The following is a 55,837-nucleotide window of genomic DNA, read 5'->3' as shown; positions in this document are numbered from 1 at the left end:
GCTGCCCGGCCAGGGCCAGGCCGGCGGAGGCGGACCAGTCCATCTCGGTGAACATCCAATTCTGCGCCCGCCCGTCATTCCAGGCGAGCCTGGCGAAGACGCCGAGGCTGTCATTCACCTCCTGCTCCAGGTTCAACGCCGCCATGCCCTTGGTGCGGAAGGCGCGCAGCCCCTCGGTATCCTCCTGGCCCGCCAGCACCGCCCCGGTGAGCGCGGCCCAGGTGGCGGAGCGGGTGCGCGAGAGGCCGCCCAGCAGCCGCACGGTCCCGGGCCGCTGCCCGATCTCCCAGCTCCGCTCCACCTGCGCCAGCCATTGCCAGCCCTTGAAGAATTGCGGCTCCAGCGACAGGGAATTCACCCGCCGGGCCACCATGAAGCCGCCGGTCCGCAGGCCCCAGGTGCCATCCTCCCATTCCAGCACCAGGCCATTGGTGAAGCCGCGCGCATCGGCGGCGAAGTCGAAGGCGCCGGCGCCGATCAGGGCCCAGTTCAGGAACTGGCTGCGGGGGTCATGGGCGTAGCGGTTGTCATCGAAGAAATCCCAGACCGAGACCTTGCCGGCGGTGATGGTGATGCGCTCCCGCGGCAGGGGGCCGGCGAAGCGCATCGGGTCGGGGTCCTGCCCCTCGGTGTCGGCGCTGAGGCCGATGGTCTGGCGCAGGAACAGGCGGGAGAGGAAGGCATAGGGGTCCTGGCTGCCCAGCCGGAAAGCCTCGCCATTCGGGAAGGCGGCGATGCCCCGCGCATTGGACAGGCCGAAGCCGCGGGTCACGGAGGGGACCGCCACGACTTCCGCATCCCGCCACAGCCGGCGGCCGAGCACGAGGTCGATGGATTGGGTATTCTCCAGGCTGAAGCGGGGCGAGAGGCTGTTCTCGCCGCGATAGGGCGAGCGGATGCGGGTATGGCCTTGCAGCACGCCGGTGAATTGGCCGCGCAGCAGCCAGCCCTGCGCTTCCAGCCGGGCCAGCCACTCCTCCGCGCCATCGAGCAGGGCATCGATATTGGGCTGGTAGATCGGGCCGGCGGTGCCGCGCTGGGCGCCCGCATCGCCGGGCAGGAGCAGCAGGGCGGCCAGCAGCAGCGCCCCGGGCCAGCCCACCTGCCTGAAACCTGCCATGAATCGATCCTTCCCGGCCGCCGCGGTGCTACGTGACCGAACCGGCCGCGGCAACCGCAACCCGATCGGTTTTCGCCAGGCTGTCACGCGGGATGCCCGGACCGGCCCCGGCGCTGTTGGGGGAGGGTTTGACCGGCCGCGCCGCCTCGCCGATCCTGCGGCTCCCGGGAGGACCCCTCAGATGACCGAACGCCCCTTTACCCGCACCGACCTCGACCTGCTGCGCCGCTGGGACACGCCCACCATCTGCAATGCGCTGGAACTGGTGGTGCCGGCGCGCCGCGGCCGCGGCTATACCCTGAAGCCCTTCGTCGCCGCCGACCCCGGCCTGCCGCCGATCTGCGGCCTGGCGCGCACCGGCCAGATCCGCGCCGCCGCCCCCTCCGGCCGCACCCGCCAGCAGGACAAGGATGCCCGTGTCGGCTGGTACGAATACGTCGCCGATGCCGACCTGCCCACCATCGTGGTGATCGAGGACCTGGACGAGAGCCCGGGCTTTGGCGCCTTCTGGGGCGAGGTGAATTCCAATATCCACAAGGAGCTGGGGGTTCTGGGCTGCGTCACCAGCGGGTCCTTCCGCGACCTCGACATGCTGGCGCCGGGCTTCCAGATCATCGGCGGCATGATCAATCCGTCGCATGCCCATGTGCATATGGTGGATTTCGGCCGCGACGTGTCGGTCCACGGCATGCCCTGCATGCATGACGACGTGGTGCATGCCGACCGCCACGGCGCGGTGGTGATCCCGGCCGAGGCGGTGCGGCAACTGCCCGCCGCGATCGACCTCGTTGCCCGGCGCGAGGCGGTGATCCTCGACATGTGCAAGCGCGACGATTTCGACATCGGCAAGCTGCGCGAGGCGCTGTCCAAGGCGGACGAGATCCACTGAGGCCGTCCGATGACCAAAGGGCCGAACGACCCGGCGGTCTGAATCGGCCGGCGCAGGATGCGAGGCCGTCCGATGACCAAAGGGCCAAATGGCCCGGCGGTCTGAATCGGCCGGCGCAGGATGCAGGACCGGCGCTGCCGGCAGGATGCGTGCTGCTGGCCGCCATCGGCCTGCTGTCCGGCGCCGCCGGTGCCGCCGCGCAGGAATGGACGGGGGCCTTGCCCGCGCTGGCACCCGCATTGCGGGCCTGCCTCGCCGGCGACCCGCCAGGTTTCGCCACGGCTGCCGAGGCGCTGCCCGGCGGTCTCGTGGCGGCACGCATCCAGCGTGGCAGCACGATGGAGGATTGCCTCGCCCGTGCCTCGGGCGAGGTGTTGCGGCGGCAGGCGCGGCCCGATCTGCCGGCCGCCGCCCCTTCGGCCCCGGCTTTCTTCCTGGAACGCCGCTGCGCCGATGCGCTGCGGGTAGAGGGGCCAGGGGGTGCCGTGCTGGGCTGGCTGGCCTATCCCGGCTGCTGATGCCGCCGCGCCTCTGCCCGGCCTCCTTCCCGGCCAGGGTGGGGGTGCGGTCGCCGGCATGCTATTCCGGCCGCCCCTATTGCAGCGGAGCAGGAGATTCCATGCGTGACGACGCCGGCCAGGCCCCGCCGCTTGCCATCGTCCGGCCTGATTGGGTGGATCATTACGGCCATATGAACATGGCCTTCTACCTGGCCGTATTCGACATGGCGACCGACCAGCTCTGGCCGGAGCTCGGCCTTGGCCCGGCCTTCCGGGCGCAGGGCCTCGGCACCTTCGCGGCCGAGACCTGGGTGAACTATGTCCGCGAGGTGCGGGAGGGCATGCCGCTCAATTGCACCAATGAGGTGCTGGGCTTCGACGGCAAGCGGCTGCTGGCCCTGCACCGGATGCACCACGCCACCGAGGGCTGGCTGGCGGCGGAGAACGAGGTCCTCTACCTCTGCGTCGACCTCGAAGCGCGCAAGGTCGCGGCTTGGCCGCAGGCGATCCTGGACCGATTCGCCGCGCTGGCCACCGGCAATCCGCCGCGCCGGCTGGCGCTACGGCGGCGCGAATAGCCTCAGACCACGCCGATCCGGCGCCGCAGCGCCTCCACATCCGCCCGCCGCGGATGCGCCGTGCCGGGCCGCATCACCGCCGCGGCGCCTGCCGCCATGCCCCAGGCGAAGGCCTCGCGCGGGCTCTCGCCGCGGGAGAGCATCAGCACCATGGCGGCGAGGAAACTGTCCCCGGCGCCGACTGCGCCCAGCACCGGCACGTCCAGCGCCGGCAGCCGCAGCACACCGCCGGGCTCGGCCAGCAGCGCCCCCTCATGGCCGAGCGTGACCGCCACCAGCTCCGCCGCGCCCTGCCGCACCAGGTCGAGCGCCGCTTCCTCCTGCGCCGCCGTGGAGGGCAGCTTCCGGGCGATCAGGGATTCGAATTCGCCGCGGCTCGGCTTGATGAGCGCAAGGCCCTGCCCGAGCGCCGCCCGCAGTGCCGAGCCGGAGGTATCGAGCACGAAGCGCTGGCCGCGCCGGGCGGCAATGCCGGCGGCGCGGGCATAGAGGTCATCCGGTACGCCCCGCGGCAGGCTGCCGCTGGCGACCAGCCAGCCGCCCGGCACTGTCTCCAGCGCGTCCAGCGCTGCCTGCCATTCGGTCTCGGCGAGCACTGGGCCTTCGGGGACGAAGCGGTATTCGAGCCGGGCCGAGAGATCGTAGACGGTATGGCTGATGCGGGTGCGGCTGGCGATCGGGACCGAATGGCGCGGCACGCCGCCTTCATCCAGCAATTCCTCCAGCAGCCGGCCGCTGACGCCGCCGGCCAGGATCACCGCCAGCGTCTCGCCACCCAGCTCGCGCAGCACGCGGGAGACATTCACCCCGCCGCCGCCGGAATCGAAGCTCTCGTCCCGCGTGCGGGTCTTGCGCACCGGCTGCACCGCCTCGGCATTGGAGGCGATGTCAACGGTGGGGTTCAATGTCAGGGTGACGATGCGTTCTCGCATGCGGTGGTCCCGGCCCGGTGGTTCCGCATCCTAGAGCGTGATCGCTTGAGGTGCTCGCACCGAAAAGCGTGAATCACGCGATCAAACAAAGGCCTGGAGCATGATGCGTGAACGAAGGTGAACGCATCATGCTCCAGCGCGAATGCGGCGGCCCGGTTCGGCTGCGTTCCGCGCTGCGGAGCGGCCCATCAGCCGGCCGGGATGCCGGCCTGGCGGATCACCCCGGCCCAGCGCTCCAACTCGATTCCGGAGTGGAGGCAGGTGCGGCGGCCAGTGGCGTCAAGCCGCCATACCTTCCGGGCTCCGGTGGGTTGCGGCCGGCAGCGGGCCGATATCACCTTTTGCGGAGAGGCAACCATCCTTCCGGGTGCTTGCGCCGCCACCCTGTCATTCTGCGGCCGGCCGATGCGCGTCCGGCCCGGGCCGGGCACCGGACGCAGCGTAACCGCGGCCACGCCTGATCCGAAGACCGGAACATAGTCCCTGGGAGGGCCGCATGCTTCGCAACCTGATCCTCGCTTCCGTCCTCGTCACCGGCGCCGCCTGCACCACCACCGATGCCGCACCGCCACAGGCGGCCGCACCGGCACCGATGGCCGCCGCGCCAGCGCCGATGGCCGCCATGCAGCCGGGCCAGCGCATGCCGGTCGCGGCGCTGCCGCAGGGCGCCTCGATCCGCAATGTCATGATCAGCCAGGGCGGCGGCGGCATCGACGTGGTCTATGCCATGCCGCCCGGCTCGCCGCAGTCGCAGCGCGTGGTACGCCTGGAGAATGTGAACGGCATGCTCGAAGTGGTCTACGACACGCGCATGTCCGCCGCCATGCCGCTCGGCAGCGGCGGCAGGCCGCGGCTCGTGCAGCAGGGTGGCGGCATGTACAACGTGGTCTACGACCGCTGAGGAATGGGCGCGGCGCCTCGGAAGCAAAGGCCCGGGGCGCCCGGCACCAGGGAAGGCTCGGCTGGCGGCGTGTTGCCTGTCAGCCAAGCTGCAGGTTCATCCGCTGCAGCACCGGGCGCCAGCGGTCGGCCTCCTGCCGCAGGAAGGCCTCGGCTTCCTCCGGCGTGGAGCCTGCCGCGAATTGCCCCTCGGCCAGCAGGCGTTCGCGCAGGCCGTCCTCCCGCAGCGCCTGGGCAGCCGCCTGCGACAGGCGCTCCACCGCAGCGCGCGGCGTGCGGACCGGCACCACCAGGCCGAAATAGGTCTGCGCCACCGTGCCGGGCGCGAATTCGGTGAAGGTCGGGATATCAGGCATGAAGGGCATGCGCCGCTCGCCGGTCCAGCCGATGATGCGGCCCTGCCCGTTGCGGTGCGGCTGGATGGCGCTGGCGCCGCCCACCACCAGCAGGTCCAGCGTGCCGGCGAGGAAGTCGTTGAGCTGGGCGGCGTCGCCGCGATAGGTCACGTCCTGCATGCGGATGCCGAGCGCATCCGCCACCAGCACCGCGGCGATGTTGTTGAAGCTGGAGGGACCGTTGGTGCCGTAATTGAGTTGCCCCGGCCGCGCCTTGGCCAACGCCACGAATTCCCGGGACCGTCGCCGGCAGTCGGTTCTGCACCAGGAAGGCGAAGGGCAGGACGGAGAGCAGCGAGGCGGCCGCGAAATCCTCGGGCTTGTAGGGCAGGTTCCGCATCAGCAGCGGGTTCAGTGTGAGGGTGGTGCCTGAATTCACCAGCGCCGTATGGCCATCCGGCGCCGCGCGGGCGACATATTCGGCGCCCACCACGGTGGCGCCGCCCGGCCGGTTCTCGACCAGCACCGGCTGGCCGAGCATGGGCGCCATCCGCTCCGCCAGCAGCCGCGCCATGACATCGGTGGAGCCGCCGGGCGGGAAGGGCACCACCAGCGTGACCGGCCGGCTGCTCGCCGCCGGCTGCGCCAGGGCCGGCGCCGCCAGGCCGAGGGCTGCGCCAAACCCGAGCAGGGGCCGCCGCCCGAGACTGTAGCCTGTCATTCCATCCTCCCGGTATTTCCGCCCAGGCTGGCACGCCGGAGCGGGGCGGGGAAGCGGCGGCTTGACGCCGGGCGGGCCGCATCCTGCTATGGCCGGCAACCGCCCCCAGTTGGCGCCCCAGGAGAAAGACCATGTCCGAGCATATCCGCGTCGCTGTCGCGGAGGGTGTCTGCACCGTGACGATCGACCGGGCGGAGAAGAAGAACAGCCTTACCCGCGCCATGTATGCCGGGCTCGCCGATGCGGTCGAGATGGCCGCGCGGGAGGATGCGGTACGCTGCCTGCTGCTGACCGGCAGCGGCGATGTATTCTGCGCCGGCAACGACATCGGCGAATTCCGCAACCGGCCTGCCGACGATGGCCCGCCGCCGAGCAAGCGCTTCTATTTCGGCCTGGCGAATTTCGAGAAGCCGGTGGTGGCCGCGGTGCCCGGCCTCGCCATCGGCATCGGCTGCACCATGCTGATGCATGCGGACATCATCTATGCCGCGCCGGAGGCCCGCTTCCGCCTGCCCTTCGTCGATCTCGGCGTGGTGCCGGAGCTTGGCTCCTCGCTGCTGCTGCCCTGGCTGGCCGGCCACCACCGCGCCTCGGAGCTGATGCTGCTCGGCGAGTTCTTCGATGCCGCGACAGCCAAGGAGATCGGCCTGGTGAACCGCCTGGTGCCGCTGCCCGAATTGCTGCCCAATGCCACGGCCACCGCCGCCGCGCTGGCGCGCAAGCCGGCGGAGGCGTTGCGCCTGACGAAATCGTTGCTGCGCCGGGACCGCCCGGCGCTGCTGGCGCGGATGGAGGAGGAGCGGGTGATCTTCGCCCGCCAGCTTGCCTCGCCCGAAACCCAGGCCATCATGGCCGGCGTGCTGAAACCCAAAGCCTGATTACGGAACACAGGAAACCGTGCCATGTCCCTGCTTGCCTCATTAAAAGGTCGGCTGTCGCTGCCGGCGATCGGCTCGCCGCTCTTCATCATCTCGGTGCCCGATCTGGTCGTGGCGCAATGCACCTCCGGCATCATCGGCTCCATGCCCTCGCTCAATGCCCGCCCGGCCGAGCAGTTCGAGGAATGGGTGCTCGAGATCCAGGAGCGGCTGGCGAAGCACGATGCGCAGCACCCGGACCGGCCGGCGGCGCCCTTCGCGATCAACCTCATCGTCCACAAATCCAACGACCGGCTGGAGCAGGACCTGGCGGTCTGCGTGAAGCACAAGGTGCCGATCATCATCACCTCGCTCGGCGCGCGGCCGGAGGTATGCCAGGCGGTGCACGGCTATGGCGGATACGTGCTGCACGACGTCATCAACCAGACCTTCGCGCACAAGGCCGTGGAGAAGGGCGCGGACGGGCTGATCCTGGTGGCGGCCGGCGCCGGCGGCCATGCCGGTGCCATCTCCCCCTTCGCCCTGATGCAGGAGACCCGCGCCTGGTTCGATGGGCCGATCGCGCTCTCCGGCTCCATCGCGGGCGGCAACTCGATCCTGGCGGCCGAGGCGATGGGCGCGGATTTCGCCTATATCGGCAGCGCCTTCATCGCCACGCACGAGGCGCGGGCGATCGAAGAGCACAAGCAGATGATCGTCGATTGCAGCGCCCAGGACATCATCTACACCAACCTCATCAGCGGCGTGCATGGCAACTACCTGAAGCCCACGCTGAAGCGCGCCGGCCTCGACCCCGACAACCTGCCGACTGAGGGGGGGCTCGCAGATGAGTTTCGGCACCGACCGCAGCAAGCGGCGCTGGAAGGATATCTGGGGCTCCGGCCACGGCATCGGCGTGGTGAAGGAAGTGGTGCCGGCGCGCGACCTGGTTGCCCGCTACCGGCGCGAATACCACGCGGCACGGGCGCGCCTCGGCGCCGGCAATGCGCTGCTGAACCCGGCCTGGGAAAAGCTGCTCGAAGCCGCGGCCGAATAGGACAAGGAGCCGGGGTATCGCTCTACCCCGGCCTTACGGGAACGGGGAGGGCCTGGTCCCCCCGTCAATCCATTGCCTGATGCGCCGGACCCGCAGCCGCCAGGCGTGGCGGCCGGCGCATCAGCGGCAGCATCAGCAGCATCGCCAGGGCCAGCAGCATCAGCAGCTTGAAGTCGTCCACATAGGCGATGATGCTGGCCTGCCGCGTGATTTCCGCATTCAGCAGCGCCGCGCCGTGCTGGGTCGCCGGGTCCCAGAAGCGGTGGATCGCGGGCCACTCGAACAGGCGGTTCAGCGGGCTCACATGCTGCACCAGTTCCGAATGGACGACCTGCGTGTTGCGCGTCAGCAGCGCCGCCATGGCGGAGATGCCGATGGCGCTGCCGAGGTTGCGCAGCAGGCTGATCAGCCCCGTGCCATCGGTGCGCAGCCTGGGGTCCAGCGTGGCGAAGGCCACCAGGTTCAGCGGGATGAAGACGAAACCCAGGGCGAAGCCCTGCAGCACCGTCGTCGTCACCAGCGTCCGCATGGAAACATCCGGCGTCCAGCCGGTCATGTCGTAAAGGGTCCAGGCCAGCAGCAGGATGCCTGACAGCATGACCTTGCGCGGGTCGAACCGGGTGGCCAGCCGGCCGGCGATCAGCATGGCCGCCATGGTGCCGAGGCCCCTTGGCGCCATGATGAGCCCGGCCGTGAAGACCGGGTAGTTGCCGAGCGTCTGCAGATAGGGCGCCAGGAGCGCCGCGGTGGAAAACAGGATGGCACCCACCGCGAACATCACGCCGAGGCCGCTGACGAAGTTCCGGTCGCGGAAGATGCGTGGCGGGATGAAGGGGTGCTCCGCCGTCGCCATGTGGACGAGGAAGAGATAGATGCCGAGGCCGGCCAGCACGGCCTCCACGATGATCTCAGTCGAGCCGAACCAGTTCAGCAACTCGCCGCGGTCGAGCAGGATCTGCAACGCGCCGATGCCGAGCGACAGCACGCCGAAGCCGAGCCAGTCGAAGCCCCGCCCGCGATCCGCCTGTTCCCGCTGCATGAAGAAGAGCAGGCCGAGGAAGGCGAGCAGGCCGAAGGGCAGGTTGACGTAGAAGACCCAGCGCCAGTTCCAGGATTCGGTCAGCCAGCCGCCGAGGGTCGGGCCCAGGATCGGCCCCACCATCACGCCCATGCCCCAGATCGCCATGGCCTGGCCGCGCTGCTCCGGCGGATAGATGTCGAGCATGGTCGCCTGCGACAGCGGCACCAGCGCCGCCCCGAAGGCGCCCTGCATCAGCCGGAAGATCACCATCTGCGGCAGCGATTGCGCCGCGCCGCAGAGCAGGGAGGCCAGCGTGAAGCCGCCGATCGAGGCGAGGAACACGGCCTTCCGCCCGAACCGCGCCGCCAGGAAGCCAACCGGCGCCGTCATGATGGCGGCCGCGGTGATATAGGAGGTGAGGACCCAGGTGACCTGGTCCGCGGTGGCCGTCAGGCCGCCCTGCATATAGGGCAGGGCGACATTGGCGATGGTGCCGTCCAGCGCCTGCATGAGCGTCGCCACCATGGCGCAGACGGTGATCAGGGCGCGGTGCGGGACCACGCCCGGATGGTGGGGGTCTGCCACGCAGCCCTCCTCAGAAGATGTCCGAGAGGTGCCGGACGTGGCCGGTATCGATGCTCACCACCGCGCTCATGCCGGCGCGGAGCTGCGGCGCATCCGCGGGCTGCTCCACCCGGACGCGCAGCGGGATGCGCTGCACCACCTTCACCCAGTTGCCCGAGGAATTCTGCGCCGGCAGCACGCTGAAGGTAGAGCCGGAAGCCGGGCTGATGCTCGCCACCACCCCGGTCCAGACCCGGTCGGGATAGGTGTCGATCGTCACCGTCACCGGATCGCCCGGCTTCACATGCGTCAGGTCGGTCTCCTTGGGCTGCGCATCGACCCAGACATGATCGCTGGAGACCAGGGCGAAGGCCGGCGTGGCGGCGCCGAGATACTGGCCCGGCTGCAGGCTGGACACCTGCGTCACGATCCCGGCAAAGGGGGCATGGATGGTGGTGTGGTCGAGTTGCCGCTCCGCCTCGGCGACGCGGGCCTCGGCTTCCACGTAATCCGGGTGCTGCTCCACCGGGGCCTCGGCCGATCCGCCCAGCTTCACCAGTTGCACCTGCGCCTGGGCGCGGAGCGATTCCGCCTGTTGCTGCGCCTGCTGCAGGCCGAAGCGTGCCTGGTCGAAGCTGGCGCGGGAGACGGCGCTGGTGCTCACCAATTGCGCCTGACGCTCGTATTGCGCCTGGGCGAGCTGCACCGCCGCCTCCTGTGCCGCGATGTCGCGCTGGATGCGCCGGTAGTCGGCCTGCATGGCGGCGAGGTTGAGCGCGGTCTGGCGAAGCTGCGCCCGGGCGCCATCCAGCGCATGGCGGAACGGGGCGGGGTCCAGCTGGAACAGGACCTGGCCGGCTTCGACCTTGTCGCCCTCATGCACGGCGATCCGCTGCACGATGCCGGAGACGTCGGTGGCCACCAGCAGCTTGTCGGCCTGGACATAGGCGTCATCGGTCCCGGCATAACGGCCGCCCTCCAGCCAGAAGACGCCGGCGCCGACCGCCACCGCCAGGATGCCGCCCAGCATCAGCGCCGGGCGCAGCCAGCGGCGGCGCCTCGGGGTTTCGGGCGCCGAGGCATCCTCCTCCAGGTTCTTGAAGACGCGAACGGATCCTTCGGGCATCTCGGGGTGGTCTTTCTCAGGCCGCTTCGCCGGGCAGGGCACCAAGGGCGAGCAGGTTGGATTTCATGGTCAGCAGCGCGGCGATGGCAGCAGCGCGCTGGGCCTCGGGCAGGTTGCGCGTCGCCGCGGCATCGAAGGCGTGGCGGGTCTCGTCGATCTCGGCCAGGACCGGTGCGGCGGCGGGGGTGAGGTGCAGCCGCCAGACTCGCCGGTCGGCCGGGTCGGCGCAGCGCTTGACCATGCCGCGGGCCTCCAGCCGGTCCACCAACCGGCCGACGGTGATCGGCTCGACCTCCAGAAGCTCCGCCAATTCGCGCTGGGTCATGCCGTCCCGGCGGCGCAGCCGGAACAGGATCATCCACTGCGCCCGGGTCATCCCATGGGCACGGGCCCGGCGGTCGGCCAGCGTCCGTACCAGCCGGGCGACATCATGCAGCAGGATGAGCAGATCGGTATCCGAGCGGTCCGGCATGGCAACTCCTAACGCCGCTGAACATAAGCAGCGTTATCATCCCCTCAATACCGAGGGCGATACGACCAAGCCGCGAATTTATGAAAAGGCGTTCATTCTAGAGCATGATGCGTTCACCTTCGTTCACGCATCATGCTCCAGGCCTTTGTCTGGTCGCGTGATTCACGCTTTTCGGTGCGAGCACCTCAAGCGATCACGCTCTAATACTCAAGTTCATAGGAGAGGCCGATGCGGTCCCCGGCCGGGCCGGTGGCCGTCTGGCCCTCCAGCTTGAGGCGCGGCGTGATCTCCACCTGCACGCCGACACCGGTCTGCCCGCTCTGACCCTGGCGGACGCCGAGGAAGACCCCCGGCGCCACATAGCGCCCCGCCTCCACCGCCGCACCGGTGCCGGCGGTGTCGCTGGTGATGCCGAGCCGGTCGAGACCGAGCGCGCCTCGCACCCGGTCCAGCGCACTGGTGCCGCCGCCGATGCCGGTGAGCTGCCCGATCGCGCTGGCCAATTGCACGATCTCGAAGGGCGAGAGGTTGCTGGTGGCGCGGTCGAACAGCAGCCGCGCCAGGATCTCGTCCTGCGGCAGTTCCGGCGTGGAGGTGAAGGTGACTTCGGGCGCCGCCGGGGTGCCCTGGACCTTGACCGTGATGGTGGTCTGCCGCGCCTGGGCCGTCGCCGTCAGGTCGAGTTGCGGCGTCAGGGTGCCGGAGACGAAGCCGATGGTGCCGCGCTGGAAGGTCAGGCGCCGCGCCAGCACGTCCAGCGTGCCGCTGCGGAGCGTCAGTTGGCCCTGCGGCACCGGCACGGCGGCGGTGCCGCCGATCGTCACCTCCCCGCCCATCTCCACATCGATGCCGCGGCCGCGGATGAACACCCGGCCCGGCGCCAGGACCCGCACCGCGAGGTTGATCGGCGGCGCCGCCGGCGTGACGGCCGCCGGCGGCGGCGGTGGTGGGGCCGCGGCCGCACCCGGCCGGCGGCCGACCTGCCGCACGTTGGTGAGGGTTGGCACGCTCGCCGGCAGGCGCTCCGGCACCCGGATCTCCGCCTGCTGCACCCGGACCTCGCCCGCCAGGCTGCCGCCGCCGAGCAGCGGCCCGGTCAGCCGCAGATCGGCACCGATCGTGGCGGTGACGAGATCGGAGGTCACCGGCCGGGCATTGCGTGCCGTCAGCGTGATATCGGCCGGCAGGCCGGGCGCCCCGGCATCCAGGCTGCCGCTCAAGGTGATGCTGCCGCCGCCGGGGGTGCGCCCCTGCAATTGCTGGATCACCAGCCGCGTCCCGTCGCCCACCACCGTGCCGGCCAGGTTGTCGATGCGGACGCCGTATTCGGCATTGCGGTAGCCGCCGCCGGAGAGCGTGGCGCGGCCGCCGAGCTGCGGCGTGCCGACGGTGCCCTCCGCCCGCAAGGCTACCGCGATCCGCCCGCTCACCCGGTCCGCCCCGGCCGCCAGGAAGGGGCCGGCCAGGGGCGCCAGGGCGAGGTTCCCCTCCAGCGAGGCGGCGAGCGGCGCCTGCGGGCCGAAGCCGCCGGGCAGCCGCGCCGTGGCGGTGAGGCGGCCGGCGGGGCCGGCATCGATCTCGGCGCGAAGCTGCGCCGCCTCGCCGGCCATCGAGGCTTCGGCCCGCAGCATCAGGGCCGGCAGGCCAAGCGCCCAATCCGCCCCGGAGCGCAGCCCCGAGCCTTGCAGGGTGGCCTTGATCTCCGGCCGACCGACCGGGCCGGTGACGCGCACCTCGCCCGACACCGTGCCCTGCGGCTGAAGATCCGGCACGAAGCGCTCGGCCAGCGCGACCGGCAGGGCCGAAAGCGTGACCGTCAGATCGGCCCGTTCCGGCCCCCAGCGTCCGGCGGCCCGGACCTGCCCGCCGCCCTGGACGGCGAGCGCCAGCCCCGGCACCTCGACCCCGCCATCCGCGCCCAGCACCACCCGCGCCGGGGCGGCGAGGCGCAGCGCCTCGCCCATCGCCTGCGCCTCCAGCGCCGCGAGGTCGAGCCGCCAGCCGCCATTCGCCGAGGCGAGGCTGCCGCGGCCGGAGACTGCACCCGCATCGGCACGGCCCTGGACGGTCCAGTCGAGCGCCGCCGGGGTGCCGCTGGCGGTGGCCTGCAAGCTGCCCTCGGTGCCGGCCAGGGCCAGGCGGGGGGGCATCGAGCCTTGCATTGAAGCCTTGCAGCCCCTGGGCGGTGGGGTTGAGCCGGGCTTCCAGGACCAGCCGCCCGACCAGATCGGCCAGCCCGGCCAAGCGGCCGAGCGGGGCGAGGTCCGTGGCCTCCAGCCGCGCCGTGCCGTCGAACAGCGCCGCCGCCGGATCGAGCAGCCCGGTCAGGGAGAGCCGCGCCGGGCCGAGCCGCGCCTCGCCCTGCTCCAGCCGCAGCTTGCCGCCCTCGGGCTGGCCGCGGAGCGCGAGGCTGAGCGGCATCTCGGCCAGGCGGCCGGCCAGATCGGCCTGGACCCGCGGGGCGGAGAGGGGGGTCTCGACCCTGGCCTGCAACCGCAGCGCTTCCAGTACCCGACCCGCCGCCTCGATCCGCCCGGATTCGGCGGTGATGACGAGAGTCGGGTCCGCCAGGCTGCCGCTGGCCTGCACCACCGCCTCCAGGGCGCCTTCCGAGCCGGGGCCGAGCACCGACAGCCGCGGCAGCGAAAGTCGGGCCTGCAGCGCGAGCGGCTCGGCCAGGCTGCCCTCGGCCGCCAGCCGCCCGGCCGCCCCGGCCAGCACCAGGTCCAGGCTGGGGCCGGGCAAGGCGGCTCGCAGCGTGAGGTGCGGGGTGGGGCCGAGCACCGCATCGGCCTGCGGGATGCCGGTGGCCAGCCCCTCGGGCGTCGCCTCCAGCGAGACTTCCGGCCGGCTGATGGTGCCGCCGATCCGCGCCTCGGCATGGGCGCCGGTCCAGCCGATCCCGGCCGGGAGCAGGGCGGCGAAGCGCGCTGATTCCGCGAGGTCGAGGATGAGGCGAAGGTCCAGCGCCTCGCTGGCCAGATCGGCGCTGCCGCTGGCGCTGACTTGGCCGGCCGGCAGGCCCAGGCGCAGGCTGCGCAGCGCCAGGCGCCGGTTCGCCGGCAGGTCGGCGTCGAGCGAGAATTGCACCGGTGTGGCAAGCGGCGCCAGATCGGGCGGCAGCAGCGGCGCGGCGCGCGCCTGGCCCTCCAGCCGCGCTCCAAAGGCACCGTCCGGCGTGGCGCGGACCTCGCCCCGGGTGGAGAGCGCGATCTCCGGCCCAAGCCCCGCTTCCAGGGTCAGGGCGGCGCCGCTGGCGGGGCCTTGCAGCCGCAGGTCAAGTGCCAGCGGATGCTGCGGCAGCCCGAGCAGGCTCGGCACCAATCCGCCCGGGGCTTCCCGCAGCGCGACCTCGGCCGAGAGGCGGCCGGAGGCCGGGGTCAGGGCGATATCGGCGGTGGCGCTGCCCTCGGCGTCCAGCCGGCGCAGGTCGAGTTTGGCTTGCAGGCTGCCCGAGCGCAGCGCCGCCTGGCCGCCTATGGAAAAGGCGGCCGCCTGGCCGGCCACTGCTGGTTCCAGTTCCAGCCGCCGCACCTCCAGCCGGTCGATCGAGACATCCACCGGCAGTTCCGGCAGTTGCAGGAAGCCGCCGGAGGTGGGTTGCGCCGGGGCCGCCGCGGGGTTGCTCTCCGGCAGGCGTTCCAGCCGCAGCAGATCGGCTTCCAGCGATTCCAGCCGGAGCACGCCGCGCAGCAGGGCCGTGGGGGCGAGGTCGAGCCGCGCCCTCTCCAGCACCAGCCAGACCCCTCGCGCATCCGAAAGCGTGATCCGCCGGGCCGTCGGCTGGGCCCGCCAGGTGCCTTCCAGCCCCTCCACCCGCAGCCCGGGCACGAGCGATTCCAACTGCCGTTCCAGCCAGGTGCCGCCGCCGGAGCCGCTGTCCTGTGCCAGCCCGGTCAGGGCGAACAACAGCAGCCCCGCCAGCACGGGCAGCAGGATGCGCAGCCGCCGGAGTCCGGAGAATCCCCTCATCTAGAACGCCTGGCCGATGCCGATATAGAGCCCGTAGCCGGAGGAGCCCTGCTGCTTCACCAGGGGCAGCGCGACATCCGCCCGGATCGGCCCGATCGCCGTGTAGTAGCGGAGCCCCAGCCCCGCGCCCGCCCGCAAGGTGGAGAGATCGGGGGCGGAGCCGGTGCCGACCGTGCCGGCATCGAGGAAGGCCACCGCGCCGAAATCGCCCCAGACGCGCTGCCGCCATTCGATGCTCGCCTCCAGCAGGCTGGCGCCGCCGGAGGGCTTGTTGCGGGTATCCCGCGGCCCGATCGACTGGTAGTCATAGCCACGCACCGAACCGCCGCCGCCCGCATAGAAGCGCTGATGCCGCGGCACATCCGACCGGCCGGCGCCGAGCAGCGAACCGACCGTCCCCCGCACCGCCAGGATGCTGCGCCGGTCTCCCGACACGTCCCAATAGGTGCTGCCGGTCAGCCGGAGCGGCGCGAAGGGCGCGGTATCGCGCAGGCTGAGGGAGGGGGTGAGGCTGCCATTCGCCCGCCAGCCGCGCGCGGGGTCCAGCAGGCTGTCGGAGCCATCATAGCGGCCGGCGAAGGTGAAACCGATGATCTGGTAGGGGTCGAGCTTGCCGTCCGGCGGGCCGATCCGGCCGAAATCGGCGACCGGCCCGGCCTGCACCGAAAGCCGCTCGGAAAGCCGCCGCTCCAGCAGGACCGAGGCGGTGATGGCATCCCGGTCATAGGCATCCAGCCGCTCCCGCAATGCGCCGAGGCTGGCGACGAGCGTCAGGTCGCGCCCAAGCAGGCCGGGGCGGCGGAAGGTGGCGCCGGCGCGATAGGTCATCTTGTCGACCCCGTCGCCGGCGCCGATCCGTGCCACCTCTGCTTCCAGCCGCAGCCGCTCGGCATGGCCGAAGAGGTTGCGGTGCTCCCAGTAGATCCGGCCGGAGGGGCCGTAATTCGTTTCATAGGCCAGGCTGACGCCCAGCGCGTGGCGGGCGCGCTCGGTGACGGTGAAGGTGGTGGGCAGGCGGCCGGCCTCGTCCAGCCGCTCCGCCGCCCGGGCCCGCACCGATTCGAAGGCGCCTAATGCCATGAGGTCCTTCCGGGCGCGCTCCAGCCGCTCCGGGCTATAGACGTCCCCGGCGATGCGGCTGGCCTGGCGGCGCAGGAAGGCGGGGTCGACCCGCACCGCGCCCTCCACATCCGGCGGCGCGAATCGGGCGAGCGGGCCGGGGGCGAGGCGCCACGCAACCTCCATGCTGTGGTTGTCGTGGTTCACCACTGCCTCCCGGTTGGCCACCGTCGTCAGCGGATGGCCGGAGGCAAGCAGCCGGTCCCGCAGCGTCCGCTCGGCGCTCAGCACCGGCCCGGCCTGGGCCGGGTCGCCGGGGGCGAGGCCGAAGGGCTCGGCGGTGGCCGCTGCCACGGCCTCAGCGCCGGCCGGGTTCTCGGGCCGGACGGTGACGCTGGTGATGCGATAGACTTGGCCGGGCTCGGCGATGATGCGGACCGGAACCGGCTCCGGCCCCGCCCGCTCCAGCCGCTCCGCCAAGCCGGGACTGCCGAGCGGCAGGCCGGCGATCTCGATTCGCGCCGTCCCACCCCAATAGCCTTCGGATTGCAGGGCGCGGAGCAGCCGCTCGCGGTCGCCCTCCGCCCGGCTGAGCACGCCGATTGGACTCGTCGGCGCCTGCTCCTGCAGCCGGGCCAGTTGGGAAACGGCGGCCAGCGCGGCATCCAGCCCGGCATCGCCGGTGGGCTGGATCTCGACCCGATAAGGCAGGATGGAGGGTTCGTCCGGCGTCTCCACGGGCGGCGCGGCGTCCGGCGCAGGCGGCGCCTGCTGCGACACCGCGGGACCGGCGAGCAGCAGCAGCAGCAGTGGCAGGGAATGGCGAGGGCGCGGCACTGTTTCGAAAGCACTTTCCTGCGCCGGGGTTCCCGGCGGGGGTGGCAGGGGCAGGGGGCACGGACTAGGTTTCTCCCATGGATAGCACCCTCGCCGAAACCCTCACCCGCTGGCGTCGCCACCTGCACGCCCATCCCGGCCTCACCCTGCATGAGGGGCCGACGGCCGCCTTCGTCGCGGAGCAGTTGCGGGCCATGGGGGTGGAGGTCACGGAGGGGGTCGGTGGCCATGGCGTGGTCGGCACGCTCCGCCGGGGCGGCGCCGGCGGCGCCTCCAACCGCTCGGTCGGGCTGCGCGCCGATATGGATGCGCTGCCGATCCAGGAACTGAGCCCGCTGCTGCCGCACCGTTCCACGGTGCCGGGGGTGATGCATGCCTGCGGCCATGACGGGCATACCACGGCGCTGCTCGGGGCCTGCGCCCTGCTGCAGGCGGACCCCTCCTGGACCGGCACGGTGCAATTGGTCTTCCAGCCGGCCGAGGAGGGCGGCGGCGGCGCCCGCTCCATGATCGCGGACGGGCTGTTCCAGCGCTTCCCGATGGAACGCATCTTCGGCTGGCACAACTGGCCGGGCCTGGAGGCCGGCACCGTCGCGGTGCATGATTCGGCGGTGATGGCGGCCGGCGCCCGCTTCGAGATCGCCTTCGAGGGCCATGCCGGCCACGCCGCCCTGCCGCATATGACGCGCGACCCGATGATCGGCGCCGGCCATTGCATCGTGGCGCTGCAATCCATCGTCGCCCGCAACCTGGACCCGCTGGATGCCGGCGTCATCAGCGTCACGATCGCCGAGGCGGGGGAGGCGCAGAACCAGATCGCGCACCGGGCGGTGCTGAAGGGCACCCTGCGCTTCCTGCGCGACGCGACCGGCGATGCGCTGGAGGACGGCATGCGCCGGGTGGCGCAGGGCATCGCCGCCGCCTTCCAGCTTGAGGCAGAGGTGGCAATCCGCCGCGGCGTGCCCGTGACCGTCAACCATCCGGCCGAGCGCGAATTGGCTGCCGAGGCCGCCGCCGCCGTCACCGCGCTGCGCCGCGACATCCCGCCGGCCATGACCGGCGAGGACTTCTCCTGGTTCCTGAAGGAGGTGCCGGGCGCCTTCGTCTGGATCGGCAATGGGTCGGCGGAGGGCGGGCGCGAGCTGCACAGCCCGCATTACGACTTCAATGATGCGGTCCTGCCTGTCGCCAGCAGCTATCTGGCCGAGGCGGCGAAGCGGGCGCTGGCGGGGCGCTGACCGCGATCGGCCGGTGTGCCGGAGAGATGGAAAGGCCGCGCCGCAAACCTCTGATTTTATGGCTTTTCCCAGGACCCTCCAGAGCCGGCGAATGATGCCCTGGCGCCCAATGACCGCGGCCTGTCTCCCAGCCGTCCTGGCCCTGGCCGATGCCGTGCATCCCGACCATCCCGAGGATCGGGAGGTCTTTGCCGAACGCCTCGCGCTCCATCCCGCTGGCTGCCTTGTGCTGGAGGCGGATGGCGCGGTCTGCGGCTATGCCCTGGCGCATCCCTGGAGCATCGTGGCGCCACCGGCGCTGAATGCGCGCCTTGGCCGGCTGCCGGTGCGGCCGGACACATTGCATCTGCATGATATCGCGCTGATCCCCGCCCTGCGCGGCGCCGGGCAGGCGGCGGCGGCGCTGGAGATTCTGCTGGGCCAGGCCAGCGCGCTTGGCCTGCCGCGCGCCACGCTCGTGGCCATCGCCGGCAAGCAGGGCCACTGGGCGCGACGGGGCTTCCATCTCCTGGCGCCGCGCGACCCGGCCCCGCTCCGCAGCTATGGCGCCTGCGCCAGCTTCATGGCGAAGCCGCTACCTGGCTGAACCCGTGGCGTGCAGCCTGCACCGCCTCCCGCGTCGCCAACGGGTCGTCGAAGAGGCAGGTGCGGCAGCCCTCGATCTGCTGCCAGTCGCGATTGCGGAGCTGGCGGAACAGCAGGTGCCGTCGCTGATCCTCCAAAAGATCGGGCAGGGCCGCCGTGGCGAGCGAGCCGAGGTCGCTCCGCTTCGGAAAGTCGTTGCAGCAGGTCAGCAGCCTGCCATCCCAATCGATGATGAGATCATAGGCGAGGTCCTGGGTGCAGGCCCCTGTAATTGGCGAAATATGCATCTCCAGCACGCCCTCGGTCATGGCGGCTCGGTTGGTGAAGGGCTGGAAGTCCACCCCTCGGGCGCCGAGGCCGATGGCCCAGGCTTCCAGCGCCGCCAATTCCGCCCGGTTCCGCCGGTGCACCGGCACCGCGAGCACCGCCTTCCGCCCCGCCAGCGCCAGCAGGGCCTCGACGCGCGGCATCACCGTGGCGAAGCGCAGCGGCGCCATCAGTCTCTCATAGACCTCCGGCACCAGGCTCTCGACATGCACGGCGATGGAATCCGCGGCCTCCACCACCGCCGCCTGACGCGGCACGAAAGCGGCGCCGGTGGTGCTGACCGTCACCGGCACGCCGAGCAGCGCTGCCTTCAGCCGCCCGATGCGGCTGGCCAGGTTGCGGTCGATCAGCGGGTCGCCGAACAGGCCGAAGCCGATGGCGCCGGTGATCGGCAGGCCGCAGCCGGCCAGCCCTTCCAGCAACCGATCGAAGATGCGCTCCGGCATCACCTCGCCACGCGGCACCTGCAGCCAGGGCTTGTTGGTCGGGCAATGCAGGCAGGAGGCGGTGCAGATGCCGCTATTGCCGATCACCACATTGCGGATGCGGTCGAGCGGCCAACGGTCGAGCTGGCCATGGGTGCCGGACCAGTCCACGGCATCGCCCGGGTCAGCCCTCTGCACCTTCACGGCCCGCAGCCGGAACTGGCCTGCGGCGGTGGAGGCCCAGAGCCGCAATCCCACCTCCTGCGGCGCCTCCAGCCGGAATTCCAGGATCAGATGGTCCGCGAGGGTCACGAATTCCCGCGTCGATTATCCAGGCGCGGCGGGCGGCGAACTGGCTGCCTTCAAGCTGCCGGATCCCGATGACCAGCTCGGCGCCCAGCGGCGGCTCGGGCGGCAGCATGACCTGGAAGCGCGCGGCGTGATGTCCTGCCGGCAGCCGCACCCGCTCCGCAAAGAAACAGCCTGGCCCCGCCGGGTCGGCCAAAGGCGGCCGGTGCCGCGGCGGCGGGGTCACATGCTCATGCAGGATGATCTGGCCCTTGGCCGCCACGGCCTGCCCCCTTTGTCCGGCACCAGGGGCGATGCATAGCCAGGGTTGCGCGGAAAATGCCAGCCTCGACTCAGGAGAGGCGCGCCTGCAGCCATTGCCCCGCCGCGGCCACCGCCTGCCGCGCCGCACCGACATGGCCGATGGCGCGCAGGAAGCCATGCACCGTGCCGGGAATGACCGCCGCCTCCACCGCCACCCCGGCCTGCCGCAGCCGGTCCGCCATGGCCAGATTCTCGCTGGCCAGCACATCGAGTTCGGCGATCTGCAGCAGGCAGGGTGGCAGGCCGGCCAAGTCGCCCCGCAGCGGCGCCGCGAGGGGGCTCAGCCGGTCGGCCTCACGGGGCGCGTAGCTCCGCCAGTAGAATTCCATGCGCTCCAGGGTCAGCCCGTAGCCGGTGGCGAATTCGCGGTAGCTCGGCGTATCGAGCCGCGAGTCGAAGACCCCGTAATTCAGCAGCAGCCCGCGCAGTGCCACGGGCTTCGCCGCCTCCCGCAGCAGCAGCGCCGCCCCGGCGGCGAGGTTGGCCCCGGCGGAATCGCCGCCCAGCACGATGCGCGCCGGGTCGAGGCCCCACTCCGCGCCATGCGCCGCGACCCAGGCGGCCACCCCGGCGCATTCCTCCAGCGCCTGGGGGAAGGCCGCTTCCGGGCTCAGCGCGTAATCCGGGCCGATCACCGCGCAGCCGGCGGCGGCGGCGTATTCGCGCATCAGCCGGTCATGCGTGTCGATGCTGTTCCAGACCCAGCCGCCGCCATGCAGATAGACCAGCACGGGCAGCGGGCCGGTACCGCGGCTGGGCCGATGCACCCGGCACTGGATGCGCCGGCCGCGGAGCGGCAGCCAGCGATCGGTGCTCTCGGCCATCGTCGGCCCGCCTTCGGCCAGCGGCAGGTTCAGCGCCTCGGTGAGCGCGCGCGGCTCGTCGAAGGGCAGGGTCAGGCGAATCGGCGGCTGCCGCTGCGCCGCCGCCTCCATCATGGCGTTGAAGGCGCGCATCTCCGGGTCCAGCCTCGGGTCTTCCGCCATGCATCCCTCCTGTCCTTGCCGGACAGTGGAGGCGGTGGCGCGGCGTCCCGCAAGGGGGGAACCGCCCCGCAGGCTTCGGTTGCGGGGTCGCCTTCAAAGGATCATGTTGCACTGCACCATGCCCAATCTCCTCCCCATTCGTGGCAAGCCCGGCTTCCAGCAGGCTGCCCTGTACAACCCCCAAAGCGTGGTCCTGGTGGCCGACCCGGCGGTGCCGGAAGCGGCGATCCTGGCGCGCAACCTGGGCGCCGGCGGCTTCCATGGGCGGCTTTTCTCCGTCGGATTGCCGGCCGAAGGGCTGACGGAAAGCCCCTCCATCGCCGAGCTGCCGGAAGCCCCCGACCTCGCGGTGCTCTGCCTGCCGCCCGAAGCGCAGGAGGCATCCATGGCGGCGTTGGCGGCGCGGGGCTGCTATGCCGCGATCCTGCCCGGCGCGGCGCCGGACCTCGTGGCGATCTCGGCCCGGACCGGCGTGCGCGCGCTGGGGCAGGGAAGTTTCGGCCTCTGCATCCCGGGCATCGGCCTGAATGCCTCCTTGACGCATCTGGCGCCGGTACCGGGGCGCCTGGCGCTGGTGACGCAATCCGCGGCGCTGGCGCGGGCGGTGCTGGATTGGGCGGCAGCGGAGGCCGTGGGCTTCAGCCATGTCATCGGCGTCGGTGGCAATGCCAGCCTGGGCTTCGCCATGGCGCTGGATTGGCTCGCGCGCGATGCCAATACCGGCGCGGTACTGCTTGATATCAGGCGCATCCGTAACCGCCGGTCCTTCATTTCGGCCGCCCGTGCCGTCGCCCGCACCCGGCCGGTGGTGGCGATCCGGGCCGGCGGGCGCAGCGCGGATGCCTCCGGCATCGGCGATGCGGTGCTGGAGGCGGCGCTGCGCCGCGCCGGTGTGCTGCGGGTCTCCGGGCTCGAGGACCTGCTTTCCGCCGCCGAGACCCTGGCGCGGGTCCGGCCCCGGCAGGGCGGTGGGCCGGCGGCGGCGCAGGGCGACCGCATCGGCATCGTCACCAATGGCATCGGCATCGGCCAGCTTGCCGCGGATGCGGTGATCGCCGGTGGCGGTCGGCTGGCGGTGCTGTCGGAGGAAGCGCTTGCCGCCCTCACCCTGCTGCTGCCGGAGGGCTGGCGGCCTGGAAATCCGCTCTCGCTCGGCCCCACGGCGGGGCCGCGCCTGGCGGAGGCCGCCGCGATGCTGGCGGGGCTGCCGGAGGTGGACGCGGTGGTGGCGTTGCATGCGCCGGCGCCGGAGGGGATGGAGCCGGGCGCGGGCGGCGATGTCACCGTCGCGGCACTGATCGCCGCCACCAAGGCGGGTGGCGGCCGGGCGGCGCCGATCCTGGCCGGCTGGGTCGGGCAGGCCAGTGCCGGGCCGCAGCGCCAGGCGCTGGCACGGGCCGGACTCGCCGCCTTCGATACTCCGGAAGCCGCGGTGCGCGGCGCCCTGCATCTCGCGCGGGACCGCCGCAACCGCGCCGCCGCCGCGGAATTGCCGCCGCGCGAGGTGCTGGAACTGGCCCCGGACCGTGCGGCGGTGGAGCGCATCCTGGCCAAGGTCCGCGCCATCGGCCGGCTCACATTGACCGAGGAGGAGGCGCTGGGCGTGCTGGCCGCCTACGGCATCCCGACGGTGCCCGGCCGCCGCGCCGTCGGTCCGGAAGAGGCCGCGGATGCCGCCGCCATGCTGCGCCCACCCGTGGTGCTCAAGATCCTGAGCCCCGACCTCGCCCATAAGAGCGAGGTCGGTGGCGTGGTGCTCGGCCTTGATTCACCTGCGGCGGTGCAGGAGGCGGCGGTGGCCATGCTCCGCCGGGTCCGGGCGGCGCGGCCGGAAGCCCGGATCGAGGGTTTCCTGGTGCAACGCCAGGCCGCGCGGGCGCTGGAATTGCGGCTGCGGCTCGGCGACGACGCCATGTTCGGCCCCTGGATCGGCTTCGGCCAGGGTGGCACCGCGGCGGACCTGGCGGGGGATGAGGCCTATGACCTGCCGCCGCTCAACCTGGCGCTGGCCGGGCAGTTGATCGCGCGGTCCCGCACCGCCCGGCTGCTGGCCGGCTTCCGCGACTGGCGGCCGGCCAACCAGGCGGCGGTGGCGGATGCGCTGGTGCGCCTCAGTCAGATCGCGGTGGACTTCCCGGAGATTGCCACGCTCAGCATCAACCCGCTCTTCGCCGATGCGGAGGGGGTGCTGGCAGTCGATGCCGAGCTTGCCTTGCGGCCCGCGGGCGAGGCTGGGCGGCTGGCGATTCCGCCCTATCCCGGTGAACTCGCGCTGCCCTTCCGCACTCCGTCGGGGGAGGTGCTGCTGATCCGCCCGATCCGGCCGGAGGATGCCGCCGCCCATGCCGAGGCCTTCCGCAATCTGGCGCCCGAGGATGTGCGGTGGCGCTTCTTCTCACAACTCCGGGAGATGTCTCCCGCCCTGGTCGCGCGCCTCACGCAGATTGATTACGGCCGTGAAATGGCATTCATTGCCACCCGGCGCCGTCCTGGCCAGCCGGAGGAGACGGTCGGGGCGGCGCGGCTGATCCGCGAGCCCGCGGGCGAGTTTTCGGGGGCGGAGGCCGAATTCGCCGTCATCGTGCTGCCCGGTATGAAGGGGCAGGGCCTGGGCCGGCACCTGATGGAGCGGCTTTTCGACTGGGGCCGTGCCAATGGGGTTCGCAGCGTCGTCGGCCATGTCCTGGTCGACAACCGCCCCATGCTCGGCTTCGTCCGGGCACTGGGCTTCGGCCTGCGGCGCTCGGCCGAGGAGGAGGATGTGATGGAGGCGCGGCTGGACCTGTAAGGTGTAGCGCCGCCGGCTATTCCGGCGGCCGCGCCTCCCTTGCCATCTCGCGCACCCGGGCCGCGCCCTCGGCACCTTTCAGCGCGTCCCGCCAGGCCGTTTCGGCAATCCGCTGATGGATCGCCACCGCCTCGTCCGCGGCGGTGATGGTGGCCACGCCGATGCCGGCATTGGGGCCGGTATCGGCGGCGAAGGGGCTGCCGACGACATGCGCGCGGTCCCGCCCGCGCAGCACCATGAAGCTGCCGGAGGGGTCCGGCCCGGCGGTGAGCCCGAGCTGGATGCCGATCGGCACCGATTCCATCAACGCCGCCAGCGCCTCCGCCTCCGCAAGGGCGGCGGCGCGGCAGCGCGCGCGGGTGCGCTCCGGCACCGGCAGTCCGGCGGCCACGCCATCCTGCAGGAAGCGGCGCAGCGACCCTTCGGACAGGATGCCGATGATGCTGGGCCGGCGCTGCTGGTAGAGCTTGCGGCGGGCGGCGAGCAGGCCGAGCGCCTGGTCGGCGGCAGTGCGGGCGGCGGCCCGTTCCGGCGCGGTATTGGCGGCTTCGGTCCAGGCTTCAGCCAGGGCGCCGTCGAACCCCTCGGTGGCGGTCTGGTAGCAGACCGCGCCGCCGACCAGCAGGATCTGGTCGGCTTCCTCCTCGACCTGACGGAGGCGTTCCTGGAAGGCAACCGGCCGGGCGAAATACTCGACCCCGATCCCCAGCAGGGACAGTGGAGAGATTTTCAGCAACTCGGCCAGCCGCCGGATGGTGTCCAGCTTGATGACCTCGCCCTTTTCGTAGCGATAGAGCGCGGCACGGGAAACCCCGAGTCGGGCGGCGATCTCCTCGGCTCGCAGGCCAGATTCGAGGCGGTAGGCGCGCAACTGCTGCCCGATATCCGCGAAACGCATTTCGACCTCCGGTAGCAAGTCCATTCAGGAAAGCTGACCAAATTGAGACAAAATCTCAGCCAGCTTCCGATTCGCTTAAAAACATGAACCAAGCTGCGCCCGCGATCAAGCATCTCCGCGCCTGGAGGGTTCCTTCGTTGCGCCGCGCCGCGTCATGTGAGGGCCGCGCGCCGCGCCAGGACAGGGCGGCGCGGCGGCTCCCCGGCTCAGCCCTCCGTATCGGGCGCGACCTTGTGGGCCGCCATCGTCTCCAGGGCCTTGACCATGCCAGAATGGTCCCAGCCGCCGCCGCCCGCCGCAGCGCAGGCCGAGAACAACTGCTGCGTGCTCGCGGTATTGGGCAGCGCCACGCCCAGTTCCCTGGCCGATTGCAGCGCCAGGTTGAGGTCCTTCTGGTGCAGCACGATCCGGAAGCCCGGGTTGAAGGTCCGCTTGATCATCCGCTCCCCATGCAGTTCCAGGATGCGGGAGGTGGCGAGGCCGCCCATCAATGCCTGCCGCACCCGGGCCGGGTCGGCGCCGGCCTTGCTGGCGAAGACCAGGGCCTCGCCCACCGCCTCGATGGTGAGGGCGACGATGATCTGGTTGGCCACCTTGCAGGTCTGGCCGGCGCCATTGGCCTCGCCGACCAGGGTGATGTTCTTGCCCATGGCCTCGAACAGCGGCCTGGCGCGGTCGAAACCCGCTTGCGGACCGCCCACCATGATGGTGAGCGAGGCCTGCTTGGCACCCACCTCGCCGCCCGAGACCGGGGCATCCAGGTAGTCGCAGCCAAGCGCATTGATGCGGGCGGCGAAATCCTTGGTGGCGGTCGGGCTGATCGAGGACATGTCGATCACCAGCTTGCCGGAAGAAAGCCCGGCCGCGACCCCGCCCTGGCCGAACAGCACCGCCTCCACATCCGGGGTATCCGGGACCATCAGGATGATCACCTCGGCCGCGCGGGCGATGGCGGCGGCATCCGGCAGCACGGTGGCGGCGGCGCGAATTTCGGCGCCGAGGCTCTTCCGCTCGGGGACAAACAGCTCATGCCCGGCGGATTTGAGGTGCAGCGCCATGGGCTGGCCCATGATGCCGAGGCCGATGAAGCCGATCTTCATGCGGTGTCTCCGATTCCCTGCTGTGTTTGCGTTCAGGACTTGTAGGGCTGGAACCAGCCGAGCCCGTCCAGCGTGGCGCCGGCGGGGCGGTACTCGCAGCCGATCCAGCCGCGGAAGCCAAGCTCGTCGATGCGGCGGAAGACGAAGGGCCAGTTCACCTCGCCGGTGCCGGGCTCGTGCCGTCCGGGATTGTCGGCCACCTGCATATGCGCGATCAGCGGCAGGTGCTTCTCCACCCGCTTGACGATGTCGCCCTCGGTGACCTGGCAGTGGTAGAGGTCGAATTGCAGGCCGATCCGCTCCGGCCCGATCGCCTCGATGATGGCCGCGCCCTCATCCGTGGTGTTGAGGAAGAAGCCCGGGATGTCGCGGTGGTTGATGGGCTCGATCACCGGCTTCACACCCAGCTTCGCGCATTCCTCCGCCGCCCAGGCGAGGTTCACGGCATAGGTGGCCAGCAGGGTGTCCCGCGGCACGCCGGGGGGCGTGAGGCCGGCCATCACATGCAGCCGCGGGCAGGCAAGCGCGGTGGCGTAGTCGAGCGCCTTGCGGATGCCGTCGCGGAATTCCTGCCCCCGGCCAGGCAAGGCGGCGCAGCCGCGCTCGCCCGCGGCCCAGTCGCCGGGGGGCGCGTTGAACAGCACCTGCGAGAGGCCATTGTCCTGCAGCCGCCGCGCGATCTCGGCGGCCGGGAATTCATAGGGAAAGAGGAACTCCACCGCCGCGAAGCCGGCCGCCCGGGCGGCGGCGAAACGGTCGAGGAAGGGGAGTTCGGTGAACATCATGGAGATGTTGGCGGCGAAGCGCGGCATGGCGCGGCTGGTCCCCCGGGGTTTGGATTGGTAGCTGGATCGGCGGCTGGGTCGGCCGCAGGCTACCGGCGTGGCGCCATGCTGGCTACTGCCGGGCATCCGATCGCCGCAGATGCGCGGCCCTGCCAGACCGTGCAAGCTGGGCGCGAATCGGAGGCGTGATGCAGCCCGAACCTTTCCACCCGGCCCGCGCGCTCGGGCTCATCGCGGTGCTGACGCTCGCCGTCGCCTGCCTGATGGTGCTGCGGCCCTTTCTTTCGGCGCTGCTCTGGGCGGCGATCCTGGTCTATTCGACCTGGCCGGCCTATCGCTTCCTGCGGGAGAGGGCGAAGCTCTCCGCCGGCTGGGCCGCCGGCGCCATGGTGCTCGCGGAATTCCTGCTGATCGGCCTGCCGCTGGTCTTCGCCACGCCCACCCGGCGGGAGGACGTGGAAGGACTGCGCAACGCGGTGGAGACGTTGCTGACCCAGGGCATGCCGGGACTCGGCGACTGGCTGGGCCGGGTGCCGCTGATTGGTGGCTACCTCCAGCCCTGGTTCGAGGGGCTGGATCTCGGCTTCGCCGGCCTGGCGCAACTGGTGCGCCCCTATGCCGGCAGCTTGGCGCAAAGCCTGCTGGCGGTCCTGCTGGCGGTGCTGTCGGGCCTGGCCGAGGTGCTGGTGGCGATCTTCCTGGCCTTCTTCCTCTATCGGGACGGGCCCGCCATCGCCGCGCGGAGCGAGGCGGTGCTGGCGCGCCTCGGCGGCGACCGCACCCAGCGGCTGATGGAGCTGACCGGCAACGTGACCCGGGGCGTGGTTTATGGGCTGCTCGGCACCGCGCTGGTGCAGGGGGTGATGACCACCTTCGGCCTTTGGATCGCGGGGGTGCCGCGGCCGGTGCTGCTCGGGGTGGTTGCCGGGGTCATTTCCATCATGCCGGTGGGCGCGCCGATCGTCTGGATTCCCGCCACCCTCTGGCTGTTCAGCCAGGGGGGAGACGGGCTGGGCGATCTTCCTCGGGCTCTACGGCGCCTTCGGCATCAGCAGCGCCGACAACGTGATCCGGCCCTGGCTGATCGCCCGCGGCGCCGACCTGCCGCTGCTGCTGACCCTGCTGGGCGCGCTGGGCGGGGTGCTGGCCTTCGGCTTCCTCGGCCTGTTCCTCGGGCCGGTCCTGCTGGCCGTGGGCTTCAACCTGTTGAAGGACTGGGCGGCGGAGGGCGGTTCCGGCGGGGCCGGCCCTGCCTGAGTCACTTCCCCGCCGCCGGGCCGCGCCCTAATAGGGGCGGACCATCTGGAGATCCCCGGGATGCCGGGGCGGGGGACAGGAAGATGCAGCGATGGATCCGGGCGGCCGCCGTGCCGTGCCTGGCCCGCATCGGCGGCGATGCCGGGGCATGGGCGCGCATGTGGCCGGCAACCAGCCCCGCTGCCGGCGGGCCGCATTGAACTGAGAGGCCGGCGTGTTCGCCTTCATCATCTCGCGCATACTGCAGGCGGTGCCGGTCATGCTGGCCGTGGCGCTGATCAGCTTCGCCATGTTCGCCTATGTCGGCGACCCGATCTCGATCATGCTCGGCCAGGACTTCACCGAGGCGCAGCGCCAGGCGCTGGTGGCTGACCTCGGCCTGGACCAGCCCTTCTTCGTGCAATTCGCCAATTCGTCGGCAATGCGGTGCAGGGGGAATTCGGCCTGTCCTACCGCCTGTCCCGGCCGGTGGCGGAACTGATCGCGGAGCGCGCGCCGGCGACCCTGGAACTGGCCTTCTGCGCCGCCGCCCTGGCGCTTTGCGTCGGTGTGCCGATGGGGGTTTATACCGGCCTCTACCGGCATTCCTGGCTGAGCCGCTTCTTCCTGACCTTCAGCCTGATCGGCGTCTCGCTGCCCACCTTCCTTATCGGCATCCTGCTGATCCTGGTCTTCTCCGTCTGGCTCGGCTGGCTGCCGAGCTTCGGCCGCGGCGACGTGGTGCAGCTCGGCTGGTGGAGCACCGGCTTTCTCACCTGGTCCGGGCTGAAGGCGCTGATCCTGCCCTCGATCACCCTTGGCCTGTTCCAGCTCACCCTCATCATGCGGCTGGTGCGGGCGGAGATGCTGGAAGTGCTGCGCACAGACTACATAAATCGCCCGGGCCCGCGGCCTGAGCAACCGCGCCGTGCATTTCGGCCATGCCTTGCAGAATACGCTGGTGCCGGTGATCACCATCGCCGGGCTGCAGCTTGGCGCCATCATCGCCTTCGCCATCGTCACCGAGACGGTGTTCCAGTGGCCCGGCATGGGGCTGCTCTTCATCCAGAGCGTGGGCGTCGCCGATATCCCGGTGATGGCTGCCTATCTCATGCTGATCGCGCTGGTCTTCGTCGTCATCAACCTGATCGTGGACCTGCTCTATTATGCGGTGGACCCGCGGCTGCGGATCTCCCGCGGCGCGGTCAGGGGCCGCTGAGATGGCCGCGGACAACGCGATCTCCCGCGCGCTCGACAGCGACCTCTGGTGGTCCTTCAAGCGATCCCCGATCACCGTCGCCTCGGCCATCGTGGCGCTGGTCTGCATCGGCGCGGCGGTGCTGGCGCCCTGGATCGCGCCGCACAACCCCTTCGACCTGGCCAGCCTGAACCTCCTGGATGCCTTCAAGCCGCCGGCCTGGAACCCGGAAGGGGACGCGGCCTATCCCTTCGGCACCGACGACCAGGGCCGCGACATGCTCTCGGCCATCATGTACGGGGCGCGCGTCAGCCTGCTCGTCGGCTTCTCGGCCACGATCTTCGCGACGCTGACCGGCGTCGCGGTCGGCCTGCTCGCGGGCTATGCGGGGGGGCGTGGTGGATGCGGTGCTGATGCGCATCGCGGATATCCAGCTCACCTTTCCCTCCATCCTCGTGGCCCTGCTGGTGGATGGCGTGGTGCGTGCCGCCCTGCCGCGGGAGGTGCATGACCAGATCGCGCTCTTCGTCGTGATCTTCGCCATCGGCATCAGCGAATGGCCGAAATTCGCCCGCACAGTGCGCGGCTCCACGCTGGTCGAGCGCAACAAGGAATACGTGCTGGCGGCGCGGGTGATCGGCCTGTCGCGGCTGCGCATCATGGCGACGCATGTGCTGCCGAATGTGCTCGGGCCGGTGCTGGTGGTGGCGACGCTCAATCTCAGCCTCGCCATCCTCGCCGAGGCGACGCTCTCCTTCCTCGGCGTCGGCGTGCCGCCGACCGAGCCCTCGCTCGGCACCCTCATCCGTATCGGCAATGATTTCCTGTTCAGCGGCGAGTGGTGGATCACCATCTTCCCCGGACTCGCGCTGGTCATGATGGTGCTCTCCGTCAACCTCCTGGGCGACTGGCTGCGCGACGCCCTCAATCCGAAGCTCCGCTGATGGCCGATGCCCCTCCCTTGCTGGAGGTGAAGAACCTCCGCGTTGAATTCCCCCACCCGCCGCGGCACGCTGGTCGCGCTCCACGACATCTCCTTCAGCATCGCGCCCGGCGAGGTGCTCGGGGTGGTGGGTGAATCCGGCGCCGGTAAATCGATGACCGGCGCCGCCATCATCGGCTTGCTGGAGCCTCCCGGCCGCATCGCCGGCGGCGAGATCAGGCTGAATGGCAGGCGTATCGACAACCTGCCCTATGAGCAGATGCGGCGCATTCGCGGCCGCGAGATCGGCGCCATCTTCCAGGACCCGCTGACCACGCTGAACCCGCTCCATACCGTGGGCGACCAGCTCATCGAGACGATGCAGACCCATATGGACCTCTCCGCCCGCGAGGCCCGCGCCCGGGCCGTGGGCTGGCTGGAGATGGTCGGCATCCCCGCCGCGGCGCAGCGGGTGCAGAGCTATCCGCATGAATTCTCCGGCGGCATGCGCCAGCGCGTGGTGATCGCGCTGGCGCTCTGCGCCGAGCCGAAGCTGATCGTGGCGGATGAGCCGACCACCGCGCTCGATGTCTCGATCCAGGCGCAGGTGATCGCGCTGCTGAAGCGCCTGGCGCGGGAGAAGGGCACCTCGATGATGCTCATCACCCACGACATGGGGGTGATCGCCGAAACCGCGGACCGGGTCGCGGTGATGTATGCCGGCCGCATCGCCGAGATCGGCCCGGTGCGGGAAGTGGTGAAGCACCCGCGGCACCCCTATTCGGTGGGGCTCATGGCCTCGATCCCGCCGCTCGACCGGCGGGTGGAGCAATTGGCGCAGATCGAGGGCTCCATGCCGCGGCTCTCCGCCATCCCACCGGGCTGTCCCTTCAACCCGCGCTGCCCCAGGGTCTTCGACCGCTGCCTGGTCGAGCGGCCGGAATTGCTGGAGGCCGGCGGCACCCGCGCCGCCTGCTGGCTCTATGACGAGGCCCGGCCGGCACCCGGCATGCACGAGGCCGCCGATGCCTGACACCGCCCCCGACATGCTCGCGGTCGAGGACCTCGCCCGCTACTTCGACGTCTCGCGCCCCTGGCTGCAGCGGGTCCTGGTCCGCGAGCCGCGCCGCACCCTGCGGGCCGTCGATGGCATCTCCTTCGCCGTGCCGCGCGGCACCACCCTCTCGCTGGTCGGCGAGAGCGGCTGCGGCAAGTCCACCGTGGCGCGGCTGGTGGTCGGCCTCTATCGCCCGACCGAAGGGCGCGTGCTGTTCGATGGCCTCGACCTCGACCAGGCGCGCGCCACGGCGGAGCAGCGCCGCCGCATGCAGATGATCTTCCAGGACCCCTATGCCAGCCTGAACCCCCGCTGGCGGGTGCGCGACATCATCGCCGAGCCGCTGCGCGCCTTCGGCCTGGTGCAGGGCAGGGCGGACCAGCAGGCGAGGGTGGCGGAGCTGCTGAACCAGGTCGGCCTCTCGCCGCTGGATGGCGAGAAATTCCCACATGAGTTCAGCGGCGGCCAGCGCCAGCGCATCTCGATCGCCCGCGCTTTGTCCTCCAACCCCGAATTCCTGGTCTGCGACGAACCCACCAGCGCGCTCGATGTCTCGGTGCAGGCGCAGATCCTGAACCTGATGAAGGAGTTGCAGCGCCGGCTTGGCCTCACCTACCTTTTCATCAGCCACAACCTGGCGGTGGTGCGGCAGGTCTCGGACCGGATCGGCGTGATGTATCTCGGCCGCCTGGTGGAACTGGCGCCGGCCGAGACCTTGTTCACCGCGCCGCGCCACCCCTATACGCGGGCGCTGATGGAGGCGATCCCGGATCTCGAGATGTCCGGCCGGCAGCGCATCCCGGTGGGTGGCGAGGTGCCGAGCCCGATCAGCCCACCCCCCGGCTGCCCCTTCCATCCCCGCTGCCCCCTGGCCAATGACCGCTGCCGCATCGAGCCGCCAGCCCTGATCCCGGCCCGCGGCACGCCGCAGACGGTCACGGCATGCCATGCGGTGGAGGAGGGCAGGGACCATCCCGGCGAGGCGATTCCGGGCCTGGCGCCGGCGGCGGCCTGACAGCTCCGCCGCTCAGCGCAGCGGCACCGCCGCCACGGCATTGTAGGGCGAGCCCTCCACCAGCCTGGTGGACCAGGCGAGATAGACCACCACCCCGCGCTCCTCGTCGATGAAGCGATGCACGCGGGTTTCCTTGAAGAACAGGCTGGTGTCGCTTTCATAGACCCGTTCGCCCCGCTCGCCCCGCCGCGCATCCTCGGCCACCCGCACCGGGCCGGTCGCGGTGCAGCTGAGCGCGAAGCGGGCGGGGTCCTCGGCCAGCCCAACCATGCCGGAGATGCCGCCGGTGCGGGCCTGGCTGATGAAGCAGGAGACACCCTGTACCTTCGGGTCGTCGAACCGCTCCACCACCACCCGGTGGCTGCGGGTCAGGCCGAGATTGGTGAGTGCCGTGTTGACATGGCCGATCTCCTTCGTCTCCTGCGCCATGGCGGGCACGGCGAGCAGCAGGCCGAGGGCAAGAGCGGGAATGCGGCGCATGACGGTCTCCTTGGGCCGGATCGGCCAGCCCCTTCGTTCCGAGACAGGACGCGGCGCGACCGGCGGGGTTTCAATCGCCGATCGCCACGCCTTCCCGCCGCGGATCGGCGCCGCCGAGCAGCCGTTGCCCCTCGGGGCCGCGGATGATCCGGATGGCATGCAGGCCGGAGGTCATGGTCCGCAGCGTCACCGGAAAGCCGCGCGCCTCCAGCGCCGGGGCGAGGGCGGCGGCGCCGGTGCCCGCCTCCAGCTCCAGCCAGGCATTCAGCGCGCCGACGCGCGGCAGGGACACCGCCGCCTGCGGCTCCATGCCCCAATCCAGCAGCGCCACCAGGGTCTGCGCCACATGGCCGATGATGCGCGAGCCGCCGGCCGAGCCCAGCACCGCCAGCGGCAGGCCATCCGCGCCGAAGACGATGGTGGGCGACATGGAGGAACGCGGCCGCTTCGCCGGTCCGACTCGGTTCGCCACGGGCCGGCCCTCGATCTCCGGCAGGAAGGAGAAATCGGTCAGCTCGTTGTTCAGCAGGAAGCCGCGCACCATCAGCCGGGCGCCGAACAGATCCTCGATGGTGGTGGTGAGCGCCACGGCATTGCCCGCGGCATCGACGATGGAAAGATGGCTGGTCCCGGCCTCCGGCTGCGGCGGCTGGCTTGCGGGCGCGTGCCCCCTCTGCCAGAGCGGGTTGCCAGGGCGCGGCGCGGCCAGCGCCCGGTCGTGGTCGATCAATTGCGCCCGGTGCATCAGATAGGCTGGCTCAAGCAGGCCGCGCAGCGGCACCGCGACATGGTCGGGATCGGCCAGGTAGCGGTTGCGGTCGGCGAAGGCGAGGCGCCCGGCCTCGCCCAGCAGATGCGCCGCATCCACGGCGCGCGCATCCACCGGGCCGCCGCGCGGCTCCAGCGACGCCATATCCTGATGCGCCAGCAGCGCCATGATCTGCAGCACCGCCACCCCACCGGAGGAGGGTGGCGGAAAGCCGCAGATGATGAAGACGCGATACGGCCCGCAGACCGCCTCCCGCCGCACCGGCGCATAGCCGGCCAGGTCATCCGTGGTGAGCAGCCCGGGATTGGCGCTGCCGCGCACGGCACCCGCGATCTCGGCGGCGATCGGCCCCCGGTGCAAGGCATCGGCGCCCTGTTCGGCGATGGCGCGCAAGGTGGCGGCCAAGGCCGGGTTGCGCAGCAGGTGACCTTCCGGCAGCGGGCGGCCATCGGATTGCAGGAAATAGGCGCGGGCCTGCGGGTCCCGCCGCAGCCGGTCGGCATCCAGCGCGATCAGGGCGGCGAGCCGGGGGGAGATGGCGAAGCCTTCCTCGGCGGCGGCGATGGCGGGGGCGAAGAGTTGCGCCCAGGGCAGGCGGCCATGCACGCGATGCGCGGCCTCCAGCATCCGCAGCGCGCCCGGCACGCCGACCGCGCGGCCACCGACCGCGGCCTCGCGGTATTCCAGGGGGTGGCCGTCGCGCAGGAACAGGCCGGGCGGCGTGGCGGCCGGCGCCGTCTCCCGCCCGTCCCAGGCGGAAAGGGCGTGTCCCGCCGCATCCCAGTGCAGCAGCAGTGCGCCGCCACCGAGGCCGGAGGATTGCGGCTCCACCAGCCCCAGCATGGCCTGGGCGGCGATGGCAGCGTCGATGGCCGCGCCGCCGGCCCGCAACATGGCAAGCCCCGCCTGCGCCGCCAGCGGATTGGCGGCAGCGACCATCTGCCGCTGCGCGACCCCCGCCCGCGGCTCCGGTTCCTGCGCCCGGACCGGCAGTGCCAGGAGAAGCAGCAGCAGGATCAGGCGGGTCATGCGGCTCCTCTCCGGGCAGCGGATTGCTGGCGGTGGCAAGGACCGGAAGCGCCACCCGCCGCAACGTGATCGGGTACCCACGGGGAGGCTACCCAGCCAGGACGGCCTGGCTGCGCGCCGCGCCGCGATGCCGGAAGGCCAGTGCCTCCGCCACATGCAGCCGCTGCACCGCGGCGCTGCCGGCGAGGTCGGCGATGGTCCGCGCCACGCGGAGCGTCCGCGTATAGCCGCGGGCGGAGAGCCGCAGCCGTTCCGCCGCCTGTTCGGCCAGCGCCCGGGCCGGGCCGTCGGCGGCCAGCGTCCGTTCCAGTGCCAGGCCCTCGGCGGCCGCGTTGCAGCGCGGCCCCTCGGCGCCGTAGCGGGCGCGCTGCCGGTCCCGCGCGGCGCGGATGCGGGCGGCGACGATCTCCGTCGTTTCCCCGGTGGGCGCGCGGGCGAGATCGGCCGGCGGCACCGGCGTGACCTCGATGGCGAGGTCCATACGGTCGATCAGCGGGCCCGAGAGGCGCATCTGGTAGTCCTCGCCGCAGCGGGGCGCCCGGCCGCATTCGCGCGGCGCATCGCCGAGATAGCCGCAGCGGCAGGGATTCATCGCGGCGATGCACTGGAAGCGCGCGGGATAGGTGACATGCGCATTGGCCCGGCTGATGGTGGTGCGGCCGGTTTCCATGGGCTGGCGCAGCGCCTCCAGCGCCGGGCGCGGGAATTCCGGCCATTCGTCCAGGAACAGCACGCCATTGTGCGCCAGGCTGATCTCGCCCGGCCGGGCACGGGCGCCGCCACCATTCAGCGCCGCCTGGCTGGCCGAATGATGCGGGTCCCGGAAGGGCGGGCGCACCACCAGCCTGCCGTCGCGCAGCAGGCCGGCGATGGAGTGGATCATGCTCACCTCCAGCGCCTCTGATGGGGTGAGGTCGGGCAGCAACCCGGGCAGGCGGGCGGCCAGCATGGACTTGCCGGCGCCCGGGGGGCCGACCATCAGCAGATTGTGCCCGCCGGCCGCCGCCACCTCCAGCGCCCGCTTGGCGCTTTCCTGGCCCTTCACCTCGGACAGGCAGGGCCCGGACCAGGGCCTGGACTCCGGGGCCGGCGGTTCGGGCGGGGTCAGCACCTGCGTGCCGCGGAAATGGTTCATCAGCGCCAGGAGGTCGGGCGCCGCCAATACCTCGATGCGGCCAGCCCAGGCGGCCTCGCCGCCCTGCGCCGCCGGGCAGATCAGGCCGAGATCGCGCGCCGAGGCGCCGAGCGCCGCCGGCAGCACCCCCGCCACCGGGTTGATGGCGCCATCCAGCGACAACTCGCCGAGCGCGGCATAGCCGGCGAGTTCCTCCCGCGGCAGCACATCCATGGCCGCCAGCACGGCGAGGGCGATCGGCAGGTCGAAATGCGAGCCCTCCTTGGCGATATCGGCCGGCGCGAGATTGACCAGCACCCGCTTGGGCGGCAGCGACAGGCCGAGCCCGGCCAGGGCTGCCCGCACCCGCTCCCGGCTCTCGCCCACCGCCTTGTCCGGCAGGCCCACCACCAGGAAGGCCGGCAGGCCGGGGGCGATCTGGACCTGCACCTCGACCGGAACGGGCTCGATGCCGGAAAAGGCGAAGCTGGCGAGGCGGGCGATTGTCATGCCCCGGCAAGATGCCCCGTCTCACGAATTCTATCAACCTGGAGTTGCTTTCACTCCGCCAGCGCCTCCGCCCGCCGCAGCAGCCGCAGGAAATTGCCGGACCAGAGCAGGCCAAGCTCCCGCGCGCCGTAGCCGCGCGTCAGCAGCGCGGCGCTGAGCCCCGCGGTTTCCGCCGCATTCTCCCAGCCGACCACCCCGCCGCCGCCGTCGAAATCGGAGGAGAGGCCCACATGCTCGATGCCGATGCGCGCCACCGCATGGTCGACATGGTTGGCCATGTCCTCGACGCTGGCGGTGGCGTTCTGGCCCGGCGGCGCGGCGCGCAGGAAGGCGGGCACGGCGGTGATCTGCGCCAGGCCGCCGACGGCCCGGAGCGCGTCCAACTGCTCGTCGTCGATGCCGCGCGGATGGTCGCAGAGGGCGCGGCAGGCGGTATGGGTGGCGACGATGGGGCTGCGCGAAACCTCCGCCGCCTGCAGCATCCCGGGCTTCGCCACATGTGAGACATCGACCAGCATCCCGGCCCGGTTCAGCGCCGCGATGGCCTGGCGGCCCAGCGCCGAGAGCCCGTCATGCTCGGCCGGCGCATCGCCCAGCGCCGGCTTTGGCCTGGCGCTGTCGGCCAGGTCGTTGTGCCCGTCATGCGTCAGGGTCAGGTAGCAGGCGCCGAGCGCCCGCCAGCGGGCCGGCGCGTCGAGGTCATGGCCCATGGCATAGCCGTTCTCGACCGCGGAGAGCACGGCCTGCGCCCCGGCCGCGAAACAGGCTTCCAACTCATCGGCGGTGGCGCAGAAGCGCCGGGCCCGGCCATCGGCGCGGCTGCGGATATGGCGGAGCATCGCCTCCGCCCGTGCCGCCGCCGCGGCATGGCCTTCCGGGTCGCGCCGCCCCTGCGCCACATAGGCGATGAAGATCGCGGCGCGCAGGCCGCCCCGCGCCATCTTCGGGAAATCCACCCGCATCGGCCCTTCCGCCAGGGGGTCCGGCGGCTCCGGCCAGCGGATATCGATATGCGTGTCGAGGGTCAGCGTCGCCGCATGGATCGCCTCGGGGGTCATCAGCCGCCCCATCCCGTCAGGAAGCGTTCCAGCAGGCGGCCGAGCAGATCCACATTGTAGCCGCCCTCCTGGATGATGGCCGAGGGCAGCTTCAAGGCCGCGATCGCCGCGCCGGCCCTGGTGAATCCATCCTCCGTCACCGCCAGCGCCCCCAGCGGCTCATGCTCGCTGGCATCGAAGCCGAGGCTGACCACCAGCGCCTCCGCGCCGAAATCACGCGCCGTCGCCAGGCCGCCGCCGATCGCCTCCAGCCAGCCGGCATCGCCGGTGCCGAAGGGCAGGGGGGGCATTGCGGTTGCGGCCGAGGCCAGGGCCGGCGCCGCGTTCCTCCGCATGGCCGACATACCAGGGGTAGTAGCGCGTCGGGTCGCCATGCACCGAGAAGGTCTGCACATCGCCGCGTTCCCAGAAGATACCCTGGGTGCCGTTGCCATGATGGCTGTCGATATCGATCACCGCCACCCGCTTCGCCCCGGCCCGCAGCAGCGCTTCCGCCGCCAGCGCCGCGTTGTTCAGGTAGCAATGGCCACCGGCGCGGGCGGCATAGGCGTGGTGGCCGGGGGGGACGGCACAGCGCATAGGCGCTGCGGCCCGCCGCCGCCTCCGCCGCCGCGGCCAGGCCGACGCCGACGGCGGCCTGGCTCGCCTCCCAGGTGCCGGGGCCGATGGGGCAGGCGGTGTCGGCGGTATACCAGCCGGTCTGGGCGATGATGCTGGTGCCGACCCGGGCGCCATTGGCCAGCATCTCGGGCGCCGGATGGACATTCGCCACCACCTCGGGGCCCGGCTCAGGCAGTTCGGCCCAGGCGCGCATCGCGCCCTCCAGGAAATCGAGGTAGTCCGGCCTATGCACCATCTCAAGCTGCGCACGGGTTGCGGGGGCGGCCGTCTCCGGCGCCATTCCAAGCCGCCCGAGGCCCTGGAGCAGCGAGGTTGCCCGTTCCGGCACCTCGAAATTCCGGCGCAACTCGCCGCGTTGGAGGAAGAAGCGCGGCGTGTGCCGCATCTGGTCGGGGTGGGAGAAGGCGCGCATCCGGCAAGGCTAGCAGCAGCGGCGCCCTTGTCCATTCACCACCGGGATCGTTAGCTTACGCACAAATCCGTTTCGGGAGAGCTTTGGATGACGATCTCGCGCCGCGGCCTCATGGCCGCCACTGCCGCTGCGCCCGTGCTGATGCGGGTGCAGGACGCGCTGGCGCAGGGCGTCACGCCCCGACGTGGCGGCACGCTGGCCACCATCCTGACCCCGGAACCGCCGGTGCTGCAGATCGGCGTCAACAACCAGGGCCCGACCATCGTGGCGGCGACCAAGATGTTCCAGGGCCTGCTCACCTTCACCCCGAAATTGGAGCCCATCCCGCTCCTGGCCAAGAGCTGGACCGTCAGCCCGGACAAGCGGGAATACACCTTCCGCCTGCAGGAGAACGTGAAGTTCCACGACGGCCGGCCAATGACGGCCGATGACGTCATCTTCTCCATCATGCGCTTCCACATGGACCTCGCGCCACGCGCCCGCGCCATCTTCCAGATGATCGAGACCGCGACGGCGCCGGACCCGCATACCGTGCGGCTGGTGCTGAAGCAGCCCTTCGAGCCCTTCCTGCTGATGCTTGATGCCAGCGCCAGCGCCATCGTGCCGAAGCACCTGTTCGATGGGCAGGATTTCCGCACCGCGCCGGCGGTGCAGCGCCCGGTCGGCACCGGCCCCTTCCGCTTCGCCGAGTGGCAACGCGGCAATTTCATCCGGCTGGAACGGTTCGACGACTACTGGAAGCCCGGCCAGCCCTATCTCGACGCCATCATCTACCGCATCATCCCGGACAGCCAGAGCCGCCGCCTGGCGATCGAGACCGGCCAGGCGCAGCTCACCCAGGCCAACGACATCGAACCCTTCGACGTGCCGCAACTCCGCTCCCGGCCCAATCTCGAAGTGCAGACCACAGGCTGGGAGTATTTCGCCCCGCTTTCCTGGATCGAGCTGAACCACCGGGTGAAGCCGCTCGACGACATGCGGGTGCGTCAGGCGATGAGCATGGCGATCGACCGGAACTTCATCGCCCAGCGCCTCTGGTTCGGCATAGGCAAGCCGGCCACCAACCCGATTGCCTCCACCACCCGCTTCCACGATGCCACTGTGAAGCTGGCCGCACGTGACCTGCGCGCGGCGGCAGCGCTGCTGGACGCGGCCGGGCTGCGCCCGGATGCGCAGGGCACGCGCTTCACCATCAAGCACTTGGTGCTGCCCTATGGCGAGATCTGGTCGCGGCTTGGCGAGTATCTCCGCCAATCGCTGCGGCAGATCGGCATCGCGGTGGAGCTGGAGAGCACCGATGCCGGCAGTTGGGCGCGCCGCGTCGCCAATTGGGAATACGAGACGACCCTCAACTTCGTCTACCAGTATGGCGACCCGACACTGGGCGTGGAGCGGACCTATGTCTCCACCAATATCCAGAAGGTGACTTTCGCCAATACCGGCGGCTATTCCAACCCCAGGGTCGATGAGCTTTTCGCCAGGGCCCGCACCGCCGTGACCCCCGAGGACCGGCAGGCGGCCTTCAGCGAGGTGCAGAAGATCCTGGTACAGGAGGTGCCGCAGATCTGGCTGATGGAGATGACCTTCCCGACCATCCATGACCGCCGGCTGCGCAATGTCATCACCACCGGGCTCGGGGTGCATTCCAGCTTCGACGACGTATTCCTCGCCTCCTGAGACGCAGGGCGCATGGACCTCACGAAGCTTCCCGGCTTCCTGCTGCGGCGGGGACTGAAGGCGTTGATCGTCGTGCTGGCGATCGTCATCTGCAACTTCCTGCTGGTCCATGCGGCGCCGGGCGACCCGGCCAGCGTCATCGCCGGGCAGTCCGGTGCGGCAGACCCGGTCTTCCTGGAGCAGTTGCGGCGCCAATTCGGGCTGGACCGGCCGCTTTACGTGCAGCTCTGGATCTACCTGAAAAGCGTGCTGACGCTCGATCTCGGCTTCTCCCACCGGCAGCAGATGTCGGTGGCCAGCCTGATCCTGGAGCGGTTGCCGGCCACCCTGCTGCTTACCGGCGTCGCCTTCGCCTTCGCGCTCGCCGGCGGGGTCACGCTGGGGGCGCTGGCGGCGCGGCGGGTCGGGCGCTGGGCGGACAGCTTCATCACCGTGCTGGCACTCACCTTCTATGCCACGCCACTGTTCTGGGTGGGGCTGATGCTGGTGCTGGTCTTCAGTGTCTGGTTGGACTGGCTGCCGAGCTTCGGCATGGGCAGCGTCGGCGTCGATCTCCAGGGGGTGGAGGTGGTGCTGGATGTGGCGAAGCACCTGCTGCTGCCGGCGCTGACCCTCGGGCTGTTCTACCTCGCGGTCTATGCGCGGCTGACGCGCGCCACCATGCTGGAAGTGGCCGACCAGGATTTCGTTAAGACGGCGCGTGCCAAGGGCGTGCCGGAGGGGCGCATCCTGCGGGCGCATGTGCTGCGGAACGCGCTGCTGCCGGTGATTACCTTCGCCGGCATCCAGGCCGGGCAATTGCTCGGCGGATCGATCCTGGTGGAGACGGTCTTCGCCTGGCCGGGAATCGGGCGCCTGGCTTTCGAGGCATTGCTGGCGCGCGACTATCCGGTTCTGCTCGGCGTGTTCTTCTGCACCAGCGTCATGGTGGTGCTGTTCAACCTGCTGACGGACCTGCTCTATGTCGTGGTGGACCCGCGGGTGGAGGCAGCCGGATGAGGGAGTTCTGGCGGCGCTACAAGCGCAACAAGGGGGCGGTGGTGGGACTGGTGATCCTGCTGCTGGTGATCCTGCTGGCCCTGCTGGCGCCGGTGCTCTTCCCCGGCAGCCCCTGGGACATGGTGGCCGCGCCCTTCGTGCCGCCCGGCGAGATGGGCATGCTGCTCGGCGCCGACAGCCTGGGCCGCGACGTGGCGGCCGGCATCGCGCATGGGGCGCGCATCTCGCTGCTGGTCGGCGCGGTCTCCACCGCGGCGGCGCTGCTGCTCGGCGTGACGCTCGGCGCCCTGGCCGGCTATCTCGGCGGCCTCGCGGATGACGCGGTGATGCGCTTCACTGAATTCTTCCAGACCATCCCGAGCTTCGTCCTTGCCATCCTGCTGGTGGCGATCTTCACCCCCTCCATCGGTTCGGTGGTCTTCGCCATCGCCGTGGTGTCCTGGCCGCCGGTAGCACGGGTGGTGCGGGCGGAGTTCCTGTCGCTGCGGTCGCGCGAATTCGTGCAGGCGGCCGAGGTGCTGGGGAAATCGCGGCTCTCGATCATGGTGGGGGACATATTGCCGAATGCGCTCTCGCCCATCGTGGTGTTGTCGAGCCTGATGGTCGCCACCGCCATCCTGCTGGAAAGCGCGCTGAGCTTCCTTGGCCTCGGCGACCCCAACCTGATGACCTGGGGTTACCTGATCGGCTCGGGCCGCAGCGTGATCCGCCTCGCCTGGTGGATGAGCGTCTTTCCCGGCATCGCCATCTTCCTGACGGTGCTGGCGCTGAACCTGGTCGGCGAGGGCTTGTCGGATGCGCTGAACCCGCGGCTGGCGCGGCAGCGGGGAGGCGCGGCATGAGCCTGCTCACCGTTGAGGGCCTTACCGTCGCCCTGCCGCCCGGTGGCGACCGGCCGCATGCGGTCGAGGATATCAGCCTCACGGTCGATCCCGGCGAGATCCTCTGCATCGTCGGTGAAAGCGGCAGCGGCAAGTCCATCACCGCCAATGCCGTCATGGGACTGCTCCCGGGCGGTCTGCCGGTGCGCGCCGGCCACATCCGCTTCGAGGGCCAGGACCTCCTCGCCCTCGGCCCGGACGCCATGCGCCGGCTCCGCGGCGCCCGCCTCGCCATGATCTTCCAGGAGCCGATGACGGCGCTGAACCCGCTCATGCGGGTTGGCGACCAAGTGGCGGAGGCGCTGCGCGTGCATGGCGCAGGCGGCGATGCGGCGCGTCGGGTGCCGGAACTGCTGGCCGCCGTGAACCTGCCGGACCCCGCCGCGATTGCCCGCAGCCATCCCTTCCGCCTCTCCGGCGGCCAGCGGCAGCGGGTGATGATCGCGATGGCCCTGGCGCTGGAACCCACCCTGCTCATCGCCGATGAGCCGACGACCGCGCTCGATGTCACCACCCAGATGCAGATCCTGCGGCTGGTGCGGGAAATCCAGTCCCGGCGCGGTACAGGTGTGATGTTCATCACCCATGATTTCGGCGTGGTGGCGGAGATCGCGGACTGCGTCGCCGTCATGCAGCACGGCCGCATCGTGGAGCAGGGGTCGGCGCGGGCGGTGCTGGACCGGCCGCAGCATCCCTATACCCGCGCGCTGATCGCCGCCGTGCCGCATGGCGCCTCCGGCCTGGTGGCGCCGGCGCCTTCCGCCGCCGAGCCGGTGCTGCGGGTGGCTGGGCTCCGCAAGACCTATCGGCGCGGCGGCGGGTGGTTCGGCCAGCGGGTCGAGGTGCCGGCCGTGCAGGATGCCGATTTCACCCTGGTGCACGGCGAGACGCTGGGCGTGGTGGGCGAGAGCGGCAGCGGCAAATCCACCCTGGCGCGCTGCGTGGTCAAGCTGGTGGAGCCGGAAAGTGGCAGCATCAGCTTCCATGGCAAGGACCTGCGCCCGCTCTCGCGTTCCGCCTGGAAGCCCTATCGGCAGAAGATCCAGATGATCTTCCAGGACCCCTTTGCCTCGCTGAACCCGCGCCGCAAGGTAGGCGAGACGATCGCGGAGGGCCCCATCACCCATGGCCTGCCGCGTGCCGCGGCGCTGGAACGGGCGCGCGACCTCCTGCGCCTGGTGCAGCTCGACCCGGGTGCGATGGACCGCTACCCGCATGAGTTCAGCGGCGGCCAGCGCCAGCGCATCGGCATCGCCCGCGCCCTGGCCCTGGAGCCGGAATTGCTGATCGCCGATGAGCCGGTCAGCGCGCTGGATGTCTCGGTCCAGGCGCAGGTCCTGGCGCTGCTGGCGGATATCCGGGGGCGGCTCGGCCTCACCATGCTGTTCATCACCCATGACCTCCGGGTGGCGGCGCAGGTCTGCGACCGCGTGGCGGTGATGCAGCGCGGCGTCATCGTCGAGCAGGGATCGACCATGCAGGTCTTTTCCGCGCCGCGGCACCCCTATACGCAACAGCTGCTGGACAGCATTCCCGGCCGGGGCTGGACTCCGCCGGACCTGACCGAGGCCGCCTGAAGGAACGCCCCGCATGACCGAAGCCCTCGACCCCGGCGCCCGCCGCGCGATACTGGAGGCGGTGGATGCGCTGCGCGACGACGCCGTGGAAACCCTCGCGCGGCTGGTCCGCCACCCCTCCACCCTCGGCAATGAGGCGGGCGCGCTGGAGGAAATGGCAGGCCTCTATGCAAGCCTTGGCCTCACGCCACGGCGGGTTCCGACCGTGCCGGAAGAGCTTGCCGCGCATCCCGGTTTCTCGCCACCGCTGATCTCCTATGCGGGCCGTGACAATGTCGTGGCGCTGCACAGGCCGAAGACCCGGAGCGGCCGCAGCCTGGCGTTGCAGGGCCATGTCGATGTGGTGCCGGAGGGCGCCGCAGACATGTGGGCGACGCCGCCCTATGCGCCGGAGATCCGCAATGGCCGCGTGTATGGCCGTGGCGCCGGCGACATGAAGGCCGGCATCGTCTCCTACTGCATGGCCTTCAAGGCGATGCGTCTCGCCGGGCTGCAACCGGCGGCCGAGGTGCAGCTGCAGTCGGTGATCGAGGAGGAGTGCAGCGGCAATGGCGCGCTCGCCTGCATGCTGGCCCTGCCGAGGACCGATGCGGTCATCATCCCGGAACCCGGCCCCGGCATGGATGCGCTCTATACCGCCGAGGTCGGCGTGGTCTGGGCCTGGGTCACGGTCAGCGGCCGCCCGGCGCATGTGCGGGACATGCAGGCCGGCGTGAACGCCATCGAGGCCGCCAGCATCATCGCCGCCGCCTTCAAGGACTATGAGCGCGAGATGAACCGCGCCGAGCGCATCCACCCGGCCTTCCGCGGGTTGAACCACCCGGTGAACGTCAATCTCGGCACCATCGAGGGCGGCGAGTGGAACAGCAGCGTCGCCACCCGCTGCCGCATCGGCATGCGGGTCGGGGTGATGATGGGCTATACCGCGCGCCAGACGCGGGCGGATATCGAAGCCCTGGTGGCCAAGGCGACGCAGCATGAACGGCTGCGCGGCGCGCAGGTGAAGCTCGAATTCAAGGGCTTCATGGCCGATCCCTGCGTCTTCGATACCGACGCCGCCATCGTGCAATTGGCGCGCCGGTCCTATGCCGAGACCACCGGCGGCGCATTGCGCGACTACCCCGCCACCGGCCTGACCGATGGCCGCTTCTTCACCCTGTATCAGGACACGCCGGTCGCCTGCTTCGGCCCGGATGCGGTGGACATTCACGGGATCGACGAGAATGTCGGGCTCGACAGCATGCATGGCATCACCCGCACCATCGCGCTGACCATGGCGGAATGGTGCGGGGTGGAGAGGATCTGAGGCCATGAGCGCATCCAACCTTCCCCTTTCCGGCGCCCGGCTCTGGGACAGCCTGATGCAGATGGCGCGGATCGGCGGCACGCCGAAGGGCGGCTGCAACCGCCAGACCCTGACGGATCTGGATGCCGAGGGCCGCGCGCTGTTCCAGCGCTGGGGCGAGGCCTGCGGGCTGGCGCTCAGCCTCGACCGGGTCGGCAACATGGTCTTCCGCCGTGAGGGGCGCGACCCGTCGCGCCCGCCGATCGCCATCGGCAGCCATCTCGATACCCAACCGACGGGCGGGAAGTTCGATGGCGTGCTCGGCGTGCTGGCCGGCCTGGAAATCATGCGGGCGCTGCATGATTCCGGCGCCGAGACCGAGGCGCCGCTGCTGCTCATCAACTGGACCAATGAGGAGGGCGCCCGCTTCTCGCCGCCCATGATGGGCAGCGGCGCCGCCATGGGCATCTTCACCGAGGCCGAGGTCCTTGCCAAAGCCGCGCCGGATGGCGCCATCTTCGGCGAGGAGTTGCGCCGCATCGGCTGGCAGGGCAGCGCCGATCCCGCCGAGTTGCAGAAGATCGGTGCCTATTTCGAGATCCATATCGAACAGGGCAAGGTGCTGGAGGATGAGGGATTCGACCTTGGCGTGGTGACGCATGCCCTTGGCCAGTCCTGGTTCGAGGTGACGGTCGAGGGCGAGGAAGCGCATGGCGGCTCCGCCATGGCGCATCGCCGCGATGCCATGATGGCCGCGGCGCCGCTGATCGCCGCGGTGGAGGAGATCGCCCTGGCCGCGGTCAGCGCCACCGGCGAGGCCGGGCGCGGCACGGTGGGCCAGGTCACGGTCTATCCCTCAAGCCGCAATGTCTGCCCCAGCCGCGTCTGGTTCAGCGTGGATATGCGCCACGGGGATCCGGCGCAGCTCGAATGGATGGGCCAGGAACTCGCCACCCGCGCCGCCGCCATTGGCGCCGCGCGCAAGGTGCAGGCGACCGTTGCGCCCTTCTGGCACTCGCCGCTGACACCCTTCGACCCGCTGCTGGTGCAGCGTTGCCGCGATGCCGCCACGGCACGCGGCCACCGCTGGCGCGACATCCCGACCGGTATCGGCCATGATGCGGTCTATGTGGCGCGTCGCGCGCCAACGGTGATGCTCTTCACGCCCTGCCATGGCGGCATCAGCCACAACGAGGCCGAGAGCATCACCCCGGAATGGGCCGAGGCCGGCTTGCAGGTGCTGGCCGATGCGGTGCTGGCGACGGCCGGCTTGGTCAAGGAATAGACGCATGCGCATCGCCATCGGCGGCTTCCAGCACGAGAGCCATTCCTTCGCGCCGCGCCCGACCGGCTGGCGCGAATTCCTCCAGCCCGGCGGCTTCCCGCCGCTGCAACGCCCGGCCACGCTGGTGGAGACGCTGCGCCCCACCTCCGTGCCCTGCGCCGGTGCCATCGCCGTGGCGGAGGAGCAGGGCATCGAGATCGCGCCGCTGACCTGGAGCTTCGCCAATCCCGCAGGCCCCGTCACGGCGGAAGCCTTCGAGCGGATCGCGGCGCTCATGGTGGCGGCGCTGTCGGATGCCTTGCAGGCCGGACCGCTCGATGGCATCTTCCTGGAACTGCACGGCGCCATGGTCGCGGAGGGCTTCGATGATGCGGAGGGCGAGCTGCTCCGCCGCATCCGCGCCGTGGTCGGGCCGGAGATGCCCCTCACCGCGAGCCTGGACCCGCATGCCAACATGACTGCCCAGATGGTGGCGCTGGCCGATGCGCTGGTGCCCTACCGCACCTATCCGCATATCGACATGAAACCCGCCGGCGCCCAGGCGATGCGGCTGTTGCTGGAGCGCATCCGTCGTGGCCGCGCCTGGGCGAAATCCTTCCGCCAGGTGGATTTCCTCATCCCGCTCGGCATGCAATGCACCATGGTGCCGCCGATGAGCGAGGTGCTGGAGGAACGCGCCCGCCTGGCCGAGACGCATGGCGCCGCTGAACTCGCCTTCTGCTTCGGTTTTCCCTATGCGGATTTCCCGGGTTGCGGCGTCGCCATCGCCGCATTTGCCGAGGACCAGGACGCCGCCGATGCCGTCGCCACGGCGCTGCAATCCCACATGCATGCACGCGAGGCCGAATTCGCCGGCGCCGTCGTGCCGGCGGCGGAGGGCGTGGCGCAGGCCATCGGCTTGGCGCGCGGCGCATCGCGTCCCGTGGTGATGGCGGATACCCAGGACAATCCCGGCGGCGGCGGCCATGGCGACACCACCGGGCTATTGGCCGAGCTGATCCGCCAGGATGCGCAGGGCGCAGTGCTTGGCCTCATCAATGATGCCGAGAGCGCGGCTGCCTGCCACTCTGCGGGTGTGGGGGCAACGCTCTCCCTCGCGCTCGGCGGCAAGAGCGACGGCGCGCCGCTCGCCGTCACTGCGACGGTGGAGCGGCTGAGCGATGGCCGCTTCACCTGCACCGGCCCGATGGGCAGGGGCAATCCCGCCGATCTCGGGCCAACGGCCCTGATCCGCGTCGCGCCCGGCGTCCGCGTTATCGTGGTGACGCGCAAGATGCAGGCGCTGGACCAGGCCCTGTTCACCCATATCGGCCTGCGGCCAAGCGAGCAGAAGATCATCGCACTGAAATCCAGCGTGCATTTCCGCGCCGATTTCCAGCCGATCGCCGAGCGGGTGATCGTGGTCGCCGCGCCGGGGCCGGTGGTGGCCGACCCGGCCATGCTGCCCTTCACCAGGCTGCGTCCGGGCCTGCGGCTGCGGCCCGGCGCCAACCGGTAGCGCCGTCAGCGCAGCGCCGCTTGCGCCATCTCGGCCCGCTGCACCAGCGCCGCTCCCTCGGGCCCGGCAAGCACGGTATCCATGCGCGCGATCTCCGCCCGCCTGGCATTGCACCAGGCGGCCCGGTCGCGGCCATGTTGCGCCGGATCGAATGCCGGCGGCCGCAGCGCGTGCAGGAAGGCGTCGCGCGCGGCGACACCGCCCCGGCGGTTGTGCAGTTCGATGGCCGCGGCCTCGATCCGGGCCGCACGATCCTGCGCCGGCATCGATAGCATCGCGTTGCAGATCGACGCGGCGCGCACCATCTCGCCGATGGAGCGCGCGCGTTCCAGGACCTCCTGCGCGTCCGGGGGTTGCGCTGGTGGCACGGCATCGACGCAGCCAGCCAGCAGGGTCATTGCCAGCAGGGCTAGCCTGGGGGGGAACCATCCGGGGGCGGCGCATGGTCTCACCGATAGCGCCGGCGCCGCATCCGCGTAAACCAAAAGCGGATCCTGGCATCCGGCATTACCGCACTCTCACTTGGCTGCATCCAGCAATGCCAGCACCGCATCCCGCCGCGGGATGGGCGCGACGGCGCCATAGCCGGTGGTGGAAAGCGCCGCCGCGGCATTCGCGTAGTGTGCGGCGGTGAAGGGGTTGTCGCCCGCCATGATGCGCGCCAGGAATGCGCCGGCGAAGGTATCGCCCGCGCCGGTCGCGTCCACCGCTGCCACGCGCCGGCCGGAGATGCGCTCGCGCCGGTCATGCGTCGCCGCCAGCACGCCTGCCGCGCCGAGCTTCAGCAGCACCACCGGGCAGCCGAGGCGGAGATAGAAGCCTGCGATCTCCCCCGCATCCTGCAGCCCGGTCAGCGCCCGTGCATCCTCCAGCGAGGGGAAGGCGAAATCCGCCCGCGCGATCGCCGCATGGATCACCGCCGCGGCGCGCGCCGCCGGCCACAGTGCGAGCCGCAGGTTGCTGTCATAGGAGACGCGCAGGCCGGCGGCTTTCGCCACGTCGATCGCATGGAACACCGCGTCGCAGGCGCTGTCCGAGATCGCTTGGCTGATGCCGGAGACATGCAGGACCTTGGCCGCGCGGATCGCCGCTTCCGGCACATCCTGCATGCGGTAGCGGCTGGCAGCGCTGTTGCTGCGGCGGAAGGTGAAGTGGTGGCCCTGATCGTCATGCGTGACGACATAGAGGCCGGTGGGCGCCGCGGGATTGCGGATCACCGTCGTGGTGTCCACCCCCTCGCGCGCCCAGAGCGCCATGAAGCTCTCGCCTGGCGCGTCCTGGCCGATGGCGGTGACATAGCCGACGCTGCCGCCGCTGCGCGCCGCGGCGATGGCGGCGTTGCTGGTATCGCCGCCATGGCCCTCCAGATACTGCGCCCGCCCGTCAGGCTCCGCCTGCATGCGATTGAATTCGAGCATGGGCTCGCCCATGCAGAGGATATCCGGCATGGCCTGGCTTCCTCGCCCCGCTCAGGCCTGCATCAGGCCGAGCGCGTCGCGGGCGGCGCGCAGGATCGCCTGCTTGTCACCGGCGATGATGCGCTCCTCATCCACCAGCTTGCCGCCGATACCGACGGCAGCGGCGCCGGCCGCCAGATAGGCGGGCGCATTGCCGGCATCGACCCCGCCGGTCGGGCAGAAGGCCACATCCGGGAAGACCGCGCGCAAGGCTCGGATATGCGCCGGCCCGCCGACCGAGGATGCCGGGAAGATCTTCACCATGTCGGCGCCGGCGGCCAGGGCGGCGCGGATCTCGGTGGGGCTCATGGCGCCCGGCATGGCGCAGGCTTCGGCGGCGCGGGCGGCGGCGATCACCTCCGGGTCCACCCAGGGGGGTCACCAGGAAGCGGGCCCCGGCGGCGAGGCAGGCCTCCGCCGCCGCCCGGTCCGGCACGGTGCCGGCACCGACCAGCAGCCCGGGCTCGGCCGCCAGGCGGGCGATCAGCGCCGGGGCATCCGGCACGGTCAGGGTGATCTCGAAGATAGACATGCCGGCTTCCCGCAACCACTCCACGGCGGTGGCGGCCAGCGCGGCGGTGCTGGTGCGGACCACAGGCACCACGCGGGCGCGGCGGAATTCGGGGATCAGCGGATGGGTCATGCGGCGGCGCTCCGGTGCCCCGTCGCCCGGCTGGGCCGGGGCCTGGCCCAGCATGCGGCGCTGCGCCGCCCTTCGCCAGGGTGGGAAGGCGGCGCCTGGGCTCAACAATCAGTCCGGCGAAGGCGCCAGTATGGCCGAGGCGGTTGCTTCAAGCCGCCGCGCCTCCCGCCCGGCCCGTGCCACTTCCGCCGCCGTGCTGCCGAGCGCCCCCCCGGAATTGGCCCAGTGAATCGTCAAGGCCGCAGACCGCCTCGCCAAGCCGGGCGAGCTCGCCCCGCAACCCCGCCACCGCTTGGCGCTGCTCGGCAAGCGCGAGGTCCAATTGCCGGAGGGCGCGGCGCAGCCGGTCATCCGGGCGGATGGGGAAGGGGAGGATCTCGCTGGAGCAGGGGGCTGCGGGCATGGGGTGTCCTCGCATGAAAGACTTCCTGCTGGATTCTTAACGGAATCTAAAAAGTCGTGACAGTCCCAATTTATTGCGCAGCGGGCGCGGCGGCGGGCTCCAGACCCACCGCCGCGCCGCGCCGTCACATTCGCTGGCGCCGCAGCACCATGGCGCGCGCCATCGCGGGCCGCGCCCGCACAGCCGGAACTGGCCGCGCAGCCGGGCGAGGTGCCGGCAGGGCGGCGATCAGGCTTACCGTCACGGCGGCCAGATAGGGGATCGACTGCACCAGCAGCACCAGGGTCCAGAGCACCGCCTCCCAGGTGGCGGCGCGATGCACCAGCGTGACGCCCAGTGCCGCTGCCCAGAGCAGCACCAGCAGCGCCGCCTCCTGCCAGGCCATCGCCAGCCCCTGCACCAGCGCCGGCGCGTCCTTCATCTTCGGCGTCCGCAGGAAGGGCGCGCGCCTGGTGAGGAGCCCGGCGAGCACCGCCTTGCCGATGGTGTGGCTGAGCGCCAGCCCGGCCAGCGCCGCACCCAGCCGGTCGGCCCAGCCGCAGGGCACCCGCGCCGCATAGAGCGCCAGGATCTGGAACAGCTTGAAACCGAACAGCCCGATGCTCGGCAGCATGAAGAGCAGGATCGGGAATTCGGTCCGCACCGGCGCGAAGATCAGCCCGAGCGACCACAGCAGGCCGAGCGCCACGAAGACCAGCCCCAGCGCGTCGCCGAACCAGGGCGCCCAGCCGGTCACGAAATGCCAGCGCTGGCCGGGGGTCAGCTCCCGCCGGGCCGGGCTGAACAGCGCCCGCCAATGGCCCTTCAGGATCTGCACCGCGCCATATGCCCAGCGGTGGCGCTGCTTGCGATATGAGGCGAAGTCATCCGGCATCACGCCGCGGCCGAAGCTCTGCGGCGCATAGACCGCCTCCCAGCCATGGCGGAACAGGCGCAGGCCGAGTTCGCTGTCCTCGCAGATGCACCATTCGGCCCAGCCGCCGGCCATCTCCAGGGCGGATTTGCGGATCAGCGTCATGGTGCCGTGCTGGATGATGGCGTTGCGCTCGTTGCGGGTCACCATGCCGGCCTTGAAGAAGCCGGCATATTCCCAGAACATCAGCCGCTTGAACGGGCTCTCGCCGGCATCGCGGTAGTCCTGCGGGCTCTGGGTGAAGCCCACTTCCGGCCGCGCGAAGAAGGGCACCATGCGGCGCAGCCAGTCGCGCTCCACCACATAGTCGCTGTCGAGCACGCCGATGACCGCCGCATCAGCCGCCGTCTCGCGCAGCGCGAAATTCAGCGCGCCCGCCTTGAAGCCCGGCCATTTGCCGAGGTGGAAGAAGCGGAAGCGGGGACCGAGGCGGGCGCATTGCGCCGCCACCGGCTCCCAGAGCGCGGGGTCGGCGGTGTTGTTGTCCACCACCAGCACCTCGAAATCCGGGTAGTCGAGCGCGGCCAGCGCCTCCAGCGTCTGCCGCACCATCTGCGGCGGCTCGTTGCAGATCGGCAGGTGCAGCGAGACCTTGGGCAGCGCCGCATCGGCCAGCGCCGGCTGCGGCTGGAAGCGGCGGCGCCAGACCTGGCCCCAGATCGTCTCCGCCAGTTCGAAACTGTCCGAGAGCAGCAGGCCGAGCAGCAGCATCTGCCCCGTCACCAGGGCGCCCCAGACCAGCGCCGCCGACCAGGTCAGGTAGTTTCCGGCCATCGCCAGCAGCACCAGCGTGATGGCGGCGACGAAGCCCTGCGCCAGCGCCGCCATCAGCAGCTTGCCCGGCAGCCGGATATCGGGCCGGCGGCGCAGCAGGAACAGGCTCGCGGCGAAGGCGAAAAGGGTCGCGCCGGCGGCCCAGAAGCCCCAGCCCGGCACCTCCCGCACCGGTCCGGCCAGCGGCCATTTCGGCGCACGGTCGAGGTCGAACATGCCCCAATGCCCGGCGACCCGGCCTTCCTGGCTCACCTTCCAGGGCTGATCGAAGGCTTCCATGACGAAATAGTCGAGGCCCCGGCGCTCCGCCTCGCGGAAGAAGCCGCGCAGGAACAGCGCCTGGTTCACGCGGGAGGCCCGCGCCTGGCCGATATCCCGGCCATCCGAGGGCCAGCCTACCTCGCCGATGACGATCCGCTTGCCCGGGAAGCGGGCCGCCACCGCATCGTATTTCTCCATCACGAAGCGCAGCGCATCCCCCACCGCCAGGCCTTCCCAGTAGGGCAGCAGGTGGATGGTGATGACATCCACCGCCTCGGCCAATTCGGGATGGTCGAGCCAGACATGCCAGGGCTCCGCGGTGGAGATCGGCTGCCGCACCCCGGCCGCGCGCACCTGCCGGATGGCGGCGATGCTCTGGGCCGGGGTGAGGTCATGGCGCAGCACCGCCTCGTTGCCGACCAGCAGCATGTCGAGGTTGCGGTTGGCCCGCGCCGCGCCGATCAGCCGCCGCAGCTCGGCGGCATCGCGCGCCGCATTGCCCTCCAGCCAAGCACCGAGCGTCACGCGGAGGTCCAGCCCCTGTTGCCGCGCCAGGCGCGGAATCTGGTCGAAGCCGCGCTGCACGGTATAGGTGCGGATGCGGCGCGTCAGGGGCGCCACATGGCGGAGGTCGCCGGCGATCTCCTCGGCGCTCGGCCAGTCCTCGGTCTCGGCGCTCTGGCCGCGCTGATAGGGCGCGAAGGCCAGGCCGGCGACGCTGCCATGCCAATCCGGCAGCGCGACCGGCCGGTTCACGCCCCACCAGGCCAGCAGGTGCAGCAACGCCACCAGAGCGAGCACGCCGAGCGTCGCCGCCTGTCCGCGGCGGGCCGGGAGGCGGCGCGGGCCGGCAGGACCGGCTGGCGGCATCGGAAGGGGGGCCGGGGGGGCGCTGTCGTGGCGCGGGCGGTCATGGGATGCGGGACTCCGGCTTCGGCCGGTGCGGTCGGGGCGCTGCGGCGGCACCCATGTCCCAGGCGGGGAAAGGCGCGCGCCGGGCCTCGACGGCACCGGGTCGCCAGGTTTTTCGCATCGCAGCAGGGCACGATCCGGCCGGCTCCGTGGCGCCATTGCGGCGGCGTGACCGTTCGCGTGGCTGTGATCCCGCCGCAGCCCGGCTACCGCTTTCGGGCCAAGGCGGCGTAGAAGCACCCACCCGCAGGAGACCGCATGGCCACCGCCTTAGAGATCGCCTTCATCCTGGTGCTGGTAGGGCTGAATGGCGCCTTCGCCATGAGCGAACTCGCCATCGTCTCGGCCCGGCGCGGACGGTTGCAGGCGATGCAGCGCCAGGGCAGCCTCGGTGCCGGTGCGGCGCTGGCCCTGGCCGATGATCCGCAGCGCTTCCTGCCCACCGTGCAGGTGGGCATCACCCTGGTCGGCATCCTGGCCGGCGTCTTCGGCGGTGCCCGGCTGGCCGGCCCGCTTGGCGAGGTGCTGGCGGAGATCCCGGGCCTGCGGAGCTTCGCCCCGGAACTGGCCTTTGCCCTGGTCGTGGTCGCCATCACCTATGCCAACCTGATCCTGGGCGAACTGGTGCCGAAGCAGATGGCGCTGCGCGACCCCGAAAGGATCGCGGTTGTCGTCGCCCGGCCGCTGGCCTGGCTTTCGCGCGTCGCCGCGCCGGCGATCTGGGTGATGTCGCACTCCTCAAGCCTGATCCTCCGTCTGCTCGGTTCGCGGCAGGGGACGGACCAGTCGGTGACGGAGGAGGAGGTGAAGGCGGTGGTGGCGGAAGGCGCCCAGACCGGCGCCCTGGAACATGAAGAACGTCACATGATCGAGCGCGTGCTGCGCCTGGCCGACAAGCCGGTTCGGGCCTTGATGACGCCGCGGAACGATATCGCCTGGATCGACCGCGCCGCGCCGCAGGACGCCATCGCGGAGGCGTTGCGGGCCCATTCCGTGACCCGCTTCGTGGTTTCGGACCGCCGCATCGACAATGTGGTGGGCGTGGTGGTGGCCAAGGACCTGCTGGACCAGGCGCTGGAGGCCGGGCCGGATGGCGCTGCGCAGGCCGCGCAATTGTCCCTGGCCAAGGCGCTGCGCCAGCCGCTGGTGCTGCCGGACAACCTCTCGGCGCTGGATGCGCTGGAGCGGATGCGCCACGACCCGCTCGGGATCGCCCTGGTGCTCGATGAATACGGCAGCTTCGAGGGGGTGGTGACGGCCTCCGACCTGCTGGAAGCCATCATCGGCGAAATCGGCCCGCCGGAGGAGCCGGAATTGCCAGGCAGCGCGGTGCAGCGCGCCGATGGCAGCCTGCTGCTGGACGGCATGATGCCGAGCGACGAGCTTCGCGCCCGGCTGGACCTGCCGGCACTGCCTTATCAGGGCACCTACCACACGGTAGCGGGGCTGATGCTGGCGCTGCTGCAGCGGGTGCCGCGGGAGGGCGACCGCATCGTCTGGGCCGGCTGGCGTTTCGAGATCGTGGATATGGATGGCCGCCGCGTGGACAAGGTGCTGGCCAGCCGGGAGGAGGTCGTGGAGGCGGCATAGGGAACCGGCGCGGGCCGGGGGCCTTCAGCCGCCGTTGTTCCTCGCCCGCGCGATGGGCGCCACGAATTGCGCCTCGGTGTCCCAGGGGAACAGGATCCAGGTGTCCTGGCTGACCTCCGTGATGAAGGTATCCACCAGCGGCTTGCCGGCCGGCTTGGCATAGACCGTGGCGAAATGCGCCCGCGGCAGGATGGCCCGCACGACCCGGGCGGTGGTGCCGGTATCCACCAGGTCGTCCACCAGCAGCCAGCCCTCGCCATCCCCGGCCGCCGCCGGCGGCTTCACGACCAGCGGCTCGCCACGCAGTTCCTCGTCATAGGTGACGACCGAGACGGTTTCGATGATCCGACATTCCAATTCCCGTGCCACGATCGCGGCCGGGATCAGCCCGCCGCGGGTGATGGCGCAGACGCCGCGGAAGGGGCCGCGCTCCACCAGGCGCCAGGCCAGCGCCTTGGAGTCGCGGTGCAACTGGTCCCAGCTCACGGTGTAGTAGCGGGGCGTGGGGGCGGCCGGCATCAGACCATCCGCCCACCATCCGGCACCTTGATGTCGGGCCGCAACAGCACGATGGCGCCGTTCTCGTCCGGCAGGCCGAGGACCAGCACCTCGCTCAGGAAGGGGCCGATCTGCCGCGGGGCGAAATTCACCACCGCCACCACCTGCCGGCCGATCAGCCGGTCCGGCGGGTAATGCACGGTGATCTGGGCGGAGGATTGCTTCACGCCGATCCCGCCGTCGAAATCCACCCAGATCTTCACCGCCGGCTTGCGCGCCTCCGGGAAGGGCTGGGCATCGATGATGGTGCCGACCCGGATCTCGACCTTGTCGAAATCCGCCAAGGTGATGCTGTCCGCCATGCCCCTGGCATAGCGCGGCGGGGCGGGATGGGGGAAGGGGCAAGCGTGCCGAACGGCACCGCCGGGTTGCCGGCCGGGCCCGGCCGTGCAACAGGGATTGGAAGGGGCCGGGCAGCGGCCCCGGGGGATCCGGTCCATCTCCGATGGCGCCCGGATCGCGCCCCGAAGGAACGGAACGAACCGAGATGAAGCGCGATTTCCACGCCCCCGGCCGCAGCGCGGTCTATGCCACGCGCGGCATGGCCGCGACCTCCATGCCGATCGCCAGCGTGACCGCGCTCGATGTGCTGAAGGCCGGCGGCAACGCGCTGGATGCGGCCATCGCCGCGGTGGCGGTGCTCTGCGTGGTGGAGCCGCAATCCACCGGCATCGGCGGCGACTGCTTCTGCCTCTATGCCCCGGCGGGTACCGGCAAGGTGATCGCCATCAACGGCTCCGGCCGGGCGCCGGCGGCGGCGACGCCGGAGGCGCTGCGCGCCCGCCAGGTGAACTCGCTGGTCAATACCTCCGCGCATGTGGTGACGGTGCCGGGCGCCATCTCGGCCTGGGAATTGCTGAACCGCACCTATGGCCGGAAGGAGCTGGGGGAACTGCTGCGCCCGGCGATCCGCTGCGCCGAGGAGGGCTGGCCGGTCCATGCCCGCGTCGCCGCCGATTGGGCCGCGGCGGCGGAGAAGCTGCGCGGCAACGAGGCCGCCTCGCGCCGCTTCCTGCTGG

50 protein-coding genes and 5 pseudogenes (2 of these 55 cut by a window edge) are annotated in these 55,837 nt (G+C 71.1%); 26 read left to right on the top strand and 29 right to left on the bottom strand.

Annotation, left to right across the window (positions count from 1 at the left end):
* Positions 1-1,120: the 5' portion of a carbohydrate porin gene (locus KSF81_RS17255; protein WP_217380034.1), read on the bottom strand. Its footprint begins 278 nt before the window's first position; only the first 1,120 of its 1,398 coding nucleotides appear in the window; it begins with the start codon at positions 1,118-1,120; its stop codon lies beyond the left edge, outside the window.
* A 181-nt stretch (positions 1,121-1,301) separates the two neighbouring features.
* On the opposite strand from KSF81_RS17255, the gene KSF81_RS17250 reads away from it, so the two are divergent.
* The 3 genes from KSF81_RS17250 to KSF81_RS17240 all read left to right on the top strand — a co-directional run bounded on the left by KSF81_RS17250 (position 1,302) and on the right by KSF81_RS17240 (position 3,087).
* The gene (locus KSF81_RS17250) at positions 1,302-2,009 is read left to right on the top strand and encodes an RraA family protein (protein ID WP_217380033.1); all 708 of its coding nucleotides are present in this window, start codon (positions 1,302-1,304) and stop codon (positions 2,007-2,009) included.
* 149 nt (positions 2,010-2,158) lie between these two features.
* Entirely contained in the window at positions 2,159-2,527 is a 369-nt protein-coding gene (locus KSF81_RS17245) for a hypothetical protein (RefSeq protein WP_217380032.1), read from the top strand.
* Between the two features lie 101 nt (positions 2,528-2,628).
* On the top strand, positions 2,629-3,087 hold the full coding sequence (locus KSF81_RS17240; protein ID WP_217380031.1) for a thioesterase family protein: 459 nt from the start codon (positions 2,629-2,631) through the stop codon (positions 3,085-3,087).
* A gap of 2 nt (positions 3,088-3,089) precedes the next feature.
* Here KSF81_RS17240 and KSF81_RS17235 read toward each other — a convergent pair whose 3' ends face one another.
* Positions 3,090-4,019, bottom strand: a complete 930-nt coding sequence (locus KSF81_RS17235; RefSeq protein WP_217380030.1) for a 1-phosphofructokinase family hexose kinase — start codon at positions 4,017-4,019, stop codon at positions 3,090-3,092.
* 496 nt (positions 4,020-4,515) lie between these two features.
* Between KSF81_RS17235 and KSF81_RS17230 the strand changes: the two genes are divergently transcribed.
* On the top strand, positions 4,516-4,920 hold the full coding sequence (locus KSF81_RS17230; RefSeq protein ID WP_217380029.1) for a hypothetical protein: 405 nt from the start codon (positions 4,516-4,518) through the stop codon (positions 4,918-4,920).
* A 79-nt stretch (positions 4,921-4,999) separates the two neighbouring features.
* Here KSF81_RS17230 and KSF81_RS29940 read toward each other — a convergent pair whose 3' ends face one another.
* Entirely contained in the window at positions 5,000-5,542 is a 543-nt protein-coding gene (locus KSF81_RS29940) for a tripartite tricarboxylate transporter substrate-binding protein (protein ID WP_309139596.1), read from the bottom strand.
* Positions 5,543-5,570: 28 nt separating this feature from the next.
* Positions 5,571-5,828, bottom strand: a pseudogene (locus KSF81_RS32240) (tripartite tricarboxylate transporter substrate-binding protein); the annotation flags it as partial.
* Positions 5,829-6,106: 278 nt separating this feature from the next.
* Here KSF81_RS32240 and KSF81_RS17220 point away from each other — a divergent pair.
* Both KSF81_RS17220 and KSF81_RS17215 read left to right on the top strand, forming a co-directional pair.
* A complete protein-coding gene (locus tag KSF81_RS17220; RefSeq protein ID WP_217380027.1) occupies positions 6,107-6,853 on the top strand; it encodes an enoyl-CoA hydratase-related protein in 747 nt (248 codons plus the stop codon).
* A gap of 24 nt (positions 6,854-6,877) precedes the next feature.
* A complete protein-coding gene (locus KSF81_RS17215; RefSeq protein WP_254453589.1) occupies positions 6,878-7,969 on the top strand; it encodes a nitronate monooxygenase family protein in 1,092 nt (363 codons plus the stop codon).
* Here the strand turns inward: KSF81_RS17215 and KSF81_RS17210 are convergent.
* From KSF81_RS17210 to KSF81_RS17195, 4 genes are all read right to left on the bottom strand, one after another.
* Positions 7,954-9,495, bottom strand: a complete 1,542-nt coding sequence (locus tag KSF81_RS17210) for a DHA2 family efflux MFS transporter permease subunit (RefSeq protein ID WP_309139595.1) — start codon at positions 9,493-9,495, stop codon at positions 7,954-7,956. The two genes, KSF81_RS17215 and KSF81_RS17210, sit on opposite strands and share 16 nt — an antisense overlap.
* A 10-nt stretch (positions 9,496-9,505) precedes the next feature.
* The gene (locus KSF81_RS17205; protein WP_217380026.1) at positions 9,506-10,600 is read right to left on the bottom strand and encodes an HlyD family secretion protein; all 1,095 of its coding nucleotides are present in this window, start codon (positions 10,598-10,600) and stop codon (positions 9,506-9,508) included.
* Between the two features lie 16 nt (positions 10,601-10,616).
* Positions 10,617-11,072 carry a MarR family winged helix-turn-helix transcriptional regulator gene (locus tag KSF81_RS17200; RefSeq protein WP_217380025.1) on the bottom strand — a complete coding sequence of 152 codons (456 nt, stop codon included), beginning with the start codon at positions 11,070-11,072 and terminating at the stop codon, positions 10,617-10,619.
* A gap of 200 nt (positions 11,073-11,272) precedes the next feature.
* Positions 11,273-13,222, bottom strand: coding sequence for a translocation/assembly module TamB domain-containing protein (locus tag KSF81_RS17195; RefSeq protein ID WP_217380024.1), 1,950 nt, complete (start codon positions 13,220-13,222; stop codon positions 11,273-11,275).
* Between the two features lie 19 nt (positions 13,223-13,241).
* Between KSF81_RS17195 and KSF81_RS17190 the strand changes: the two genes are divergently transcribed.
* Entirely contained in the window at positions 13,242-14,006 is a 765-nt protein-coding gene (locus KSF81_RS17190) for a hypothetical protein (RefSeq protein WP_217380023.1), read from the top strand.
* A 1,038-nt stretch (positions 14,007-15,044) separates the two neighbouring features.
* Here KSF81_RS17190 and KSF81_RS31565 read toward each other — a convergent pair.
* Positions 15,045-16,940 carry an autotransporter assembly complex family protein gene (locus KSF81_RS31565; protein WP_217380022.1) on the bottom strand — a complete coding sequence of 632 codons (1,896 nt, stop codon included), beginning with the start codon at positions 16,938-16,940 and terminating at the stop codon, positions 15,045-15,047.
* 77 nt (positions 16,941-17,017) lie between these two features.
* Between KSF81_RS31565 and KSF81_RS17180 the strand changes: the two genes are divergently transcribed.
* Both KSF81_RS17180 and KSF81_RS17175 read left to right on the top strand, forming a co-directional pair.
* On the top strand, positions 17,018-18,178 hold the full coding sequence (locus KSF81_RS17180; protein ID WP_217380021.1) for an amidohydrolase: 1,161 nt from the start codon (positions 17,018-17,020) through the stop codon (positions 18,176-18,178).
* Between the two features lie 109 nt (positions 18,179-18,287).
* Positions 18,288-18,764, top strand: a complete 477-nt coding sequence (locus KSF81_RS17175; protein ID WP_217380020.1) for a GNAT family N-acetyltransferase — start codon at positions 18,288-18,290, stop codon at positions 18,762-18,764.
* Here the strand turns inward: KSF81_RS17175 and KSF81_RS31560 are convergent.
* Positions 18,739-19,827: a radical SAM/SPASM domain-containing protein gene (locus KSF81_RS31560; protein WP_217380019.1), complete on the bottom strand. Its 1,089-nt coding sequence runs from the start codon at positions 19,825-19,827 to the stop codon at positions 18,739-18,741. The two genes, KSF81_RS17175 and KSF81_RS31560, sit on opposite strands and share 26 nt — an antisense overlap.
* A gap of 329 nt (positions 19,828-20,156) precedes the next feature.
* On the bottom strand, positions 20,157-21,113 hold the full coding sequence (locus KSF81_RS17165; protein WP_217380018.1) for an alpha/beta hydrolase fold domain-containing protein: 957 nt from the start codon (positions 21,111-21,113) through the stop codon (positions 20,157-20,159).
* Between the two features lie 103 nt (positions 21,114-21,216).
* Here KSF81_RS17165 and KSF81_RS17160 point away from each other — a divergent pair, with 103 nt between their 5' ends.
* Complete coding sequence (locus KSF81_RS17160; protein WP_254453588.1) at positions 21,217-23,901, top strand: GNAT family N-acetyltransferase; 2,685 nt, start codon at positions 21,217-21,219, stop codon at positions 23,899-23,901.
* 16 nt (positions 23,902-23,917) lie between these two features.
* Here the strand turns inward: KSF81_RS17160 and KSF81_RS17155 are convergent, their stop codons facing one another.
* From KSF81_RS17155 to otnI, 3 genes are all read right to left on the bottom strand, one after another.
* Positions 23,918-24,799 (bottom strand): helix-turn-helix domain-containing protein, encoded by an 882-nt coding sequence (locus KSF81_RS17155; protein ID WP_217380017.1) that lies wholly within the window; start codon positions 24,797-24,799, stop codon positions 23,918-23,920.
* A gap of 206 nt (positions 24,800-25,005) precedes the next feature.
* Positions 25,006-25,899: a 2-hydroxy-3-oxopropionate reductase gene (locus tag KSF81_RS17150; RefSeq protein ID WP_217380016.1), complete on the bottom strand. Its 894-nt coding sequence runs from the start codon at positions 25,897-25,899 to the stop codon at positions 25,006-25,008.
* A gap of 32 nt (positions 25,900-25,931) precedes the next feature.
* Positions 25,932-26,711 (bottom strand): 2-oxo-tetronate isomerase, encoded by a 780-nt coding sequence (gene otnI / locus KSF81_RS17145; RefSeq protein WP_217380015.1) that lies wholly within the window; start codon positions 26,709-26,711, stop codon positions 25,932-25,934.
* A gap of 161 nt (positions 26,712-26,872) precedes the next feature.
* Here otnI and KSF81_RS29925 point away from each other — a divergent pair.
* The 7 genes and pseudogenes from KSF81_RS29925 to KSF81_RS17120 form a co-directional block, all read left to right on the top strand.
* Positions 26,873-27,628 (top strand): annotated as a pseudogene (locus tag KSF81_RS29925) (AI-2E family transporter); the annotation flags it as partial.
* A 121-nt stretch (positions 27,629-27,749) separates the two neighbouring features.
* Positions 27,750-27,941 (top strand): hypothetical protein, encoded by a 192-nt coding sequence (locus KSF81_RS31555; RefSeq protein WP_309139729.1) that lies wholly within the window; start codon positions 27,750-27,752, stop codon positions 27,939-27,941.
* Positions 27,942-28,155: 214 nt separating this feature from the next.
* Positions 28,156-29,139: pseudogene (locus KSF81_RS31145) on the top strand (ABC transporter permease).
* Between the two features lies 1 nt (position 29,140).
* Complete coding sequence (locus KSF81_RS29900) at positions 29,141-29,629, top strand: hypothetical protein (protein ID WP_254453587.1); 489 nt, start codon at positions 29,141-29,143, stop codon at positions 29,627-29,629.
* On the top strand, positions 29,514-30,062 hold the full coding sequence (locus KSF81_RS29895) for an ABC transporter permease (protein ID WP_309139594.1): 549 nt from the start codon (positions 29,514-29,516) through the stop codon (positions 30,060-30,062). The genes KSF81_RS29900 and KSF81_RS29895 overlap by 116 nt, the downstream gene beginning before the upstream one ends.
* 42 nt (positions 30,063-30,104) lie before the next feature.
* Positions 30,105-31,073, top strand: coding sequence for an ABC transporter ATP-binding protein (locus KSF81_RS17125; protein WP_254453586.1), 969 nt, complete (start codon positions 30,105-30,107; stop codon positions 31,071-31,073).
* Complete coding sequence (locus tag KSF81_RS17120) at positions 31,066-32,112, top strand: ABC transporter ATP-binding protein (RefSeq protein ID WP_217380014.1); 1,047 nt, start codon at positions 31,066-31,068, stop codon at positions 32,110-32,112. Before KSF81_RS17125 ends, KSF81_RS17120 begins: the two co-directional genes overlap by 8 nt.
* A 12-nt stretch (positions 32,113-32,124) precedes the next feature.
* Here the strand turns inward: KSF81_RS17120 and KSF81_RS17115 are convergent, their stop codons facing one another.
* From KSF81_RS17115 to KSF81_RS29880, 7 genes and pseudogenes are all read right to left on the bottom strand, one after another.
* A complete protein-coding gene (locus KSF81_RS17115; protein ID WP_217380013.1) occupies positions 32,125-32,592 on the bottom strand; it encodes a CreA family protein in 468 nt (155 codons plus the stop codon).
* A 70-nt stretch (positions 32,593-32,662) separates the two neighbouring features.
* Complete coding sequence (gene ggt, locus KSF81_RS17110; RefSeq protein ID WP_217380012.1) at positions 32,663-34,390, bottom strand: gamma-glutamyltransferase; 1,728 nt, start codon at positions 34,388-34,390, stop codon at positions 32,663-32,665.
* Between the two features lie 88 nt (positions 34,391-34,478).
* A complete protein-coding gene (locus KSF81_RS17105) occupies positions 34,479-36,014 on the bottom strand; it encodes a YifB family Mg chelatase-like AAA ATPase (RefSeq protein WP_217380011.1) in 1,536 nt (511 codons plus the stop codon).
* A gap of 50 nt (positions 36,015-36,064) precedes the next feature.
* Positions 36,065-37,072: a dipeptidase gene (locus KSF81_RS17100; RefSeq protein ID WP_254453585.1), complete on the bottom strand. Its 1,008-nt coding sequence runs from the start codon at positions 37,070-37,072 to the stop codon at positions 36,065-36,067.
* Entirely contained in the window at positions 37,072-37,362 is a 291-nt protein-coding gene (locus tag KSF81_RS29890) for a hypothetical protein (protein ID WP_254453584.1), read from the bottom strand. Before KSF81_RS29890 ends, KSF81_RS17100 begins: the two co-directional genes overlap by 1 nt.
* Entirely contained in the window at positions 37,286-37,651 is a 366-nt protein-coding gene (locus tag KSF81_RS29885; RefSeq protein ID WP_254453583.1) for a hypothetical protein, read from the bottom strand. The genes KSF81_RS29890 and KSF81_RS29885 overlap by 77 nt, the downstream gene beginning before the upstream one ends.
* A gap of 55 nt (positions 37,652-37,706) precedes the next feature.
* Positions 37,707-37,973: pseudogene (locus KSF81_RS29880) on the bottom strand (histone deacetylase family protein); the annotation flags it as partial.
* A gap of 219 nt (positions 37,974-38,192) precedes the next feature.
* Between KSF81_RS29880 and KSF81_RS17090 the strand changes: the two are divergent.
* The 7 genes from KSF81_RS17090 to KSF81_RS17060 are packed head-to-tail and all read left to right on the top strand — an operon-like array spanning position 38,193 to position 47,307.
* On the top strand, positions 38,193-39,782 hold the full coding sequence (locus KSF81_RS17090; RefSeq protein ID WP_254453582.1) for an ABC transporter substrate-binding protein: 1,590 nt from the start codon (positions 38,193-38,195) through the stop codon (positions 39,780-39,782).
* Between the two features lie 12 nt (positions 39,783-39,794).
* Complete coding sequence (locus KSF81_RS17085) at positions 39,795-40,781, top strand: ABC transporter permease (RefSeq protein ID WP_217380009.1); 987 nt, start codon at positions 39,795-39,797, stop codon at positions 40,779-40,781.
* Entirely contained in the window at positions 40,778-41,623 is an 846-nt protein-coding gene (locus KSF81_RS17080; RefSeq protein WP_217380008.1) for an ABC transporter permease, read from the top strand. Before KSF81_RS17085 ends, KSF81_RS17080 begins: the two co-directional genes overlap by 4 nt.
* Complete coding sequence (locus KSF81_RS17075; RefSeq protein ID WP_217380007.1) at positions 41,620-43,239, top strand: ABC transporter ATP-binding protein; 1,620 nt, start codon at positions 41,620-41,622, stop codon at positions 43,237-43,239. The genes KSF81_RS17080 and KSF81_RS17075 overlap by 4 nt, the downstream gene beginning before the upstream one ends.
* Before the next feature lie 13 nt (positions 43,240-43,252).
* Positions 43,253-44,545, top strand: coding sequence for an ArgE/DapE family deacylase (locus KSF81_RS17070; RefSeq protein ID WP_217380006.1), 1,293 nt, complete (start codon positions 43,253-43,255; stop codon positions 44,543-44,545).
* A 4-nt stretch (positions 44,546-44,549) separates the two neighbouring features.
* On the top strand, positions 44,550-45,809 hold the full coding sequence (locus KSF81_RS17065) for a Zn-dependent hydrolase (protein ID WP_217380005.1): 1,260 nt from the start codon (positions 44,550-44,552) through the stop codon (positions 45,807-45,809).
* Positions 45,810-45,813: 4 nt separating this feature from the next.
* Positions 45,814-47,307 carry a M81 family metallopeptidase gene (locus KSF81_RS17060; RefSeq protein ID WP_217380004.1) on the top strand — a complete coding sequence of 498 codons (1,494 nt, stop codon included), beginning with the start codon at positions 45,814-45,816 and terminating at the stop codon, positions 47,305-47,307.
* 5 nt (positions 47,308-47,312) lie between these two features.
* Here KSF81_RS17060 and KSF81_RS17055 read toward each other — a convergent pair whose 3' ends face one another.
* The 6 genes and pseudogenes from KSF81_RS17055 to KSF81_RS17035 all read right to left on the bottom strand — a co-directional run bounded on the left by KSF81_RS17055 (position 47,313) and on the right by KSF81_RS17035 (position 52,559).
* The gene (locus KSF81_RS17055; protein ID WP_217380003.1) at positions 47,313-47,705 is read right to left on the bottom strand and encodes a hypothetical protein; all 393 of its coding nucleotides are present in this window, start codon (positions 47,703-47,705) and stop codon (positions 47,313-47,315) included.
* Between the two features lie 120 nt (positions 47,706-47,825).
* Positions 47,826-48,755: a sugar kinase gene (locus KSF81_RS17050; protein WP_217380002.1), complete on the bottom strand. Its 930-nt coding sequence runs from the start codon at positions 48,753-48,755 to the stop codon at positions 47,826-47,828.
* A 21-nt stretch (positions 48,756-48,776) separates the two neighbouring features.
* On the bottom strand, positions 48,777-49,133 hold the full coding sequence (locus tag KSF81_RS31550; protein WP_309139593.1) for a hypothetical protein: 357 nt from the start codon (positions 49,131-49,133) through the stop codon (positions 48,777-48,779).
* Positions 49,134-49,197: 64 nt separating this feature from the next.
* Positions 49,198-49,407: pseudogene (locus KSF81_RS31545) on the bottom strand (2-dehydro-3-deoxyphosphogluconate aldolase); the annotation flags it as partial.
* Positions 49,408-49,555: 148 nt separating this feature from the next.
* Positions 49,556-49,810 carry a hypothetical protein gene (locus KSF81_RS17040; protein WP_217380001.1) on the bottom strand — a complete coding sequence of 85 codons (255 nt, stop codon included), beginning with the start codon at positions 49,808-49,810 and terminating at the stop codon, positions 49,556-49,558.
* Positions 49,811-49,934: 124 nt separating this feature from the next.
* Positions 49,935-52,559 carry a glycosyltransferase gene (locus tag KSF81_RS17035; RefSeq protein WP_309139592.1) on the bottom strand — a complete coding sequence of 875 codons (2,625 nt, stop codon included), beginning with the start codon at positions 52,557-52,559 and terminating at the stop codon, positions 49,935-49,937.
* A 369-nt stretch (positions 52,560-52,928) separates the two neighbouring features.
* On the opposite strand from KSF81_RS17035, the gene KSF81_RS17030 reads away from it, so the two are divergent.
* Positions 52,929-54,260: a hemolysin family protein gene (locus KSF81_RS17030; protein ID WP_217379999.1), complete on the top strand. Its 1,332-nt coding sequence runs from the start codon at positions 52,929-52,931 to the stop codon at positions 54,258-54,260.
* Positions 54,261-54,284: 24 nt separating this feature from the next.
* Here the strand turns inward: KSF81_RS17030 and gpt are convergent, their stop codons facing one another.
* Positions 54,285-54,779, bottom strand: a complete 495-nt coding sequence (gene gpt, locus KSF81_RS17025) for a xanthine phosphoribosyltransferase (protein WP_217379998.1) — start codon at positions 54,777-54,779, stop codon at positions 54,285-54,287.
* The gene (locus KSF81_RS17020) at positions 54,779-55,120 is read right to left on the bottom strand and encodes a tRNA-binding protein (protein WP_217379997.1); all 342 of its coding nucleotides are present in this window, start codon (positions 55,118-55,120) and stop codon (positions 54,779-54,781) included. The genes gpt and KSF81_RS17020 overlap by 1 nt, the downstream gene beginning before the upstream one ends.
* Positions 55,121-55,305: 185 nt before the next feature.
* Between KSF81_RS17020 and ggt (KSF81_RS17015) the strand changes: the two genes are divergently transcribed.
* A protein-coding gene (gene ggt, locus KSF81_RS17015; RefSeq protein ID WP_217379996.1) for a gamma-glutamyltransferase crosses the window boundary here: on the top strand, positions 55,306-55,837 show its beginning. 1,085 nt of this gene lie beyond the right edge of the window; only the first 532 of its 1,617 coding nucleotides appear in the window; the start codon lies at positions 55,306-55,308; its stop codon lies beyond the right edge, outside the window.

Source organism: Siccirubricoccus sp. G192 (assembly GCF_019084075.1).
Classification (GTDB): Bacteria; Pseudomonadota; Alphaproteobacteria; order Acetobacterales; family Acetobacteraceae; genus G192.
The sequence above is the reverse complement of the archived record's forward strand: the minus strand, read 5'-3'. Positions and strand labels throughout refer to the sequence as shown.

Bases quoted from the DNA above. Each gene is read 5' to 3' on its own strand.
- KSF81_RS17250 (WP_217380033.1), top strand. From the start codon at position 1,302: ATGACCGAACGCCCCTTTACCCGCACCGACCTCGACCTGCTGCGCCGC.
- KSF81_RS17240 (WP_217380031.1), top strand. From the start codon at position 2,629: ATGCGTGACGACGCCGGCCAGGCCCCGCCGCTTGCCATCGTCCGGCCT.
- KSF81_RS17235 (WP_217380030.1), bottom strand. From the start codon at position 4,019: ATGCGAGAACGCATCGTCACCCTGACATTGAACCCCACCGTTGACATC.
- KSF81_RS17230 (WP_217380029.1), top strand. From the start codon at position 4,516: ATGCTTCGCAACCTGATCCTCGCTTCCGTCCTCGTCACCGGCGCCGCC.
- KSF81_RS17220 (WP_217380027.1), top strand. From the start codon at position 6,107: ATGTCCGAGCATATCCGCGTCGCTGTCGCGGAGGGTGTCTGCACCGTG.
- KSF81_RS17215 (WP_254453589.1), top strand. From the start codon at position 6,878: ATGTCCCTGCTTGCCTCATTAAAAGGTCGGCTGTCGCTGCCGGCGATC.
- KSF81_RS17205 (WP_217380026.1), bottom strand. From the start codon at position 10,600: ATGCCCGAAGGATCCGTTCGCGTCTTCAAGAACCTGGAGGAGGATGCC.
- KSF81_RS17200 (WP_217380025.1), bottom strand. From the start codon at position 11,072: ATGCCGGACCGCTCGGATACCGATCTGCTCATCCTGCTGCATGATGTC.
- KSF81_RS17195 (WP_217380024.1), bottom strand. From the start codon at position 13,222: ATGCCCCCCCGCCTGGCCCTGGCCGGCACCGAGGGCAGCTTGCAGGCC.
- KSF81_RS17180 (WP_217380021.1), top strand. From the start codon at position 17,018: ATGGATAGCACCCTCGCCGAAACCCTCACCCGCTGGCGTCGCCACCTG.
- KSF81_RS17175 (WP_217380020.1), top strand. From the start codon at position 18,288: ATGACCGCGGCCTGTCTCCCAGCCGTCCTGGCCCTGGCCGATGCCGTG.
- KSF81_RS17165 (WP_217380018.1), bottom strand. From the start codon at position 21,113: ATGGCGGAAGACCCGAGGCTGGACCCGGAGATGCGCGCCTTCAACGCC.
- KSF81_RS17160 (WP_254453588.1), top strand. From the start codon at position 21,217: ATGTTGCACTGCACCATGCCCAATCTCCTCCCCATTCGTGGCAAGCCC.
- KSF81_RS17155 (WP_217380017.1), bottom strand. From the start codon at position 24,799: ATGCGTTTCGCGGATATCGGGCAGCAGTTGCGCGCCTACCGCCTCGAA.
- KSF81_RS17150 (WP_217380016.1), bottom strand. From the start codon at position 25,899: ATGAAGATCGGCTTCATCGGCCTCGGCATCATGGGCCAGCCCATGGCG.
- otnI (WP_217380015.1), bottom strand. From the start codon at position 26,711: ATGCCGCGCTTCGCCGCCAACATCTCCATGATGTTCACCGAACTCCCC.
- KSF81_RS29900 (WP_254453587.1), top strand. From the start codon at position 29,141: ATGGCCGCGGACAACGCGATCTCCCGCGCGCTCGACAGCGACCTCTGG.
- KSF81_RS17120 (WP_217380014.1), top strand. From the start codon at position 31,066: ATGCCTGACACCGCCCCCGACATGCTCGCGGTCGAGGACCTCGCCCGC.
- KSF81_RS17115 (WP_217380013.1), bottom strand. From the start codon at position 32,592: ATGCGCCGCATTCCCGCTCTTGCCCTCGGCCTGCTGCTCGCCGTGCCC.
- ggt (WP_217380012.1), bottom strand. From the start codon at position 34,390: ATGACCCGCCTGATCCTGCTGCTGCTTCTCCTGGCACTGCCGGTCCGG.
- KSF81_RS17105 (WP_217380011.1), bottom strand. From the start codon at position 36,014: ATGACAATCGCCCGCCTCGCCAGCTTCGCCTTTTCCGGCATCGAGCCC.
- KSF81_RS17100 (WP_254453585.1), bottom strand. From the start codon at position 37,072: ATGACCCCCGAGGCGATCCATGCGGCGACGCTGACCCTCGACACGCAT.
- KSF81_RS29890 (WP_254453584.1), bottom strand. From the start codon at position 37,362: ATGCCCCCCCTGCCCTTCGGCACCGGCGATGCCGGCTGGCTGGAGGCG.
- KSF81_RS29885 (WP_254453583.1), bottom strand. From the start codon at position 37,651: ATGCGCTGTGCCGTCCCCCCCGGCCACCACGCCTATGCCGCCCGCGCC.
- KSF81_RS17090 (WP_254453582.1), top strand. From the start codon at position 38,193: ATGACGATCTCGCGCCGCGGCCTCATGGCCGCCACTGCCGCTGCGCCC.
- KSF81_RS17085 (WP_217380009.1), top strand. From the start codon at position 39,795: ATGGACCTCACGAAGCTTCCCGGCTTCCTGCTGCGGCGGGGACTGAAG.
- KSF81_RS17080 (WP_217380008.1), top strand. From the start codon at position 40,778: ATGAGGGAGTTCTGGCGGCGCTACAAGCGCAACAAGGGGGCGGTGGTG.
- KSF81_RS17075 (WP_217380007.1), top strand. From the start codon at position 41,620: ATGAGCCTGCTCACCGTTGAGGGCCTTACCGTCGCCCTGCCGCCCGGT.
- KSF81_RS17070 (WP_217380006.1), top strand. From the start codon at position 43,253: ATGACCGAAGCCCTCGACCCCGGCGCCCGCCGCGCGATACTGGAGGCG.
- KSF81_RS17065 (WP_217380005.1), top strand. From the start codon at position 44,550: ATGAGCGCATCCAACCTTCCCCTTTCCGGCGCCCGGCTCTGGGACAGC.
- KSF81_RS17060 (WP_217380004.1), top strand. From the start codon at position 45,814: ATGCGCATCGCCATCGGCGGCTTCCAGCACGAGAGCCATTCCTTCGCG.
- KSF81_RS17055 (WP_217380003.1), bottom strand. From the start codon at position 47,705: ATGACCCTGCTGGCTGGCTGCGTCGATGCCGTGCCACCAGCGCAACCC.
- KSF81_RS17050 (WP_217380002.1), bottom strand. From the start codon at position 48,755: ATGCCGGATATCCTCTGCATGGGCGAGCCCATGCTCGAATTCAATCGC.
- KSF81_RS17040 (WP_217380001.1), bottom strand. From the start codon at position 49,810: ATGCCCGCAGCCCCCTGCTCCAGCGAGATCCTCCCCTTCCCCATCCGC.
- KSF81_RS17030 (WP_217379999.1), top strand. From the start codon at position 52,929: ATGGCCACCGCCTTAGAGATCGCCTTCATCCTGGTGCTGGTAGGGCTG.
- gpt (WP_217379998.1), bottom strand. From the start codon at position 54,779: ATGCCGGCCGCCCCCACGCCCCGCTACTACACCGTGAGCTGGGACCAG.
- KSF81_RS17020 (WP_217379997.1), bottom strand. From the start codon at position 55,120: ATGGCGGACAGCATCACCTTGGCGGATTTCGACAAGGTCGAGATCCGG.